We start from the raw sequence: 52,473 nt of genomic DNA on the forward strand, positions 1-52,473 counted from the left end.
GATTTCAATCGGAGGAACCAGCCCTATCTGTTCCGGGGAGAGCTCAAGCATTACCTTTCAGGGAACCCCCGGAGCGGTGGTGACCTACAACATAGTCGGGGTGCTGAACAACGAGACGGCACAGATCGGCCCTTCCGGTTATGCATACGCCTCAACAGGAACCCTTACAGAAACGACGGTCTATGAATTGGTGAGCGTTACCTATACGGGAGTGGATGCATGTTCACAGCCCCTAACGGGTTCGGTTACGGTAGAGGTGAATGAGCTGCCGCAGGTGAGCATCGAGGACGGCTATATCTGTATTGATCCGATCACCCTTGCCGTTACAAGGACCTATGTTCTTGACACAGGCCTGAACGACGGGCAATACACCTTCGAATGGTCGGATGCCAATGGCGTGATGCTGGGTGAAACAAGCAGTTTCTATGAGGCATCTGCCGTAGGGCAGTATTCGGTTACGATCACCGATATAGTGACAGAGTGTCGACAGACGGCCTTTGCCACGGTCTACCAGTCGTCTGCTCCGATAAGCTTCGACTACACGGTGAACGATTACTTCTCGCAGAACCCGACGGTGACCATCACGGCACAGCCGGCCGGCGACTACGAATACCAGCTGGATTACGGTCCCTTCCAGGACAGCAACGTGTTTGACAACATCAGCCAGGGCACCCACACCATCACGGTCAGGGATCCACAGGCGTGCGACGTGCTAAGCGGGGAGGTTACGATCATCGACTATCCGAAGTACTTCACACCTAACGGAGACGGAATCCACGATACTTGGAATATTTCCGAATTCGGTGAGGAACTTAACGCAAAAATTTATATATTTGACCGATTCGGAAAACTGGTGAAGGAAATCAGCACGAAGGGATTGGGCTGGGACGGTACCTTCAACGGACAGCTGCTGCCTGCAACTGATTATTGGTTTACCCTAGATTACGAGGAAAAAGGAATTAGAAAACAATTTAAGTCTCACTTTTCAATGAAGCGTTAAATAAAAAAATAAATGTAAGATAAGGAAACCTGTTCAAGTGAACAGGTTTTTTTATGTGTCTAAATCTGAGTATGCAGTTTTATATTTTTCTTCACATAAATCTTTTATCTTTGAAATAAAAAGTAAAATATGTCTTTCAAACAATTATTATATATCCTATTGTTTTTCTTTGCAATTTCAGCGAAAGCTTCTTTTCTATTAATTCCAATGGATGAAACTACACAACGAAACCATCTGAAAGCTTATGGAATAACATATTGGGCTTTGGATAAGCAGTATAAAATTAGTTGGCTTTTGAATTATAGAGGAGGTTCTTTTTTAGTGCCAGATGCTCCAGAAATTAGAAAAGAATGCCAAATTAGAGGCGTTAGTTTTGAGGTTCTTTCGGATAGTGAATCAAGTAGTCTACTTGATGAAATTTCCAGTCCGTCACAAAACATGGAAGCTGTCGTTTTAGAAAGAACTCCAAAGATAGCCGTTTATACGCCCAAAGGAAAGCAACCTTGGGATGATGCCGTGACATTGGTGTTGACTTATGCAGAAATCCCTTTTACGCCAGTTTATGACGAAGAAGTATTATCGGATGGATTGTTGCTTTATGATTGGCTTCATTTGCATCATGAAGATTTTACGGGTCAATATGGTAAATTTTTTGGGGCTTATAAAAATGCACCTTGGTATATTGAACAAAAGAAAGAAGCTGAAGCGTTGGCTGCGAAATTAGGTTATAGTAAGGTATCTGAAGCCAAATTAGCGGTAGCTAAAAAGATTAGGGATTTTGTAATTGGTGGCGGTTTTATGTTTGCCATGTGCTCTGCAACCGATAGTTTTGATATTGCTTTGGCTGCCGAGGGGGTAGATATTTGCGAACCAATGTTTGATGGTGATGCTAGTGAAGGAAATTATCAGTCAAAGATTGATTATAGAAAAAGTTTTGCTTTTAAAGATTATATACTTGAGCGAAATCCTAATGTTTATGAATTTTCAGATATAGATATGACACAAAAGCGAAAGATGCCAATGGAGAAAGATTATTTTACATTAATGGATTTTTCAGCTAAATGGGATGTTGTGCCAAGCATGCTCTGTCAAAACCACACTCAACTCGTAAAAGGATTTATGGGGCAAACAACATCCTACGATGGAAATCTCATTAAGTCGAACGTTTTAATTATGGGTGAAAATCATTTCAATGGTGAGGCTCGTTATATTCACGGTCAAATAGGAAAAGGAATGTTCACTTATTTTGGAGGCCACGATCCCGAAGATTATCAGCATAGGGTTGGTGATGAACCTACTGTTTTGGATTTGCATCCTAATTCCCCTGGTTACAGATTGATATTGAACAATGTTTTGTTTCCTGCTGCAAGAAAGAAGAAGCAAAAAACATAGTATAAAAAGAGAGGAGCAACTGTTAAAATTAGCTGATCCTCTCCTTTATCTCTTTAATGAAAAATGCCCTTTGGTTGTTCTTCCGTCTTCTAAATTAATAACATACCAATAATCATCAGCAGGCATTTGTGTTCCGTTGAAAGTTCCGTCCCATCCTGTTGTGTCATCTCCCATCAATTGTTTGACCAGTTTCCCATAACGATCATAGATGTAGGCTACCGTTTTGGAATTGAACAATCGATCAACACCGCTAATTTTCCAATGGTCATTATAACCATCTGCATTTGGAGTGAAAAACTTGGGAATGCCTATAACAATTACCAATTCCTGTATCATTCCGCATCCGTTTATATCTCTGATGTAAATCGTATGAATGCCACCTCGAACATTGTCAAAAAAGTTTGATTCTTGAAACGGGCCTTCAGGAAAATCCAGACTATATTCATAATTTCCGATACTTGATGCATCCAATAGGATTGTGATTGTGTTTACTTCTATGGTTACGTCTTGAACAATGATTTCTTCGATTGTAGCATCACTAGAATTGAGTACAGGCATTGTTCGTGTTATCGTGCAACCATTTGCATTTGTAACTTCCACGGTATATGTTCCAGGTAAATTGACTTGAATACTATAGGAGGTTTGAGGTAGGGGAGTACCGTCTCTGAACCAAGCATAAGTATAATCGCTTTGGGAACCCACCAAAATAGATGCATTTAGAGTAATAAATTTTAATGGAAGATTGGCACAAACGTAAACATCATCATCTCCTTCTCTGACGATATTGGGTAATCTGTTTACAATCAATCGAATTGAACTTATGCCTGAACAATCATTTCCATCTTCGACTCTTGCAAAAACCGTCGAATCGTAGGCAGTAGTATTGGTGTAATCGGAAGGATTTGGTATAGCATTTTCTTCCAATAAGGCATCCTCAAGTGTTTCGTAGAAAACGGCTGTTTCTGTGCCTGATAAGACCAGAGTAGAGGTGTTCAGGTCAAAAGAGCGAAAACCATCTTCTATATCTACGATGTCGCAAAGTGGAGCAATGGTTACCATTTGGCTCAAAACATTTACTTCAAGATTCAAAATGCTAAAACTAGAACAACCAGTACGGGTATTGGTTACCACTGCTTGGATTTGTTGAGGATTAGATGTATTTGTATAATTGGTATTAATTGGGTTGCCATTGTCAAAAAAGGAAACACTTAAATTAGAAGCTCCATTGGTTAAAGACGGAATAGCTTGGTTTAGATTGAATAAGGTTATGCCGTCAGGGTTTAAACCAGAATCACATTGAACCAATGTTGTGGTAACTTTTGTGGGAAGCGGATTTACAATAAGATCTATTGCCTTTATTCTAAAGCATCCATCAGGATTGGTAACTTTTACAAATACTTGTTCCTGATTTGGAGTAGAGTTATAGTAGGTAGGTGAAAAAGCACCAATATTATCCCTTGCATTAGTATTGGAAGAATAGTAATCAATAAGGAGTCCGGTCAGGTCCTGGCCTTCCATAATCGCTGTGGTAACATCGCTTAAAACAAAAGTACCTTGTCCGTTGCCATCATCACCATCCGAAGTGTCATCGCAAATAGCAAAACTACTTCCTGGGATATTTACAGAATTGATGACTTCAATTTCAAAATCACTTATGCTGAAACAGCCCGTTGTTGTATCTGTAATTCTTGCAAAAATGGTTTGAGGATTAGAGGTATTAGTGAAATTTGTAGAATTATTTATGAAGGTATCATTCGTTAGAGCATCATTTTGGTTGAGATGATAGGTAACAGCAACGCCCGTTTGTGTTCCAATAATCGTGTTGGTGTTTTGTTCCAAATCAAATTCTGTGAAGCCATCTTGAACCAAATCGGTATCACATTTTTCTATGTCCAAACCTGTTCCCACTGGAATTTGAAAAGTAGGAGGTTGGTTGAATGTGGCAGTTCCCGTCCAAGTTAGCGAAAAATTACTGGTTCCAATCGGCCTGTCGATAATTAGAAAATAGGTTTCTCCGTTATTTACGGTAAGCCATTCAACAAAACCATTATCAGCAGGGTTGGTTGTCCCTGGACCTTCGCTTTCTTGATTGGAAGCAATGTCCCTCATTCCGGTTAGATTATTGGCGGCTCCCATGGCGGCGGGATTTATGGTTGAGCATCTTTTGGCTTGACCAATATTGTTACAGGAAACATTTGGACCATAGACAAAGAAATCAAAATCGACATTAATGTTTGTGCTTTCGGGTGTCAAGATAAAGCCTAAAGTTCCTCCATTGGCTATCGAAAGCTGTAGCCAAATACTATTGTTTTCGTTGCTTCCGCAAGTATTAGTTCCGTTAAGCTCTTGAATTCCAACACCTGTAGCACTCAATCCTTCAAAGCCGGTATTGCCACATACAATGATAGCATCGACACAATCGTTTTGAGCTGTGCTTTTTGATGCTATAAAAAGAAAGAGGAACAGATATAGGTAGTTTAATTTAACCATTTTAAAAAATTAGAAAAACAAATTTATCGTAATATTTGTATAGTTGGTTATCTTTTTAAAGAAAAATGACCTTTTATAACTCTGTTATTTTCCAAAGTGATATTAAACCAATAATCAGAAGCAGGAAGAGGTTGCTTATTAAAGTTGCCGTCCCATCCATCGGCTTGACCGGAAAAACTGTAGAGCAATTTGCCATAGCGGTCAAAAATTGAAATTTTTGCCCTTGGATGTTCTCTTCTCAAATAATCAATTTCCCAGATGTCATTGAATCCATCATTGTTTGGCGTAAAGAATTTTGGATAATCCAATACATAAATTTCTTTTTCTTTTACACCACATCCGTTTATGTCTTTCACATAAACAATGTAAAATCCCGAAGGAACATTTATAAAAAGCGGACTATCTTGATAATTTGTGCCATCAATAGAAAATTGATAATCGCCAAGTCCTGTATAATTAATTAAAACAGAATTCTCTCCACCAGCAAAATCATTAATTTCTACCGAAGTGATTTCGGCTCTGCCAGAAGGTTCTACTATGAATTTTTTAGTGTCTTCACAGCCATTCAAGTCAGTAACAGTGACGGTATATTCTCTTGCAGAAGTGACTGTAATACGGTTGGTGGTTGAGGCATTTGCATCATTCCAAAGATAACTTTCATATGCATCTGGAACGGATAATGTGATGCTGTTGAACCCTTCACAAAGGTATTTTTCTTGGTCCTCAAAATCTGGAGCGGTAAAAGTATTCACGATAAGTGTCACAGGAATAATGCCATAACAATCAGGACCATTCAAAATTCTGGCCCAGATGATTTCTTGAACAGGAGTAGTGTTGCTAAAATTATTAGGCAAAGGATTTGCTTCAATCAAAGCATCATCTGAGGTTGCATAATAGGCAATCGTCAATCCTGCAGGAAGTCCGTTGGTAATTGTTGGTGTAACCTCAGAAGTTAGATCAAATTCATGGATTCCGTCTTGGTTGTCATCTCCATCACAAACTTCAATTGGGGCAGGAACTGGAACATTATTATTGGCGATTTCTAAAAAGACCTCGATAAAGCTAAAGCAACCATATTCATTTAGTGCTTTTGCAAAAATAGTTTTTGGAACAGATGTGTAACTGGAAGCATTGTCTATTGGATTTGGATCATTTTGATTTTCATAATAAAAGACTCCCATAATGTTCGGGTCAGTTGTAATTATTTGAGAGGTTGCGTTTAATAGGTTAAACACTGTAATGCCATCATTATTATCATCACATTGAACCAATGTGGCTTGGCTTGGGTTTAGCACTGGAGCATATTCAATATTAATTGGACCACCAGTTGATGTGCAAACCGTTCCGTCTAATGTAATCTGGACACTGTATGCTCCTGCATCTTGAACAGTATAGGTGGGATTAGTGGCTCCTGATATTGGTGTATTGTTTTTAAACCATTGGTAGGTGTTAGTGCCTGTTTCTGTAGCGTCAAGAATATAGGTTTCATTATGGCATAGCGGGTTGCCGTTTGCAAGGGTTCTATCGGACCCAAGGTCTTTCCCGATATTGAAACTTCCTCCTCCTAAAAAAATAGCAGAATCGTATAAATTATTTCCCTGATCGGCAACTACTAGCTTTATATGATACAAAACTCCAGGCGTTACATTAGCTTGGGCTTTCATAACCACTGTTTGACCATTATAGTTAGTAGGGTGTTCAAAACCATTAAAAGCATCAAAATAAGCTTCATTTGAAGCCGGACAGATTGTTCCAGGGCCTCTAACTGTATTTGTTTTTACAGGAATTCCAGTTCCAGGAACAACGGCAAGGTTTTCATATTGGTCCGTGCCATTGGCTTCTTTTAAAAGAAAAACAAAACCATCAGTGAAACTGCATTGGTTGGGTGATGGATTGGTTAAGTATTGTTCCGAAGAAAAGATATAATCAAAGCTGATCTTGTTCGCCAAAGGCAAAAAATCGAATTCCAAAACGGTCGCATTTTTAGAGCTTCCGACAATGCCTAATGCTTGTTCTAAATCTAAATCACCGGGCCAACTTGCAGGTCCTTCACTTAAAATATTGCTATTTGGACCAATAGCACTCGTGGCTCTTCCAGTGGTTAGCAATACGCCATCTTGAAAGGGAAAACCACTTGTTCCTGAAGTAAAATAGCCGTATGAATTACCTGCTCCAAAAGCCCATGAGGTCACCGTGATATTGGAAACATTTGCACATGGATTATCAATCAAAACATCTCGAACTAAATCCTCAAACGGTACATTGTCGTCAACGGTTATATATTGTGCGGAAACTGTTGCCGAAAAGAACAACAGAAACAGCATATAAAGGGGGTAATTTATAGCTTTCATAAGTATCGGCAAAGATACTACAAATCTCGTTTTTTTAGGAGTTTGTATGACATTAACATAAATATAACGATCCATAGCGACACAATTAAAATCGCGGAATAATCTACACTGTATATTTTTGAATCTGCAACACCAATTTGATTTCCAATAGATTTAACAACGGATAATCTGGTAAAAGGTTCTACAATCAGGTTGCTCATTGATTCAAGTGGCAAGAACTGCGTAAAGTTACGGTCATAGTCACTTGTTGGAAACACTTGATAATTCAATACAGCAATGCTAATTCCTTCGATAATGTTCCAAACAAAGAGAAAACCAATGGCAAAGGCCGAACGCTTCACTAAGATACCCAAGAACAAACAGAAGGAGAAAAAACCAACCAGCTTAACGAAATAGGCCAGAAGATAATCCAAATCCGAAAAGATAATCCCAAGTTCAGTATAGGAAGAAAAGCTCAACCCCAGGATCATCGACATTATAAAGATAAAAACCGTCGATACAAAAGCAAACATCACTACGGTAATAAACTTTGAAAGTACAAATTCTTTCTTGCTCATTCCATCAATCAAATTCTGCTTTAATGTTCCATAACTGTATTCGTTTGCCATCATAGATACAATCACAATGGCAAGAAAAAATTTAAGTATTGCAGCGATATAAGTATTAAAGTGCCAGATATACGGAAAATTAAAAATACCTAATTCTGCAAAATGAATCTTGAAATTTCCAATGTCAAATTTTATAGAAGCAATCAATGCAATAAAAGTCAGCAGTATAAAATAGGTAAGGGTCAAAACACGGCTAGCCCTGTTTTTCCATATTTTTTGTAATTCTATAGAGAGTAATCGTTTCATTTTGTTTTAGTTTTTTGATGGATGATTTTTGGTGATTTCAAGGAATTGCTCTTCCAGGCTGTTTTTCTTTTTCACAAGATGGGTCAAGGAAATTCCTTTTTCGAAAAGGAAACGGTTCAAGTCCGAAGCACTCAAATCTTGGTTCACATAAGTCAATAATTTGCCTTTTTCCTCCACCACTTTTTCAACCGACGGATGGTTTTCTAAAGCAGTTTTCAAAACCAGATTATCATCAGAGCACACTTCAAAGAAAGCTTCATTTGCCGTCATGCCATCAACTCTTCCCGAATATAAAATTTGTCCTTTACGCAAAACCAAAACATGCGAACACACTTTTTCAACTTCATCCAAAAGATGCGAAGCAAGCAAAATGGTGGTTCCCTGCGAAGCAATAAATTTAATGATGTCCCTGATTTGATGAATTCCTTGAGGATCAAGACCGTTTGTTGGTTCGTCCAAAATCAGTATTTCTGGATCGTTCAATAGGGCAGAAGCAATTGCCAACCGTTGTTTCATCCCCAAAGAAAAAGTTCTGAATTTGCTGTCTTTTCGTTCCATTAGGCCCACGAGTTCCAGCTTTTCCTGAACTTTAGAATAGTTGATGCCTTTGATCTTGCAAACCAATTCCAAATTTTCCTTGGCCGTCATATAAGGATAAAAGTTTGGACGCTCGATAATGGCACCCACCTTTTTCAAGGCTTCATGCGTATCCATTTTTCCGTCGAACCAGCTGAATTCGCCCGAAGTTTTGTTAACCACATTCAAAACGATACCCAGAGTGGTCGATTTTCCACTTCCGTTTGGTCCCAGAATGCCATAAACATTGCCTTTCTGAATTTCGAGCGAAACGTTATTCACGGCATGAACATAACCGTAACGTTTATGAAGATTTTTGATTGATAATATAGTTTCCAAAATAAATGTTTTTAGGTTTTTAAGGTTTGACGAACGACAACATCATTTGTTACCAAAATTGTTAATGATTTACAAATAAAATACAAAAAAGGTACTTGAAAATCTAAACGTTAAACCCTGAAAGGGTTACGCAACCTAGCCTATCGCATCGCGATAGGAATAAAACGCATCACAAAAAAAATGCGTCTCATCCCAAAAAGATAAAACGCATTCCCAATTAAAACAAAACAAAACAAAAACTATGAACATACAGAAAATTAATTTTTAAGTATAATGATCCAATCCCATTCAGCAGGATTTCCAATGCCTACACTTGGCGTGTATAGGAAAATCTTTGCAGTAGCATCGGGATTAGAGAAAAGATATTCTCGAACCTTGACCAAGCTCTGAACAGCACTCCAAACCGTCTGATAATCATAGGTTTCCTGATTAGGGTTGAAAACATTCTCAAAGCCCTCTGTCGGGAAAACAAAATCATTGGTCAGAACCACGTCAAAACTGCTTGCCGGATCAAAACTTTCGGGATAGGAAATCGTTCCCAAACCCATCCAGTGAATGGTACCATCAAAAATCTTCGCATCCAATTCCTGGTAGTAGAGCTGAATCCCACCAAAATCTGCCGGAGTCTGATATTCTGTTTCTACCGTAAAAGTGGCAGTAGTGTCAGAAAATGTAAGTTCCTTTCCTTCTTCAAAAACATTTGTCGTATAATCTACTTTTAATAAAAGCACCTTATTATCTTGAACAGGAACAGTTAAATTGAATTGATCCTCATCACCTACACACGAGCCTAATAAAAAAGGCAAAGCCAAAAGGGTAAAAAATTTTGTCTTCATAAAATTGATTTTTTGATTGATGGTTATACCTGTTAGATTAAAAAAATAATAAAAGGTTGCGTTTTATTTTAATTTTTATTAAATAAACTGTTTTTTACGTTGAAAACACTAGTATTTTTTTGCGTAATGAAAAACCGAAGTATTTGTGCTTAATTTATGAAATGTTCTATGGGAGTTTATAGTTAGGGAAATAAAGGTCTACTAATTCGGAAGGGTTTTAAGTTACTTGAAGTGGTTAGAATCATCAAGCCGAAAAATGTAGGTTTTATGTTTTGAAGAGTAGAAGAATTTAGAAGAGAGAAATAAAAAAAGTCCCACCGAAGCAGGACTAAAGATTTTCATCTACGGCATATAGCCTTATTGTGATAAGATTAAAGATTAGAAATTTTAATCAGTTACAAATGTATGCAAAAAATAAGTTGGTTTGAATGTGGAAAACCGTAATTGTGTTAATTTTTTTTATTGTAGATTTCGAGCGTATTAAATTTTAAAGGATATGGCAAAGATTTTAGGATTGGATATCTTTTAAAAACAACGAACCTCCAATAAATTGGAGGCTCTATTTAGGTACTCTTTCGAGATAATTCCCACGGTTCACTTGTTGACAAGGACCTTATTGTGATTTGATTACAGCAAATATATAAAATTAATTTTATAAAAATATACAAGATGAGTAAAAGAAAACTTGGTTTAGATATAGGAACAAATAGTTTAGGCTGGACTGTTGTTGAAAAAGAAGATGGAATTTATGATTTTTTAAAAATAGAAGATGAGAATGGAGAATTAACTCCATCAAAAGGAAGTTATATTTTTTCTAAAAGTGTTGATGCTAATGAAAACTCAAAAGCATCTGAAAGAAGAGGATTCAGGGGGGCTAGAAGGAGAATTGATAGAATTCGTTTGAGAAAAATTGGAACCTTGAAAGTTCTTAATGAATTCGGTTTGTGTCCAAAATTTGAAGTAGGCGAATTGAATCGTTGGAAGAATAAGAAAATTTATCCTTGTGAAAATATTCATTTTATTGATTGGCAACGAACAGGAAAAAAGAATGGAAATAGTCAAACTGAAAAATTGAAACAACCTTACTATTTAAGAAATTTGGCAGCCAGCAAGCCAGGTATGATGGACACAAATGAAGGGAGATTGCAACTTGGTAGAGCCTTTTATCATTTGTCACAAAGAAGAGGATATTTGTCAAATTCAGAAGATGAGCAATCGGATGATAAAATTGATTTATTTAAAACAGATGTAAATAAATTACTTGAAAATTGTTCAGGTTCAGGAGATTTTAAAGTACCTTATGAAGTTATTTTTAATTTGTATAAATCTGATGACAAAGTAAAAAAACTGAATTCCAAAATTAGTAAAGTTTTAAAAACCGAACCTCTTTTAGAAAACATAAAAATATTCATTGAAGCTGAATTTGAAAAACCTGAAAATTTGGGAAAAGTGATGTCAGATATTGGAAAACTTTCAAAAGAAATGGAAGGATTTCCAACGATGGGATGTTATTTTTATTCAATTTATAACAAACAAGATAAAGATACGGGATTAATAAATAGAATTAGAGGAAGATATACTCATAGAGAAAAACACTATGAAGCAGAGTTTAATCATATCTGTGAAATTCAAAATATTACTGGCGATTTAAAAGATAAGTTGCACAATGCTATTTTTTATCAAAGGCCATTAAAAAGCCAAAAAGGATTAGTTGCAAAATGCACATTAGAACCTAAGCGAAAAAGAATTGGATTATCACATCCATTATTTGAAGAGTTCAGAATGTGGGAATCTGTAAATAGGATTAAAATAAAAAGAGAGTTTGAAGACAAATTAGATTTTTTAAATAGTGAAGAGAAAGAACTTATCAAAAACGAGTTTTTACAGATAACAGATTTTGAATTTGGTAAAATTGCAAATAAATTAAGCAATGGACTTTCTTATAACTACATTAAACGACCAGAGGAAGTTTTCCTGAAAGGGAAAGAACTTGATAAAGATTCAGAAATTAAAGCTGTAATTAGCTTTAACTTCCCAATGGACAAAAAGTTTTCTGCTTGTCCAACTACTTCATCTTTAAGGAAAGCAATTGGTATTGAAAACTATAATGCTATGCAGCTTCTAAATACTGGATATAAAGATGAAAAGGGAAAGAAACAATCAAGTATTGAAGATATTTGGCATTGTTTACAAATGGATTCATTTGGGTCTAAAGATAAAAAAACGGTTAGAGCAGAATTTGCAAAAAAGCATTTGCAACTTGATGAAAAAGGAATTGAAAACTTTGTAAAAATAAAGTTAGTAAAAGGTTATGGTAGTTTAAGTAAATCTGCCATAAAGAAAATAATTCCATATTTGGAAAGGGGAGAAATTTATACAAATGCTGTTTTCTTAGCTAATGTTTCCGAAGTTTTAGGAAGAAAAATTTCTGGTGTTGAGCAAAATCAAGTTTCTGAAACCATTAAAAAAGCATTAGAGAATTTTAGATTTGAAAAACAAAATAAAGGCATTGTAAATAATTACATCAGCAAATTTAAAGATAACAGAGAAAATTCTTTAGGTAACAATCAATTTAGTATTGAAGCTCATAAGAGAGAATTAGAATATGAAATAGCTAATTGGATTGGAGAAATTCAATTAGGTTCTATGAAGAAAGAAGAAGTTGCAGAAATAACTGAAACTTGTTGGAATTTGTTTTTTGAAGTTGCTTGTGATAAATTACCTAAAGATGTAAATTATCTTTCGACTAAAACTATTCCTAAATTTATTGAAGAAGAATTGAGAGAAATTTTTCCAAATGATAAGATTGATGTTTCTAAATTATATCATCCATCAGCAATTGAATCTTATCCAAAAGCAGATAAAAAACTGGGTAATCCTGAAATTACTTCAATAAAAAACCCAGTTTTCGATAGAGCAATGCACCAAGTAAAAAGATTGTGTAATGAATTAATCAGAAAAGGATTGGTTGATAAAGATACCGAAGTTAATCTTGAAGTTGCTGGCGAAATAAATAGTGCAAGTTATAGAAGAGCATTATCAATATGGCAGAAGGAACAAGAGGAAATCAGAACTTGGGCAAGAGAAAAGATTATTGAATGTTATCCAGAAGAAGATAGAAAAAGTAAAATACCAAGCGATTCTGAAATTGCCAAATACATTTTATATAGTGAGCAAAACGGAAGGTGTTTATATACCTCTGAAACAATTACACCGAGAGATTTCTTGAATAAACAAACAGTTTATGATATTGAACATACAATTCCAAGAAGTAAAAACAATGATAATTCTTTAAAAAATAAAACTTTAGCGAATTATGATTTTAATAGAAATTATAAAAAAGCTGTTTTACCAGGGCTGTTAAGTGTACATTTTAATGGTAAAGAAATCAACAAAGAAATTATTTTATTGAATAGAAATGAACATTTAAAATCGTACTCTTTTGTTGGTAAAAAACCCAATATGAATATTGTATGGAATGTTTCATTAAGCGATTTAAAATTTGAATACAAAAAATTCAAAAACGCAGCAAAAGCAATTACAGATGCCGTGGCTCACGATGAGGTGATGACAAAAGCGCATTACACCAAAATGAAATTAGATTATTTACGTGAAAAATATAGAAATTTTGAAATTGAAGAAATTAATAATCAATTTACAAATGCGAATCTTGTTGATACAAGGATAATTACAAAATATGCAAGAGCTTATCTCAACTCCTATTTTAATAAAGTAAATGTAGTTAATGGAAAAATAACAGATACTCTACGAAAAATTTGGGGGCTTCAAGGTAATGAAGACATAAAAGATAGAAGCAATCATATCCATCATTGTATTGATGCAATTGTTGTGGCTTGTGCAGAAAAAGGAACAGCAAACAGGATTTCAGAGTTGTATCACAAATATGAGAATGATTATTTTAGAGGTAATTCTAATCCACGAATTAGTGCAAAAGAGCCAATGAAAAATTTTGTGGAACGAATGAAAAATTTGCATAAAGAAGTTTTGGTTTATCACAAACAAACTGACAGAATAAAACCATTGTTAATAAATGCTCAAAAAGAAAATGCCAAGAAGTTAAATTTAAGAGGAAGACTCAATAGTCAAAATCCGTATGCACATATTAAGAAAGATGGTGAGTTGATATTTGCACAAAGAGAAAAAGTTTCTAATTTGACAGTAAAGGATATTGAAGAAAATATAATTGATGAAGGAATAAAAAAACGTATTTTAGATTTTGCAAAAGAAGTAGGTTTAGAGTCTTTTGTTAAGGAAAGTAATAAAATGGGGTATATGATTTTGCCAAAATATTATGATGAAGAAAAGCGTAAAGATATTAGCGAAATGATAATTAAAAGATTGAGAATAAAATCATCAAAATCTAACCTTAAAGATTATAAAGAGATTAGAAAATCAGACAGGAATCAAGCTATAGATAAAGATGGTAAGTTGAAATTTGGACATAAATTTGATTTTTATTTTAATAAGGACTCATATACAAATTATGAAGCTAGAATCTATGGAGATTTAATACCAAATGAAAAAGGCAAGTTTATAAATAGAGAATATAAAGTTATTAATCATCATAATATTGTTAAGAATATTTTTGAAAAAGAGGAAAGAAGTTCGATTCTACAATTACATCAAGACGATATGTTTTTAGTTTTTGATATTAATCCAAAAGATGAAATTGATTGGAAAAATATTCAAGATTTACAAAATAGATTGTTTAAAATAGTAAAGTTCGATGAAAACGGAATTATTGTTTTAGTAAGACATAATTTTGCAGGTGGAAATGTTGGCTATGCTTCACCAATTAAATCAGAAAACGATTTGACTGATATTTCGCAAGTAGTTTTAAGAAGAAGTCCGTCAACTTTAAGAATAATTCCTGCTAAATTAAATGCGTTAGGTAAATTAGACCTCAGCTATAGTAAAGATTTTTTAACTTCTCGAAGCCATCAATAAATGTTCAAATTAGATAATAAATTAATAATTTTGTAAATTATGGATGAATTAAAATTAACAAAAGAGCAAATTGAAAAAATCCAAGCTAAATTGGATAGAGCATTAAAAAGTGGTTTAGCAAAAAAACAAACCAAAGAAGAAATGCTTATTGAATTTAAAAGCAGATTAGGTTTAGTCTAAGTATAAAAGAGAAGTTTATTGGCATAAAGTTGTTCAAACTCTTAAACAGCCAAACCACAACGGAAAATCTCTAGATTTTCTGCCAATGGATTTTCCGTTGTGGTTTGATTAAAGATTAGAAAACACGATATTAAAATCCATTGTTATTTCTTCGTTCGGATTGTTGTGGTTTGATTAAAGATTAGAAAACACGATATTGAAATGCTTTACAGAATGTCAGAACACGCGTTGTGGTTTGATTAAAGATTAGAAAACACGATATTGAATTTGGATTTACTGAAATATCATTCGATGTTGTGGTTTGATTAAAGATTAGAAAACACGATATTTTCAGAGTGTGATATAAAGTACATAGTAAGGTTGTGGTTTGATTAAAGATTAGAAAACACGATATTTTCAAGGAAAAATATGAACCAACAGTTAAGGTTGTGGTTTGATTAAAGATTAGAAAACACGATATTGGCTATTGCCTTTGCAACGGTAAACGTACCGTTGTGGTTTGATTAAAGATTAGAAAACACGATATTAACTTCTTTGTCATAATGTGGCCATCAGAAGTTGTGGTTTGATTAAAGATTAGAAAACACGATATTTGGATTATTCCAATTAGAAAAGATGATGAAGTTGTGGTTTGATTAAAGATTAGAAAACACGATATTTGCGAATGATGCAAATGGAAGACTTGCTTCGTTGTGGTTTGATTAAAGATTAGAAAACACGATATTTCAATTCACAATCGAGAGATTCGAGAAACTGTTGTGGTTTGATTAAAGATTAGAAAACACGATATTTGCATCAATGTTTTGCCTAATCCAAATGAAGTTGTGGTTTGATTAAAGATTAGAAAACACGATATTTCATTGGATATTGAAGGTAACTACAATTGCGTTGTGGTTTGATTAAAGATTAGAAAACACGATATTCAGAACACAAAGAAGACATAGAAACTATATGTTGTGGTTTGATTAAAGATTAGAAAACACGATATTTACATAATGGGGATTGTTTCAATAACACCGTTGTGGTTTGATTAAAGATTAGAAAACACGATATTCCTATCGAAAAAAATCTACAATATGCTTAAGTTGTGGTTTGATTAAAGATTAGAAAACACGATATTACTATAGGCTAACACAAGGACTAGAAAGTAGTTGTGGTTTGATTAAAGATTAGAAAACACGATATTTTTGGATTTAATTATGCTGGTAGAGCGGATGTTGTGGTTTGATTAAAGATTAGAAAACACGATATTTTTTAATAATTTAAAGAAATGCCAACACCTGTTGTGGTTTGATTAAAGATTAGAAAACACGATATTATTTTTCAAACATTACAACCACCTCGTTGGGTTGTGGTTTGATTAAAGATTAGAAAACACGATATTCAGAACCACCAACACCACCAGCAGATACTCGTTGTGGTTTGATTAAAGATTAGAAAACACGATATTTCTTTTTGCTGTAACGATATTTCCTGCATAGTTGTGGTTTGATTAAAGATTAGAAAACACGATATTAAACTACCGTTAAAATCATTTCGGGTCACGGTTGTGGTTTGATTAAAGATTAGAAAACACGATATTAGTATCTCCAAATTAATCAAAGAAAGTAATGTTGTGGTTTGATTAAAGATTAGAAAACACGATATTAATGCAGATGTAAGCTGAACATTGTCCTGGTTGTGGTTTGATTAAAGATTAGAAAACACGATATTATCAGGGAGATAATCGAAAAAAGAAACCCGGTTGTGGTTTGATTAAAGATTAGAAAACACGATATTAATTTTGCGTAAAGAGAAAACTGCCGGGCCGTTGTGGTTTGATTAAAGATTAGAAAACACGATATTCGTCATAGTCAACCCATCTATGATATCCTGGTTGTGGTTTGATTAAAGATTAGAAAACACGATATTATTTGGTGGCCAGGACATAAGAAGGATTGTGTTGTGGTTTGATTAAAGATTAGAAAACACGATATTAGATGCTTGTGCATAAATGTTGCAAAACGCGTTGTGGTTTGATTAAAGATTAGAAAACACGATATTTAAATGGGCTTGCTATGTTGAACGTACTTGTTGTGGTTTGATTAAAGATTAGAAAACACGATATTTGTATGTGTACCCTGGTGGACAGGCACTGTGTTGTGGTTTGATTAAAGATTAGAAAACACGATATTGTGCTTCGGCGGATGCGTAGTCAAATCCAGTTGTGGTTTGATTAAAGATTAGAAAACACGATATTTCTAGGAAATTAATATTGTCTATAACGCTCGTTGTGGTTTGATTAAAGATTAGAAAACACGATATTTCGGTTAGTTCCAGAATTATCATTTATAAGTTGTGGTTTGATTAAAGATTAGAAAACACGATATTCCATCTATGATCAATCGATCAGGTACTTGGGTTGTGGTTTGATTAAAGATTAGAAAACACGATATTTATAAACAAGTTACCAACGCTTGGAATAAAGTTGTGGTTTGATTAAAGATTAGAAAACACGATATTGGTAACTTGTTTATGTTTACCAACATTCATGTTGTGGTTTGATTAAAGATTAGAAAACACGATATTATGGGAGGTCCTAGAGTAGGTAGAGTAATCGTTGTGGTTTGATTAAAGATTAGAAAACACGATATTTAATTACGATGTTTTTAATGACTATAAGTAGTTGTGGTTTGATTAAAGATTAGAAAACACGATATTAAGACGGATACCTAACCACGCAGGATATGCGTTGTGGTTTGATTAAAGATTAGAAAACACGATATTTTTTAAAACGTGATTAAAGAGGAAGATATAGTTGTGGTTTGATTAAAGATTAGAAAACACGATATTCATCTACATAAATCTGATTGTTTATAAGTTGTTGTGGTTTGATTAAAGATTAGAAAACACGATATTGTTAACGAATATTGTCAAGAACTCCATTCCGTTGTGGTTTGATTAAAGATTAGAAAACACGATATTCGTCAGTTGTTAAAAACTTTATAAGAGGTGTTGTGGTTTGATTAAAGATTAGAAAACACGATATTTTAATCGGAACACGACCGAACGACCGTTAAGTTGTGGTTTGATTAAAGATTAGAAAACACGATATTACAGAATTTTAAAATATTATTTGGTTGTATGTTGTGGTTTGATTAAAGATTAGAAAACACGATATTTAAAACTTCTATTTTTAAAGCTAGACAATTGTTGTGGTTTGATTAAAGATTAGAAAACACGATATTATGTGGAGAAAAGAAGCTCCTTATGTGGTGTTGTGGTTTGATTAAAGATTAGAAAACACGATATTTGTAGCAGAAAATTAAAAACTTAAAAACTTGTTGTGGTTTGATTAAAGATTAGAAAACACGATATTGTAGTCAAAATTTAAAAGCTATGAGTTACGGTTGTGGTTTGATTAAAGATTAGAAAACACGATATTTGGAATCTGTAAAAACGCTCCCATATCCTGTTGTGGTTTGATTAAAGATTAGAAAACACGATATTAACACAAATCCAATTTATAAAGATTAATCGTTGTGGTTTGATTAAAGATTAGAAAACACGATATTATGACTGTTGAAGAAATAAACAAAATGCTTGTTGTGGTTTGATTAAAGATTAGAAAACACGATATTATTTGCCGAATGTGGTTAGCAATCCCTTTGGTTGTGGTTTGATTAAAGATTAGAAAACACGATATTATCTATGTTTATATATCCGTTTGATTCCTCGTTGTGGTTTGATTAAAGATTAGAAAACACGATATTGTATTCCATCACACGGAAAATCAAACTTTAGTTGTGGTTTGATTAAAGATTAGAAAACACGATATTTAAGGCTTTGCTGTCAGCTTCGCCAATGTTGTTGTGGTTTGATTAAAGATTAGAAAACACGATATTACAGATGTTTACATAGACTATTATTTTCTTGTTGTGGTTTGATTAAAGATTAGAAAACACGATATTGATGAAATTATTCATTAAACGGTTTCTGGGGTTGTGGTTTGATTAAAGATTAGAAAACACGATATTCCTGCACTGCAAGCGGTAAACACGGCTGTTGTTGTGGTTTGATTAAAGATTAGAAAACACGATATTATAACCAGCGTCTTCAAACGTCTTTACCAAGTTGTGGTTTGATTAAAGATTAGAAAACACGATATTAAGATTAGCGGATAAAGCAGCAACTGATGCGTTGTGGTTTGATTAAAGATTAGAAAACACGATATTCGAAATGCAGTCCTTCGAGGTGCAGACCTTGTTGTGGTTTGATTAAAGATTAGAAAACACGATATTTTCGGGGTATAATCAACAAGCGTGCAGGTGGTTGTGGTTTGATTAAAGATTAGAAAACACGATATTTGCCTGAGTTTCGGGTTTTTGGTTGTTTACGTTGTGGTTTGATTAAAGATTAGAAAACACGATATTGTATCCAACCATTCTTTTTGACCTTGCGGGTTGTGGTTTGATTAAAGATTAGAAAACACGATATTGGACTGGCTTTAAAAGCAAATCTAGCAGGGGTTGTGGTTTGATTAAAGATTAGAAAACACGATATTAGTTCGCTTGTTGTCTTCTGATATACAAGGTTTTAATAGTAAATATCGATGCAAAAAAATGCTTCTTTTATGATTTGATAATCCATAATTGAAGCATTTTTTTTGTTACAGTTACTGGCAATCGCAATTTGAAACCATTTCGCATGCGATTTCCGTTTATCTCTTCTTTAAAAAAGTTCTAATTGTGTAGGTTGTGGTTCCTTTGGTACTTCGGCTTTGCCCCAAAAATTTAAAATATTACCAAATTGCTTGTCGGTTATTCTCAAGACGCTTACTTTTCCTAAAGGAGGCAAAAGCCTATGGATCCTCTTTTCATGAACATCGGCACTTTCACTACTTGCACAATGACGCACGTAAACAGAATATTGCATCATACTGAAGCCATCCTTGAGAAGGTTGTTTCTAAATCCAGACGCATTTTTCTTGTCTTTCTTGGTTTCTGTCGGTAAGTCGAAAAATACAAATAGCCACATAATTCGGTATCCGTTTAGCTCCATAGTTTTGGATATTTTATCTTCTTCCTTTCTCCTGTGTAGCATTGCTGTAGGGAACTGGCTGTTTTTTGGAGAGCCACCATTAACGGACTTTTCTCCTCCTTGAAATAGACCGTCCGGGTAAGCAGTTGCAAGAGTTCGGACTTTATCTGGGTGTTGAGTTCTTGTTCGTCATACTGTTGCATGATTTCATATACTTTTTCATCTACAAGGGGACGGAAAGGTTCCATGATATCATCGGCCAAGGCAAAGGCGTTGTATTTGCTTTTGTGATGAATACCAAGAGTGTTCAATAGTCCGCTTCCCGAAAGTGCTCTTGCGGTAGCGGCTCTTAATATGGCATATCCATAATTCAGAAAATTGTTGGGATAATTGCCAAAGCGTTCTCTCTTAAACCCTTCCTCAAAGAATGATTTCCAATATTGGCTTGCAGCGACACCTTCCATATTGCTGGTGTCTCCGCTCAAAACTTTACTGGCAAGAAATTCAAATTGGTTCTTACTTCCCGTAATTTTTTCGAGCAATATGCCTTGGTTTTTTATCTTTTCGACAATGGTCAACTGCCATAATTGTTTTTTTAGTGGCAAACTTGCTTCGATTTGATTTCTGAAAATTTCCTGCTGTACATGATGGCTGTTTAAGTTAAGAAACATCCCGTTGGGCAGATGATTCTTTCCGCAAATAATTAACGAAGTATTGTTTTCTATAAGCAAGTTCATGGCTGGAATGCTAATATAAATTTCGGGATTGTCGATTACAATAAATCCTATATCCTCAATAGGAATAGTGCTTTCTCTTGTTTCGGTTTTAATGACCAATTGAAGGTTCTTGGCGGTAATCGATGCTCTATTTTCTAGTAAAAGTGATCTCTTTAGCATAATTTCTATATTTAGAATTAGCCAAATTATTAAACATCAAGCCATTAAAATTACGGAAAACCTCATTTTTACTTTTATTTTTTATTGTCTGATAGAAAAAGCAAGTGTGAAATGTGCTAAAAAACAAAAACCATCCAGTAAGGATGGCTTTATGTTGTGAGATAAGTTTAGATTTATCCCTTAACAACCTTAATCACTTTCATTCCATCTTCTCCAGTCACTTTAACTAAATAAGTGCCTTTCGCCAAATCCGACATATCAATTTTCGAATGAGATGCATTTACGTTTTTCGATACAACTTCTTGTCCTAAAATATTATATACGGCAACGTTTGTAATCTTTCCCGTGTGGGATATATTTAAAATATCGTTTACAGGATTAGGATAGGAAGTAAAACCGGAAGTATCAAACGAACCTGTTGATAGCGATGCATCATAAGCTGAAATGATAAATGAACCTTGTGTCCCGTTGGCTCCGAAAGCACGGATATACAAAACTTCACCTGGTGTTCTACCCGTTAGGGAAACCATAGAAAAGAAATCAGTACCTCCATCATTATCGCAAACTATAGGACTCAATGCTGCACAATCGCCAGAATAGAGTTGCAGAACCGAATCGGTTACCACCGCAAAACCGGGCTCGCCACTTCCTGTGGTTTCGATTGTGATGTTTCCAGATGAAGGAACCGTAACCGTAAACCAAACATCTTTTCCAAAAATGGAGAAATACATGTTTCCGCAACTTGGCAGTGGCAATTCTGGACTTGGGGTTCCTCCAGAATTTGTAGTAAGAATTCCTCCCGAACCCAAATCGGCTCCCGGAATCAAGGCTATGGCATCCGAACATTCATTATTTGCAGGAGGACAAACGGTGTAGGATTGAACGCTATAGGTTTGGACACAACTTTCATCCAAATCGTCTGAAACGGTAAAGATAATATTGGTATAATCTGGATAGGGACCAAACTGATAGGTTCCTGTTGCAGTGATGTTCTGGCTGGCAATTTCCTGATCATCATCAATCATAAAAGAGGTTGCCGTTCCCATATCAGTGACATTTGCATTTACAAAAAAGCCAAGATTAGTAACACAATCAAGCTCAACAGCAAAATTCACGGTAGCGTTTGTGCAAGTTGATGGACAACTTTCCTGCGTTACAGGTTCGCTTTCTAGAAAACAACTCGCATCTTCATTGTTGGTTACCGTGAAAATTACTGGCGTCATGTTGTCATAAGGTCCAAATTGAACCTGTCCAGTTTCGGTTAGTGTTTGAGGTTCGCTCGACTGATCATCAGAAATGGTTACCGATGAAGCCGAACCTAATGTGTAAAGTGCAGCAATCACTAAAAATTGATTACCATTTTCACAATCAGGAACAATCGTATAACCAGCTTCCGGCATTACGCAATCGGACAGGTTCCAGGCCAACGTAAAATTTCCGGTTTGCCCATTAAACCCATCCTGAACCCAATAAAAGGTTTTGTCTTCTCCGGAATTGTTCATATAAGTAAAAGTATCCAAATCGTCTTCGTCAAAACACGTCAACTCAATTTGCTCGTCACAATTACCAATAAAGGCAGTAATAACCGAGTCATAATCATTTTCGGTCTGGCCGATTGTCAGGGTATATCCTTCAGGAACCAAGATCGAATAATAAACATCTCCGGTTTCTACAAACGAGTCGCAACTTGCGATATTTTGATTGGATGCATTTAGCGTTGTTCCCATCAAAGGCGACGTTTCCAAACTTAAATCAATTGCCGACGAACAAAAATTATTGACAGGCATGCAACCCGTAAAGGTTTGTAGCGTACTTGACAAAACGCAATTGGCATCCTGGTCATTGGCAATCTTGAAAAAGACGGATATTCCATTAGAATACGGACCAAATGTAACCGTTCCGGTAGCGGTAACGTTTTGTTCTGCTCCATAATCGTCCGAAACAGTCAGCGAAGTAGCCGAACCCAAATCGGTAATGTCTATTGCAACCGAAAATTCTTCTCCAAAAACACAATCCGATACAAGCGTGTAAGTTGCAGTAGCATTTGTGCAGGTGTTTTCTGCAATATCCAAACTGTAGCTTGCCGTTTCCGGTGGAGCCCAAGTCGAAATCACAAAATAGTAGGTGTTGCCTTCCTCAACGGGCATGGCCTGGATTGAGATGGTGTTGTCAAAAATTTGCTGGTTGGTTACACCTGCAATGCAATTCTGACCTATTTCGGAACAATTCGCATAGGCAAACAAGCCAACATTGTCTGAATCTGTAGAAAGGTATAAATTGATCGAGCCGGTAAAGGTTGCCGTATAAGCATAAACCACGTCATTACCATAAAGGAAATTATTGGGTGTTCCGCAAGAAGATCCGGGATAACCGTCGTAATTATTTCCATAATAGTCAGTGTCATCAAAAGTAGAAAACGGCAGTGTTATAGATTCGGCATCCTCACATAAACTGGCTTGGCCAAAAGAGCTTGTCCATACTCCAAAAAGAAGCAAGACGAGTAGTGTAGTTTTTTTCATAAATTCTGGTTTTTTAATAGAAGTGATTCCAAATTTAGAACATGTTCCATTATAAAACCCGATTCCGACCGTGACAAAGTAGGACAATTGCCGTGACAAAAATGGAACAGAAACCTTTCCTTAGAGCGAAGTTAGGTAATCGTATAGGTTTGTTTCCTTGGGAAGGTTCATCTTAGCCAGCACCCTTTCTTTCCTTTTTCTGCACGAATCTTGGGTAATGCTCAACATAGATGCGATTTCTTTTGTGCTCAAGCTCATATAAATATAGGAGATGTATCGGATGTCGTTTATCGTCAAGGCTGGATGTTTTGATTTCAAGGCATCCAGAAAACCTTGGTTCACTTCTTCAAAATGCGTGATGAAATTGTCCCATTCGTTATCGGCCTTCAACTGGTTTTTCAAGGAATGGATGTGGGAAACAAGCGTATTATCTTTAGAAACCTGCGGAAGAACCGACAATTCCGACAAGATTTCCTCAATCATCTCGTTTTTTCCAGAGAGGTATAACGCTTTCGCGGATAGCTTCCGGTTCTTTATTTCGACTTCATTTTTCAATTTCTCTTGCTGAAGTAGCGAAACAGCTTGGTTTTCATTGAATTGTTTTTCAAGCAACAACGATTCTCTTTTTTCCTTCTCTAATTCCAACGCCAATATTTGTTCGTTCCGTTCGGCAATCAGCTTTTTCTGCTTCAGTTTTAAGGATAAATTCCGAACCGTCCACAAGGCAAACAATACAATGACGATGATGAACAACAGCACAAAATAAAAAATCTTCCGTTCGCTAACCAGTTTGGCTTCATTGAGCATCGATTGGTTTTTATACTGCTGTAATTCAAATTTTATCTTGCTGTTTTCAAAAAGTTTTTCGTTTTTGCTTGCATTCAGTTTTGCAGTGGCTTCAAACAAAGAATCCTTGTATTGCAAAGCCCTATCAAGCGTTTTTCTTTTGATATTGATTTCCGTAAGCAACTTATAAAGCTTGATTTTTGTTTCCAGTTTGGGTTTCTTCGTGGTTATTTTCTGGATATATTCCTCTGCTACATCCAATTTGTTTTCCTGAAGGTAGGATTTGGCAATAATCAGAAGCAATTCTACATCGGCATGATAAAATTCCAAATCTTTTGTAGTGTCGATGAGGTATTGGGCGGTTTTTCTGGCCTTGTTGGTATTTCCCAGTAATAGCTCACAATTTGCCAATCCGCCTTTGGCAAGAACAATATATTCTGGCCTTTCCGACACAAGTGGCAAGGCTTCCTCATAATAGTTTTTTGCCAGTTCCAAATCGTTCTTCTCTACGGAAAGTGTGCCTAGATTAATGGCTGCCACTCCCGCTGTAAGATTTTCTTTGTTTTCTTTTGATGCCGTATAAACCCGAGTAAAATAATCCTTTGCCTGATCGTATTTTTTTTCTTCAAAATAAAGAATCGCAATGTTGTTCAAAACAAGAATCTCTTCGTTTGGGGTCAGTTTCTTGATGGCTATGGTGTAGCCTTCAAGATAATAATTGAGGGCTTCGCCAAATTCCGAAAGTCTGTAATAGTTAGTCCCGATGTTATTCAATGCCAAGAATTCCTGTTTGTCCAAACCGTTGTTTTTCGCCAAGTCGAGTGCCTGAAAAAGCAGTTCAAGTGAGTGGGTATGCTGGTTTTTGTCGAGTGCTTTTTTTCCGGCTTCAATCAAACTATCGCATTTTGCCTTTGAAGCTTGTGCAAACGAAAAATTTGCCTGCAACACCAAAAGAACGATAAGCAAAATCTTTTGTAAATTTTTTGGGTACATCTTGAAGAATAAGGGATATTCCCCAAATATAGAAATTTAAATAAAAAACAAGTACTAAAAATTAAATGATAGAGCAATGTTCAAAATAATGCAGAAGAAGTGTTCCTCTTAAATAGTAGGGTCTAAAAACTTTCCAAACCACAATCCCGAATCCTTAATAATCCGTTGCTGTGTGTCAAAATCCACATGAATTAAACCGAACCTAGCGTTATAGCCTTCGGCCCATTCAAAATTATCGGTAAGGCTCCACACAAAATAGCCCTCTACATTGCATCCTTCCTTTTTTGCCTTGAGAATTTGTTGCAGATGTTCTTGAAGATATTGGGTCCGTTCCTTGTCGTTTACTTTTCCATCAATGACCGTATCGGCAAATGAGGCACCATTTTCGGTGATTAGAATTTTCGGCATTCCTTTATAACCGCTGAATTTTTTAAGGATATGATAGATGGCTTCAGGATAGACTTCCCATCCCATCGTAGTAAAAGGCTTTCCTCTTTTTTTAGCAGGAACCAACGAAGCACCTATGTACGGCGTTATCAGGGAATATTTTACTACTTCTCTGGTATAGCATTGCAGTCCAATAAAATCAAAATCAAAAGCCAGATGTTTACGATCATCCCCAATAATGTAGCGATCCAGTCTCTTTAAGACTTTCAAATCTTCCTGAGGATATCCGAGTCCAAGAATAGGCTCTATAAAAGTCCTGTTCAACAGCGTGTCTACTCGTTTTGCAGCTCTTATATCCTTTGGTTTCTGGCTGTAAGGCTCAATATGGGTACAGGAAAAAGTAGTGCCAATATTTGCATTTGCTACCGTATTTCGAACCACTTTTCCACCAGCAGCTGTTGCCAATGTGACATGATGCATGGCTTTTATATAATTCGTAATACCTCTTCTCCCTGGAGCATGAACACCCAAAAAATAGCCTGCACCAGTAAATACGGACGGTTCGTTGACGATAATCCAGTTCTTAACCCGGTCGCCAAAATGTTTTGCGCAAACCGCTGTATATTCCGAAAACCAGGACACACATTCCCTGTTTGTCCAGCCTCCCTTTACTTCCAACGCATGCGGTAAATCCCAATGATAGAGAGTCACCCAGGGTTCTATTCCGCATTCCAATAAAAAGTCAATGATTTTGTTGTAGTATCTTATACCGGCTTCATTTACAGGCAAGACACCTGTCGGCATGACTCTCGACCAACTGATGGAAAACCTAAAGTTGGGAATATTGAGTTGACGTAGCAGTTGAATGTCATCCTTATAGCAATTGTAGAAATCACAAGCATCCAGGGCGTGATGTCCATTTTTTATTTTGCCTTTCCTTGCCGAAAAGACATCCCAGATAGAAAGTCCTTTTCCGTCGGCATCATGAGCACCTTCAATTTGAAAAGCGGCGGTAGAAACACCCCACAAAAAATCTGTTCCAAATTGTTCCCTGCTCAAAATCGAGTCCTCTGCTTTATCCATTAAAGAATACGTTCTTAATGATTAATGACGGAAACTAGATTGCATAGCCTTCAAAAAAAGCCATTCCTTAATAAACGTTATGAATTTTAGACTGAAGAATTTCATAATACATTTGTTTCAATCAAAATAACAAAACATAAGCAAATAAAACGTAATCTAAAAGTTATCAAATAGTTAGGATAATCAAACGCAATCACAATTCTAAAGTCCCAAATCCCAATCCTGAGGCTTCGGTGGCCAAATAGAAATAGCAAATCTGCAATTTAAAATCTAAAATAATCTTGTCAATATCCTATTAATAACTTTACATTTTTCTACTTTCATTTTTCCTCTCGATACTGTATATTAGCACAAAATCCATAAATTTCAAATGTCAGAACAAAATCAGTATACCGAAGACAATATCCGTTCCCTCGACTGGAAAGAGCACATCAGGATGCGTCCCGGAATGTATATCGGGAAATTGGGTGACGGTTCTTCGCCAGATGATGGTATTTATATTTTATTGAAAGAGGTTTTGGACAACTGTATCGATGAGTTCGTTATGGGTGCCGGAAAAACTATTGAGGTGACAATCAAGGACAAAACCGTTGCCGTGAGGGATTATGGCCGTGGAATTCCGCTTGGAAAGGTCGTTGATGTGGTTTCAAAAATGAATACGGGTGGAAAATATGATTCGCTTGCATTTAAGAAATCGGTAGGTCTGAATGGTGTAGGAACCAAGGCTGTGAACGCTTTGTCGAACTATTTTAGAGTAGAATCTGTAAGAGACGACAAGCAAAAAGCAGCTGAATTTTCTGCGGGAAATTTGGTTCTAGAGGAAGATGTAATTGATACTACAAAGCGAAAAGGAACGAAAGTAACGTTCATTCCAGATGAAGCCATATTCAAAAACTACAAATTCAGGAACGAATATGTGGTGAAAATGCTGAAAAATTATTGCTATCTGAACACAGGCTTGACGATAATTTACAACGGCGAAAAATATTTTTCTGAAAACGGATTGAAAGATTTGTTAGACGAAAACATTGCAGAAGACGATATGGTATATCCAATCATCCATCTTCTTGGCGATGATATAGAAGTAGCTTTGACACACAGTAAATCACAATATTCTGAAGAATATCATTCTTTTGTGAACGGTCAAAATACAACACAAGGAGGAACGCATTTGGTTGCTTTCCGTGAAGCGGTAGTGAAGACGATTCGTGAGTTTTACAACAAAGGTTTCGAGCCTTCGGATATTCGAAAATCGATTGTGAGTGCGGTTTCGGTAAAAGTGATGGAACCTGTTTTTGAATCGCAAACGAAGACCAAATTGGGTTCAACCGATATGGGTCCTGATTTGCCTTCGGTGCGAACTTTTGTCAACGATTTCGTGAAAAACAAACTGGATAATTTTCTACATAAAAATCCCGAAACGGCAGATTTGCTTTTACGTAAGATTTTGCAAGCTGAAAGAGAACGAAAAGAGCTTTCTGGAATTCGGAAATTAGCTAAAGACAGAGCAAAGAAAGCTAATCTTCACAATAAAAAATTGCGTGATTGCCGCGTGCATTTGACCGATATTAAAAACCCAAGATATTTAGAAAGTACGCTTTTTATTACCGAAGGAGATTCTGCTTCAGGTTCTATTACAAAATCACGTGATGTAAACACTCAAGGCGTTTTCAGTTTGCGAGGAAAACCTTTGAATTCCTACGGAATGAGCAAGAAAATTGTTTATGAAAACGAGGAGTTCAACTTGCTTCAAGCGGCTTTAAATATCGAAGAAGACATGGGCGATTTACGTTACAACAATATCGTAATTGCAACCGATGCCGATGTTGACGGAATGCACATCCGATTGTTGTTAATCACATTTTTCTTGCAATTTTTCCCTGAATTAATCAAGGAAGGACATTTGTATATTCTTCAAACTCCGTTGTTTAGGGTGAGGAACAGAAAGGAAACGATTTATTGCTATTCGGAAGAAGAACGTATAAATGCCATCGAAAAATTAAAACCAAAACCAGAAATCACGCGATTTAAAGGTTTGGGAGAGATTTCGCCAGATGAGTTCAAGCATTTTATTGGAGAAGACATTCGTTTAGATCCAATTATGTTGGACAAAGGAACTTCCATCGAACAGCTTTTGTCTTTCTATATGGGGAAAAATACACCTGACAGACAGAAGTTCATCATCAATAATTTGAAGGTGGAATTAGATGTTGTGGAGAAGTAAAATTTCCGTTTATTGAACTTTATAAATTTATATGCAGGACAATCTTCAAAATAACTTTTTTCATCAGATAGTTACGCTTTTGCAAGAGGCAAGACTTCAGGTTGTAAGAACTGTAAATCATACAATGGTTTATACGTATTTCAACATTGGAAAAATGATTGTTGAGGAGGAACAGAATGGAAAAGAGCGAGCCGAATATGGTAAGCAATTGCTGAAAGGTCTTTCGAAAAGATTAACTGAAGAATTTGGAAAGGGATTTTCGGTAGATAATCTTCAGAATATGAAGAGATTTTATATAGCTTATTCAATTTACGAGACACTGTCTCATATTTCTAATTCTGAGCAAATATCCCAGTCACAGGCAGGAGTTTCTGAGAAAGATGAAAAATCGCAGACACTGTCGACGATTTTCGAAACAAGAAATTCATCCTTTGTTTTAACGTGGTCACATTATACCTTTTTGATGCGAATTGACAACAAAGAGGAAAGAAACTTTTACGAAATTGAATCGGCTAAAAATAACTGGAGTTTAAGAGAATTAAAGCGCCAATATGATTCCGCTTTATATACTCGATTATCTTTAAGCAGAGACAAAGAAGAAATACAAAGACTTTCTGAAAAAGGATTAATTGTTGAAAAACCAAAAGATATAATCAAAGATCCCTATATCTTGGAATTTTTAGGACTGCCAGAAAAACATTCTTATTCTGAAAGTGATTTGGAAGAAGAAATCATTAATAAACTAGAACATTTCTTGTTAGAGCTAGGAAATGGATTCACATTTGTTTCTCGACAAAAACGCATCACTTTTGATGATAAACATTTCAGAATTGATCTGGTTTTTTATAATAGAATTTTAAAATGTTTTGTCTTAATTGATTTGAAAATAGGCGAATTAAAGCATCAAGATTTAGGACAAATGCAAATGTATGTCAACTATTATGACAGAGAAATGCGTCTTGAAGATGAAAACAAAACAATTGGAATCGTGCTTTGCCAAAATAAAAGCGAAGCTGTAGTAAAATATACATTGCCAGAAAATAACGAACAGATTTTTGCCAGCAAATACAAAACGGTTTTGCCAAGCAAAGAGGTTTTAGAGCAATTAATAAAAGAAAATTAATCTTCAGATTTAAAATTTGAATTAAATAAATGGACGAAGAAGAAAATTTAGAACCAATAGACGAAGGTCAGGAATCCACCGAATCTACGGGGCATTTTTACGACAACCAAGAAGACGACAGCCAGGATACCATCACAAAGGTAACGGGAATGTACAAGGATTGGTTTTTGGATTATGCGTCTTACGTAATCCTGGAGCGAGCCGTTCCTGCAATTGAAGACGGTTTCAAGCCAGTTCAACGTAGGATTATGCACTCGATGAAGGAGTTAGATGATGGTCGTTACAACAAAGTGGCGAACATTGTCGGCCATACGATGCAGTATCATCCACACGGAGATGCTAGTATTGGCGATGCAATGGTGCAAATCGGGCAAAAGGATTTGATTATAGATATGCAAGGAAACTGGGGAAATATCCTCACGGGAGACAGCGCTGCAGCTTCTCGTTATATTGAAGCTAGAATCAGTAAGCTTGGTCATGATATTTTGTTTTCTCCAAAGATTACGGCCTGGCAGGCTTCTTATGACGGAAGACGAAACGAACCAATAAATCTTCCCGTAAAATTCCCACTTTTGCTGGCTCAAGGTGCCGAAGGTATTGCCGTTGGCCTTTCCACGAAAGTGTTGCCTCACAATTTCAATGAGCTGATTGATAGCTCTATAAAAATATTAAAAGGAAAACCGTTTACATTATATCCAGATTTTCCAACCGCTGGTATTGCCGATGTTTCCAATTATAATGACGGAATGCGTGGTGGCCGTGTTCGTGTTCGTGCAAAAATTGCGCAACTCGACAAGCAGACGTTGGTCATCACCCAAATTCCTTTTTCGACAAATACAGGAACTTTGATTGAAAGTATCTTGAAAGCGAATGAAAAAGGCAAGATAAAAGTCAAGAAGATTGAAGACAATACCGCTGCGGAAGTAGAAATTTTAATCCATCTTTTTCCTGGCGTTTCTCCGGATAAAACCATTGATGCACTTTTTGCCTTCACGGCTTGCGAAACTTCAGTGGCACCTTTGGGTTGTGTGATTGAAAACCATAAACCGTTGTTTATTGGCGTTTCGGATATGTTGAAAATTTCGACACACAGGACAGTTGATTTATTGAAGAAAGAGCTTGAAATTCAGCTGGATGAACTGGAAGAACAATGGCATTTTCTTTCATTGGAACGTATTTTTATCGAAAAGAGAATCTACCGTGACATCGAGGAAGAATCTACTTGGGAAGGTGTGATTCGTGCTATCGACGAAGGTTTGAAACCTTATACCCAGCATTTAAAACGTGCCGTAACTGAAGAAGACATTACACGTTTAACAGAAATCCGAATCAAGAGAATTTCTAAATTTGATATTGACAAAGCCCAAGAAAAAATTGAAGCTTTGGAAGGCGATATCGAACAAGTGAAATATGATTTAGAGCATATCATTGATTTTGCCATCGCTTTTTTTGCCAAATTAAAAGAGAAATACGGAAAAGGCCGAGAACGTCAAACCGAACTCAGAATTTTCGATGATATTGAAGCTACAAAAGTGGTTTTGAGAAACACTAAATTGTATGTGAATCGTGAAGAAGGTTTTATCGGAACTGGATTGAAAAAAGATGAATATGTGACGGATTGTTCTGATATTGATGATGTTATCGTGTTTCTTCGTGACGGAACAATGATGGTTTCCAAAGTCGATGAAAAGAAATTCGTTGGAAAAGACATCATTCACGTGGCGATTTTTGATAAGAATGACAAGCGAACGATTTACAATATGATTTACCGTGATGGAAAATCGGGTCCTTCATACATAAAACGTTTCAATGTTTCGGGAATTACAAGAGAAAAAGCCTATAGTCTATCGCAAGATAAACCAGGTTCACAAGTCTTGTATTTCTCTGATAATCCGAATGGAGAAGCAGAAGTCATCACGATTTTATTACGACAAGTTGGAAGCATCAAAAAACTGAAATTCGATATAGATTTTGCAACACTTGCCATCAAAGGGAGAGCTTCCAAAGGAAATCTGGTAACCAAATATCCAATCAAGAAAATCGAATTGAAGGAGAAGGGAATCTCTACTTTAAAACCAAGAAGAATCTGGTTTGATGATACAGTTCAGAAATTAAATGTTGATGGAAGAGGCGAGTTGCTTGGCGAATTCCGTCCGAACGACCGACTTCTAATCATCAATCAATCTGGGAAACTGAAAACTATTATTCCAGAATTGACGACGCATTTTGATGAAGATATGGTGGTATTGGAAAAATGGATTCCGAAGAAACCAGTTTCCGCCATTTATTTTGACGGAGAAAAAGAGAAATATTTCATCAAACGCTTCTTGATTGAAAATGAAAATAAGGAAGAGCTTTTCATCACCGAACATCCAAAATCGCAATTGGAAATTGTTTCCACAGATTATCGTCCGGTTGCGGAAGTTATTTTTGCAAAAGTAAAAGGTGTTCAGAAAGAAAACCAGACAATTGATTTGGAAAGTTTTATAGCCGTAAAAGGTATAAAAGCAATTGGAAATCAACTGACAGGCGATAAATTGAAACAAGTTAATCTTTTAGAACCATTGCCTTATGAACCTCCAGCGGAAGAAATTCCTGAAGAAATGGAAGTTTCAGGAGAGATAGATTTATCGGACGACAATATTCAACTTGATGACGACGGACAGATAACGTTAAGTTTAGACTAAAAGCCGAAACTCCTGCCGAAAGACAGGAGTTTTAGTTTAATAGGAATTCAAAGGAAGACGCTGTTGAATAAGCGACGATTTTGTAAACATCCTAATAATGACGCCATGTTTGCTGTTCCATTCCAATGTAATGGCATTTTTGTCCAAAGGATCGCTTTTTGAACTTTCCCATCCAATCAAATAACAACCTGTAGTATTTTTTTCTTTTTTTACTTTTTCTGATAAATCACTAATGGTTTCTAATGTTTCAGAACAAAGAATTCCAGTTTCCAGACTGTTTAATTCTGCCAGAAGAATATCATTTAATCTGGAATTGTATTCATAATAGCCTTCTGTTCTGAATTTCTTTACAATTTTTGATTGACTTTCTTCAAAAGAATAATCCTCGTCCGGGCTGCAACTGGCGAGAAGAAATAAAATTATAAGTGATTTCAATAAAAGTTTCATAACCTTTTAATTTTCAATTTGCTCTTGCAATAATAAAGCACTGCATAAGTTGGAAAGCAAGAATTTTTCATTAGAATCAGTGGTTTTTAGAAACACCATTCCTCTATCCATAAGGGAAACAGCCGCGACGGACTTTTTATTGGCATCAAAAATTTCATACCCAACAGATCCGAACATTATGGAACGGTGTCCATTTTTGGATGCAACTTTGGTAATAGGTTTCAGTGTATAGTATTTATTTTCATCTAACGCAAAAACACCAGTATAATTGTCTGCATGCAATTGAGATGCCTGATTGTCTAAAATAAGTTGCCATGGCTTGGTCTCATTGTTTATAAAAACCTGAAGATAAAATAGGCTCTCCGTGTTATTTTCAATGTTTATGATGTCTTCAAAAACATTGATGATGCTATTGGGATTATTTCCAATTAATAGATTGGCCGAGTTAAAAGCAGAAGCGGCATAAACATCCGAAATCCTATTCTCGTTGTCTTTCAATTGAAAATAAAAGGTTTGATTGCGGTTGATGAATTCCTTTGAAATAATATTTTCATAAAAAACATCTCCAGGAACACCTTTTGATATTCCTGTTCTGGAATTTCCTCCTTTTGTCCACGACCTTTTAACTTTTGAAGTTTGAAAATTTCCAAATTCTAATTTCTGATTGATGAGGATTCCTTGTCGTCCCTTTACGGATAATTCTTCGAAATTTGTGGTGTTGCCTTCGCTTAGAGCAGGTTTAAAAGGAGTACATCCCTGAAGGGTAACTAGCGTGATTACTGCTATTAACGTTTTTTTCATTCTGATGGATTTGATTGATGATGAATATTAGAACGCTGTTTAGCTCATTTTGTTACAGTTTATTCAAAAAAAAATATCGGAGATCTTCCATCTTCTTCCATTTCCCATCTTCTAACTTCAATTCCCTATATTTGCAATCTGAAAAGCATACACAAAAGTGAGTCATATAAACAAACTAAAAATTCTCAATGACCCGATTTATGGGTTCATCACTATTCCCGATACGCTAATTTACGACCTCGTTCAGCATCCTTATTTCCAACGATTAAGGCGTATTTCACAAATGGGATTGTCCTATTTGGTTTATCCAGGTGCCCATCATACACGTTTTCATCACGCTTTAGGTTGCATGCACATCATGCAGAAAGCCGTTGAGGTAATCCGTTTCAAGGGAACAGAAATTTCTAAAGAAGAGGAAAGAGCTTTGTATGTTGCCATACTTTTGCACGACATCGGACATGGACCCTTTTCGCACGCCATGGAACACAGTATTGTCGAGGACGTGAACCATGAGTCGATTTCATTGTTGTTTATGGACAAGCTGAATGCCGAATTCAAAGGCGAATTGAGTCTAGCCATACAAATTTTCAAAGGTGATTATCACAGAAAATTCATGTTGCAACTCATCTCCAGTCAGTTGGATATGGACCGAATGGATTACCTAAAACGCGACAGTTTTTATACAGGTGTAGCCGAAGGAAACATAAATTCCGATCGATTGATTCAGATGATGACTGTTGTAGATGATACCTTGGTGATTGAAGAGAAAGGCATCTATTCCGTAGAAAAATTCCTGATGGCAAGACGATTGATGTATTGGCAGGCCTACTTGCATAAAACAAGTCTGGTAGCAGAGTTGATTTTGACGAAAGTCCTAAAAAGAGCCAAAGAATTAACACAGAGAGGAGTGGTCTTGAACTGCAGTCAGCCGTTGTTATTTTTTATGCAAAATAAAATCACATTGGAATCTTTTGATAATACAACGCTTGATTTGTTTGCCCAATTGGATGATTTTGACATCATCAGTGCCTTGAAAAACTGGCAATCGCATGAGGATTATGTCTTGAGTTCATTGAGCAGGATGATCATCAACCGCGATTTATTGAAGATTAAAATCAGCGAAGAACGATTCTCCCAAGAGGATGCTGATACTTATATTAATACGTTTGCAAAACTGCATAACATTTCGTTGCACGATGCGGGTTATTTTGTCTATAAAGGAAAAATAAAAAACCAAGCCTATAATAAAGAAGCCGAACCGATAAGGATTTTCAGGAAAGACAAGTCGATTGAAGATGTTGTAACTGCTTCCGATCAGCTAAATCTAAAAGCTTTGACAAAGCCCGTTACCAAGTTTTATATTTGTTTTCCAAAAGTACTTGCTGAAAATTAACAATTAAAAATCTATTTTTTATATTTTTGTCGGGATGAAATTTACAGCAGAACAAATAGCAGGTATTTTAGAAGGCGAAGTGATAGGAAATCCTAATGCTGAAGTTTCTAGGTTATCAAAGATAGAAGAAGGAACTGATGGTTCGCTAACCTTCTTGAGCAATCCCAAATATCAGAATTTCATTTATTCTACACAGGCATCTGTAACGATTGTCAATCAGTCCTTTATAGCCGAGGGGCCAATTGCTACAACACTTATAAAGGTAGAGGATGCTTACGGTGCTTTTTCGAAGATTTTAGCTTTTTATGATCAGGTAAAACACAACAAAAACGGAATCGAACAGCCCTCTTTCATTTCGGAAAATGTTAAATATGGCTCTGATTTTTATCTAGGAAGCTTTAGTTACATTGGAAATAACGTAATTATTGGGAATAATGTAAAAATATACCCCAATTCTTTTATAGGCGATAATGTTGCTATCGGAGATAATGTGATTATTTTTGCAGGAGCAAGGATTTATTCTGAAACCGTAATCGGTAATTTTTGTGCCATTCATTCAGGATCTATCATTGGAGCTGATGGTTTTGGTTTTGCTCCAAATCCTGATGGAACCTACACAAAGATTCCACAGATAGGCAACGTAATTTTAGAAGATTATGTAGATGTAGGTGCTGCAACAACGATTGATAGAGCTACAATGGGTTCAACCATAATCAGAAAAGGAGTAAAGCTTGACAATCAAATCCAAATTGCCCATAATGTAGAAATTGGAGAAAATACTGTAATTGCTGCTCAAACTGGTGTTGCAGGTTCAACCAAAATAGGAAACAATTGCATAATAGGAGGTCAGGTTGGAATTGCAGGACATATTACCATCGGAAATAATGTTAGGATTCAAGCACAAACAGGTGTCGGAAAAAATATTAAGGATGGAGAAGTTATTCAAGGAAGTCCTGCTTTCGGATATAATGACTACAGTAAATCCTATGTTCATTTTAGGAACTTACCGAGAATAGTCACTGAAATAGAAGACTTAAAGAAGAAGATTAATAAATAAGTATAATAAATATAAAGACCAATGGTTAAACAAACAACCATCAAGAACGAAATTTCGCTTACAGGAGTTGGCCTCCATACAGGAAAAGAAGTGAAAATGACTTTTAAGCCAGCCCCAGTAAACAATGGATTTACATTCGTTAGAGTTGATTTAGAAGGACAACCCATCATTGAAGCAGATGCCAACTATGTTGTAAACACACAAAGAGGTACAAATCTGGAAAAATTAGGAGTAAAAATCCAAACTTCAGAGCACGTCTTGGCGGCATTTGTAGGTTGTGATGTTGATAATGTCATCATAGAATTAAATGCTTCTGAACCTCCAATCATGGATGGTTCATCAAAATATTTTGTGGAAGCAATCGAGAAGGCAGGAATTGTAGAGCAAGAAGCTGAACGAAAATACTATGTAGTAAAGGAAGTAATTTCTTTTGTTGATGAAGCTACAGGAAGTGAGATTTTAGTGATGCCAAGCGATGATTATCAAGTGACGGCTATGGTCGATTTTGGTACTAAAGTTTTAGGAACTCAAAATGCCACGATGAAAAATATAGGTGCTTTCAAAAAAGAAATCGCCGATGCAAGAACATTTAGTTTCCTTCATGAATTGGAATCATTGCTTGAAAATGGTTTGATTAGAGGAGGCGATTTGAATAATGCCATCGTTTATGTTGACAAGGAAATCTCTGAATCAACAATGGAAAACCTTAAAGTGGCTTTTGGAAAAGAAAAGATTTCGGTGAAACCAAATGGAATCCTAGACAACCTGACACTTCATTATCCAAACGAAGCAGCTCGTCATAAATTGCTTGACGTGGTTGGAGATTTGGCGTTGATAGGAACCAGAATCAAAGGAAAGGTTATTGCTAACAAACCGGGTCATTTTGTGAATACGCAATTCGCAAAGAAGATGGCCAAAATCATTAAAATAGAACAAAGAAATCACGTTCCAGTATATGATTTGCATCAGGAACCATTGATGGATGTGAATAAAATCATGACAATGTTGCCACACAGGCCACCTTTTTTATTGATTGATAAAATCTTTGAACTTTCAGATACACATGTTGTTGGTTTGAAAAACGTTACGATGAACGAACCCTTCTTCGTCGGACATTTTCCAGATGCACCCGTAATGCCAGGCGTTTTAATCGTTGAGGCAATGGCACAATGTGGTGGAATCTTGGTTTTAAGTACAGTTCCAGACCCTGATAATTACCTGACGTTCTTTATGAAAATTGACAATGTGAAGTTCAAACATAAAGTATTGCCGGGTGATACCCTAATATTCAAATGCGATTTGATTACTCCAATAAGAAGAGGAATCTGTCACATGCAGGCAAATGCTTATGCAAACGGAAAACTTGTTGCAGAAGCTGAATTAATGGCACAAATTGCCAAAAAACAATAAAAGAAAAGTAGATGAATCAACCACTTGCTTACGTTCATCCGGGAGCTAAAATAGCTAAAAACGTTGTAATTGAGCCTTTTACAACAATCCATAACAACGTAGTTATTGGAGACGGAACTTGGATAGGTTCGAATGTTACCATTATGGAGGGTGCAAGAATCGGAAAAAATTGTAATATTTTTCCAGGAGCTGTAATTTCCGCAATACCACAGGATTTAAAATTTGGAGGAGAGGATTCTCTTGTAATCATAGGTGACAACACAACTATCAGGGAATGTGTAACCATCAATAGGGGTACAATTGCTTCAGGGCAAACTGTTATTGGAAACAATTGTCTAATCATGGCAACAGCACATATTGCTCATGATTGCCACGTTGGTAATAATGCAATTATTGTAAACGGAGTGCTTTTAGGCGGACACGTAACAATAGGAAATTATGCCATCATCGGCGGATTATCAGCTGTGCATCAGTTCATCAGTGTTGGCGATCACGCCATGATTTCGGGTGGTTCTTTGTTGAGAAAAGACGTTCCTCCATTTACAAAAGCGGCAAAAGAGCCTTTATCTTATGTAGGAATTAATTCTGTAGGTTTAAGAAGAAGAGGCTTTACAACTGAAAAAATCAGAGAAATTCAAGAAATTTACAGGATTTTATACCAAAAAAATTACAATACCACTCAAGCTTTGGGAATCATCGAAGCAGAAATGGAAGCAACACCAGAAAGAGACGAAATCATCCAATTCATCAGAAATTCATCTAGAGGTGTGATGAAAGGTTATACTGGGAGTTTTTAAGTTTTAAGATTTGGAGTATTAAGTATTAAGACTGGAGTATTTGAGTGATTAAATGGATAATTCATTACTTAATAAGAGACAATAATAGTAGAAAGTATAAATAAGTAATAGCAATAAAAATAAAAAAATAAAATGGCATCTACATCAGATATTAGAAACGGATTATGCATCAAGTACAATCATGATATTTATAAAATTATAGAGTTCTTGCACGTTAAGCCGGGAAAAGGTCCAGCTTTCGTTAGAACTAAATTGAAAAGTTTAACCAACGGAAAAGTATTGGACAATACCTTTTCTGCAGGACATAAGATTGATGAGGTTCGGGTTGAAACCCACGAATATCAATTCTTATATGCTGAAGGTGATTTGTATAACTTTATGCACACTGAATCCTACGAGCAAATCCAGTTGAACAAGGCAATCCTTGATGCTCCTGATTTGTTGAAAGAAGGAACAACAGTAAAAGTAATCATCAATGCTGAGACTGAAGCACCATTGTCTGTTGATATGCCAGCTTCAGTTATTTTGGAAGTGACGTATTCAGAGCCAGGAGTAAAAGGGAACACCTCTACAAATGCTACAAAACCTGCAACTGTTGAAACAGGAGCAACAGTAAACGTTCCGTTGTTCATCAACGAAGGTGATAAAATTAAAATTGATACTGCTACAAGTTCCTATATGGAGCGAGTGAAAGAATAATTAACAGTTTACAGTCGCAGTTGGCAGATTCCAATAGGAACTGAAAACTGCGACTGACTACTGTGACTGAACACTAATACTATGAAGTTTCCAAAAATACATTCCTTAAAAGAAATTGCCGAAATCATCAACTGCGAATATGTTGGCGATGCTGATTTTCAGGTTCACGGTATGAATGAAATTCATGTTGTAGAGAAGGGGGATATTGTTTTTGTGGACCATCCAAAATATTACGACAAGGCTTTACAATCGGCGGCAACTATTGTTTTGATCAATAAGAATGTAGATTGTCCGGAAGGAAAAGCCCTTTTGATTTCTGATGATCCTTTCAGGGATTTCAATAAATTGACCAATCATTTCCGTCCTTTTCAATTTTCGAATGTATCTATTTCGGCTTCGGCAAAAATAGGAGAGGGAACCATCATACAGCCGAATTCATTTATTGGAAACAATGTAACCATCGGAAAAAATTGCCTGATTCACTCCAATGTTTCCATTTATGACAATACCGTAATTGGCGACAATGTGATGATTCACGCAGGAACAATCCTTGGAGCCGATGCTTTTTATTATAAAAAACGAGCGGAAGGTTTTGATCAATTGATTTCTGGCGGAAGAGTGGTGATTGAAGATAATGTTGGAATTGGGGCTCTTTGCACGATTGACAAAGGTGTTACAGGCGATACTACAATTGGAGAGGGAACAAAAATAGACAATCAGGTTCATGTTGGACACGATACCGTAATAGGAAAAAAATGTTTGATTGCTTCACAAACCGGAATAGCAGGTTGTGTTATTATTGAGGACGAGGTGACACTATGGGGACAAGTTGGAACTACAAGTGGCATCAGAATTGGTTCTAAAGCTGTGATAATGGGACAAACAGGAGTTACAAAATCTGTTGAAGGCGGAAAAACCTACTTCGGAACTCCCATAGAAGAATCCCGCGAAAAGCTCAAGCAATTGGCCAATATCAAAAAGATACCGGAAATACTCGAAAAATTAAAATAATTATGTCTGCTAAAAAACTAGTTCAGGATTTTTATAAATCAGATGCCTTGATTGACGCTACAGTAATGAGCAAATTTCTGCATCCTGAGATAATTTTAGAATGGAACAGTACAAAAGGTTTTTTAAAATTGGGTTATGATGAAATTTTAGCCATCACAACAGAAATGAGTAAGGCTTACGTACGTTCAAAAGCAAGGATCAACCCCATTATTGCGGAAGGAAACATGGTTTCACTTCGTTATTCACATTACGTGAAAACCATCGAAAATCCAAGAGAAGAAATGCTTTTGGCCCATTTTTTTGTCATCTGGGAAATCAAGGACGAAAAACTTTTCCGTGGTTATCAGATGAGCCAAATTTCATAATAGTATGAAAAGGCTTGGTATTACAGTTTCCTATCCTAAAGAAGTAATACTGATTAAAATTGTTTGTATAGCTTGGCTGATTGCAAAGGTACTTTCCTTCAAGGTCTGGATTTCAGATCGGTATTTTCCTGTAGTTCCTGTAGTTGATTCCCTAACGTTACCCAACGAATTTCACCTCTTCTTGTTTTTCATTTCTTTACTAGGAATTACAAGTGCTTTCTTTTATCCCAACAAAAAAGGAATATTAATAAGTGTCATTGTTATCGAAGTAGCATCCTGTGTTTTGGATTATATGCGATGGCAACCTTGGGAATATCAATACTTACTTACGTTTGTGTTCTTTTTGTTTTCAAAAGATAGGAAGCAGTTTCTTTTTCTGCTTACTTTTTTAATTGCAGTAACTTATATTTTCAGCGGTATCCATAAATTTAGCGGAAGCTTCCTTTACAGCTTTTGGGACAGAACCATCTTGCATAATCTTTTACATCTTCCTTACCGCATAATTAAGATTCCTATTTTACATTATTCTGGACTGATCTTGGCTGCAATTGAGATTTTTATTGGAGTTGGAATTTTATTTTCCCGTCATAGAAGATCTATTTCCTTTCTGGCCATTCTGATGCATTTGTTTATAGTAATTCTTTACGGGCCTTTCGGACTAAATCACAACATCATCATATTCCCGTGGAACTTGGCGATGATTGCTTTAGTTATGGTCTTGTTTTATAAAAATTCACTGTCAAATTTCACGGTATCCTTCTTTAAAAGCAAGCTGAATAGCATCGTTTTCCTTTTGATTGGCGTTATGCCAATATTTTCCCTTTTCGGGAAATGGGATGATTATCTGTCCTTCAATTTATACTCGGGAAATATAAAAACACTTGCAATATGTGTAGAAGAAGTTCCAGAATATCCCGAATTAGAAAAATACAAATCGGGTGTAAAAAGCAACAGATACTGTAAAGATGCCTATTTGATAAATACTACAACTTGGGCTTTAGAAGAATTGAAAGTGCCGGTATATCCTCAAGAAAGAGTGTTTAAGATGTTGCAGGATCAATTCAATATAAAATACCCGAACGTTAAAAATACATTTGTTTATTATTGGTATCCCTACCAAAATGAAAACCTCAAGGAAGTTCGATAAAATTCTGTTGCTATTTTTACAGTTTTTGCTTTAAACTTTGCCTCTAAAAACCTATTTTTGCATCACTATTTCAAAAAATAATTAAAAATATATATTATGAGCGTTTTAGTTAATAAAGATTCTAAAATAATTGTTCAGGGTTTTACAGGAAGTGAAGGTACTTTTCACGCTTCGCAAATGATTGAATACGGAACAAACGTTGTAGGTGGTGTCACGCCAGGAAAAGGTGGAACTACACATTTGGATCGTCCTGTTTTCAATACTGTGAAAGATGCCGTAGAACAAGTTGGAGCTGATACAACCATCATTTTTGTTCCGCCAGCTTTTGCTGCTGATGCAATTATGGAAGCTGCCGATGCTGGAATCAAAGTAATCATCACCATTACAGAAGGTATTCCGGTTGCAGACATGATCAAAGCTTACGCTTATATTCAAAATAAAGAGTGCCGTTTAATCGGGCCAAACTGTCCAGGTGTAATCACGCCAGGTGAAGCTAAGGTTGGTATCATGCCAGGTTTCGTATTCAAAAAAGGAACAGTTGGTATCGTTTCTAAATCAGGAACTTTAACCTACGAAGCGGCGGACCAAGTTGTAAAACAAGGTTTGGGAATCACGACAGCTATCGGAATTGGTGGAGATCCAATCATCGGAACTACAACTAAAGAAGCAGTTGAATTGTTGATGAACGATCCGGAAACGGAAATCATCATCATGATTGGTGAAATTGGTGGTCAACTTGAAGCTGATGCCGCTAAATGGGTAAAAGCCGATGGTAACCGTAAACCAGTTGTTGGTTTCATTGCTGGAGAAACTGCTCCAAAAGGAAGAACAATGGGTCACGCAGGTGCAATTGTTGGTGGTGCTGATGATACAGCCGAAGCTAAAAAACGCATCATGAGAGAATGTGGAATCCACGTTGTTGACTCTCCTGCTGAAATCGGTAAAAAAGTAAAAGAAGTATTAGGATAAATTCCGAATTACAAATAATAAATTCCAAAGCTCCGCTTCATGTGGAGCTTTTTGTTTCCATAATCTCACTTAGTGCCTTGGTGCCTTTGTGGCAAAATAAAATAAGATGTATAAAGAATTAAAGAAATTCAAAACCCAAAATACCTTTACTTTCACTCAAGAAGATAGTCTAGAAACCGTTTGCAATGCTCCAGAAGCGGGAAGTGGTGTTTTCATGGTATATGCTGTAGAAGGCGAAGAAAAGGAATTGATTATGGTAGGTTCAACAGGAACCATCCAAAACGATGGAACCTTGAAAATCAAAAACGGCGGATTATACGACAAGATTGTAAACGGACACCAATTTGCCAAAACAGGTAGAAAATATTCTTGGCCAGCCCAAATGAAACTAGAAAATATTGAGCGTTTGGAAGTTTCTTGGTATGAAACCTTCAACGAAAAGAACAAAGTGATTCCTACTTTCGTAGAAGGACAGATGTTGCAAAACTTCCTAGATGAAAACGGAAAGTTACCAAGATGGAACGTAGCGTTCTAAGAGAACAACAAAAATAATTACCAAAAGCCTTACAATTTGTAGGGCTTTTTTTATTTCAACCAATTGATTTTTATATATTTGAGAACTAATAATTTATGTTATGAAAAAACTTTACTTTTTGGTGGTGGTGTTTGTAGTGGGGAGTATGAAGGCTCAGAATCCTAATGATATTATCAATATTCCTGATGCTAATTTTAAAAGTTTATTGCTTTCCTCAAGTCCATTTAATGATTTCGCTGCTGACGAAAATTGGGCTTATATTTCGATTGATGAAAATGGTGATGGTGAGATACAAGAAAGCGAAGCATTACAAGTTATTTATTTAGATATATCAGTTTACATAGAAGAATATGAAATTGAAAATCTAGGGGGACTAGAAAGTTTTCAAAATCTTAGAGGTTTAGAATTAATAGGAATGAATATGCCAAATCTGGAGATTAGTTTACCAAATTTAGAAACTCTAGGATGCAATCATTGTATGATGGATACTATAACTTTAAATCTGCAAAATTTAAAAATATTGTTTTTATATGGTGGTAATTTAAATAGCATTGATCTAAGTTCACTACCGTTATTAGAAGATTTGTATTTATCTGGCCATCCATTAAACTCAATTGATATATCTACTCTTACATCGTTAGAAGCATTATCGTGTGAGGGTTCAAATATAACAGAGATAGATTTGTCAAATAATCCATTATTAACAAGTATTGGCTTGGGTAACAATAAACTTACTTCGATAGATGTATCAGTTTGTCCTTTATTGAAAAACCTTGATATTTACACAAATGAATTAACCACACTAGATGTTTCACTTAATGGTGATTTAGAGATATTGAATTGTGGAGAAAATCAATTAACGATGCTCGATGTTTCTAATAATTATAATTTAAATACGTTAGGGATAGGGGCAGGTTTAAACCCAATTGAAAAATTATTTATCAATAATGGTAACTACTATAGCTATCTATTTGATTATTTACCTTATCCTTCATTTGAGGGCTTTCCTAATCTTCAATATTTGTGTGTCAATGAAGAAAATATCGCTCTGTATCAAGAGCAGCCATATCTTTCAACAAATGTTGAGTTAAATTCCTATTGTTCATTTAATCCAAGTGGAGAATTTTATGTGATCGAGGGGGGTGTCAGTATTGATGGTAACAATAATGGATGTGATATTTCTGATTCGTTGTATTCGCATGTAAAATTTCATCTTACCGATGGAGTTACCTCAGGGACATACATATCTAAAGACACGGAGCTTTACACAATTTTAATTTCAGATGGAACGCATACTTTGAGTCCAATAATGGAAAACGCGACTTATTTCAATATTTCACCGCCAACAGCAAGTGTAACTTTCCCAGAAACTACAAGTCCTTTCACCCAAAACTTCTGCATCACGCCAAATGGCCTGCATCCAGATCTAGAAGTAGCTATACTCCCAACAACTCCAGCTCGCCCAGGCTTTGATGTGAATTATAAACTTATTATTAAAAATAAAGGAAGCATCCAACAATCAGGTTCAATTTCGTTTGTCTATAATGATGTAATTTTAGATTATATAATTGCAGCACCATTATTTACAACTCAAGCAGAAGGTTTATTATCTTGGGCTTTCGCCAACCTTGAGCCTTTTGAAACAAGGGAAATCAATATTACCCTCAATGTAAACTCCCCAATGGAAAACCCAGCAGTTAATGGAGGTGATGTTTTAAATTATACCGCAACCATCACAAGCGACCAAGTAGATGAATTGCCATTGGACAACACTTTTTCGCTTCCGCAAATAGTGGTCAACTCCTTCGACCCAAATGACAAGACCTGCCTGGAAGGAACGGCCATCACGCCAGACATGATCGGGAAATACGTTCACTACATGATCCGTTTTGAAAACACCGGAACTTTCGCCGCCGAGAACATCGTGGTAAAGGACATGATTGATACCGCCAAGTTTGATGTTTCGAGTTTGGTGGCGTTAAACGGAAGCCATCCGTATGTAACCCGAATCACAGGCAACAAGGTTGAATTCATCTTCGAAGGCATCAATCTTCCTTTTGATGACGCGAACAATGATGGATATGTAGTGTTTAAAATCAAAACCCTGCCGACATTGGTCTTAGGCGATAGTTTCAGCAACACCGCCAGCATCTATTTTGATTTCAACCACCCAATTGTTACCGAACCTGCCGTTACTACGTTTGCAGTTTTAGGAACAGAGGATTTTGTGTTCAACAACTATTTCACTTTATATCCAAACCCAACCAACGGTATCTTGAACATTACTTCTAAACGAGATATAGAATTGCAATCTATCAGTATCTATAATGTGCTAGGACAGATGGTGGTTTCGGTGCCAAATGCAAAAGGTGTGAATAATGTTGATGTTTCGAGCCTTTCAACGGGAAATTATTTCATCAAAGTTGTTTCGGATAGAGGAACATCGAATGCGAAGTTCATCAAGCAATAAGTTACTCCTGCAAGGTTTTCGAAACCTTGTAGGTATCAATATAATTCCAATTCAAAAGCCTTGTAAATCGCAGGGCTTTTTTTGTATAAAAAATCACCGTGAATTTGTTGCAACACTTCTTAATAATGGAAATAAAGACTAGCTTTGTTTCGCAAAAAAAACAAATCATAAATAATGGATAACTTAATTAATCATCCTGGACTTCTTGCAATTTTCACCGTTGTAATTATTGTCATGCTGTTGCTCGATTTAGGGGTGTTCAACAAAAACAGCCATGCCGTTACCAACAAGGAAGCCATTAGCTGGTCGGTAGTTTGGATTGGCCTATCGATGCTTTTCAGCGGATTTATCTATTATTATATGGGAGTGGAGAAATTCTCCCAGTTCCAGTCGGCCTATTGGATCGAGAAGGCCCTTTCGGTTGATAATTTATTTGTGTTTATCCTAGTCTTTGGTTTCTTCAACGTGCCAAAGGAAAACCATCATAAAGTACTTTTTTGGGGAATCATCGGTGCCTTGATCATGAGGGCAATCTTTATTTTTGCAGGTGTTGAACTCATCCGAATGACCTATTTGCCAGAAGTGGACATTCTAGGCTACAGCTTGAGAATTAATGTTGTGATGACATTATTTGGTATCTTCTTGATTTATGCCGGAATAAAATCGTGGTTTGCCAAACCAGATGAAGACGAAAACAAGGATTTTAATAAAAGTCCAGGTGCCAAGTTAGTACACAAGTTTTTCAACGTAAGCAAGAACTACGACGGCGATAAATTCTTCACCATCGAAAACGGAAAGAAACTTGCCACGCCTTTATTGGTAGTAGTTGCCGTAATAGAATTCACCGATTTGCTTTTTGCTGTCGATTCCATTCCTGCCATTTTTGCAATCGCTCCAGACGATCCGTTTATCTTATATACCTCGAATATCTTCGCCATACTCGGACTTCGTGCATTGTATTTCCTGTTAGCGAATTTCATCCATTTTTTCAGCAAGTTGAAATTTGGCTTGGCCATTATCCTGACTTTTATTGGCGTAAAGATGGTTATTTCGCCACTCTATCACATCGATTCTCTGCATTCATTGATGATTGTAGGAGGTGTTTTGGTACTGTCGGTTCTAGCTTCTGTAATGTTTCCGGAGAAAGCAGAAACCCACTAACAACAGCAATTTTTAAAAAGAATCAAGTCTTAAATAAACGTTATTAGCAACTATTTTTGGCTTAAATTCTTATATTTGTCAATCAAACAAGAGCAAACTAAATTAAAACAGAATGAAGTTATTACAAGGAAAAACAGTTATCATCACAGGTGCAAGCCGTGGAATTGGAAAAGGAATAGCAGAGGTTTTTGCCAATCATGGAGCAAATGTTGCCTTCACTTATAGTGCATCTGCCGAATCGGCTTTGGCTTTAGAAAATGAATTAAACAATTTAGGAATAAAAGCAAAAGGATACCAATCTAATGCCGCAGATTTCAATGAAGCACAAACTTTTGTAGATGCTGTTTTGGCCGATTTTGGTACAGTTGACGTGCTAATCAACAATGCCGGAATAACGAAAGATAATCTTCTGATGAGAATGTCCGAAGAAGATTTCGACAAAGTAATCGATGTCAACTTGAAGTCGGTTTTCAATATGACAAAAGCAATCCAAAAAACGTTCTTGAAACAACGTTCTGGATCAATCATCAATATGAGTTCTGTAGTTGGCGTGAAAGGAAATGCCGGTCAAACCAACTATGCAGCTTCAAAGGCAGGGGTTATCGGTTTCACCAAATCAGTAGCCTTAGAATTAGGTTCAAGAAACATTCGTTGCAACGCCATTGCTCCAGGATTCATCGAAACTGAAATGACCGGAAAACTAAACGAAGACGTAGTAAAAGGCTGGAGAGAAGCCATTCCATTGAAACGTGGCGGAAGTACGGAAGATGTTGCAAACGCTTGCTTGTTTTTCGCTTCGGATATGAGTGCCTACGTGACAGGTCAAGTTTTGAACGTTGACGGAGGAATGTTAACTTAAAAAAGTTTTCAGTTTTCAGTCACAGTAGGCAGATTCCAATAGGAACTGAAAACTGCGACTGAAAACTGCCAACTATTTTTCAGAAGCTATTCCCGCTTTCCGTTACAATCTTTTGTTTAAAAAGCTTTTTTTCTAAGGCACAAAAGGAGCTTCCGTTGGTCGCTCTTTTCCGCCAAGAAAAAATAGCTTTATAAACAAAAGGATTTCCACTACAATCGGGGCTATGACTCAGTTTGTCTATAACCAATATTGTCAATAATCTTAATGGTTTAAAATTTCAAATCTTTCAATCATTAAATTTTTAAATTTAAAAAATGACATCAACTACAATTCTATTAATCTTATTATCGGTACTAATAGCAGGAGGTTTGTCATTTTACCAGTATTTTTACAAAGCCAAAAGCAAGTCGAAAGTAACTTTGCTTTTGGCTTTTTTGCGTTTTTTCTCGATTTTCGGAATCTTGCTATTGTTGATTAATCCAAAGATTACCAAGAATACCTACGAAACCGAAAAAACTCCGTTACCAATAGTAATGGACAATTCAAGTTCGGTTGCAAATCTAAAAGCATCTGAAACCGCTTTGGAACTTTACAAGAAGCTAACTTCAAATACAGATTTGCAAGAGAAATTCGATATCCAATCCTATCAATTTGACAATGAACTTGAGCTTTCCGAAAAATTTGATTTCAAAGGAAACCAATCCAATTTTGAAGCAGTTGCCAAGAACCTGAAAAGCATCAACAAGAATAAAAGCTATCCAACGGTTTTAATTTCTGACGGAAATCAAACCCAAGGAAATGATTATGTTTATAGTTTTGATGCAAACAATAAAGTCTATCCTTTGATTCTAGGCGACACCACGACTTTCTTGGATTTGAAAATCAACCAACTGAATGTCAATAAATATGCTTTCCATAAAAATAAATTTCCAGTCGAAGTATTTTTAAATTATTCGGGAACCAAAAGCATCACGGCCGATTTCAGTATTTCGCAAGGAAATTCAGTGTTAAACAAGCAAAGCGTTACTTTTTCGCCTTCAAAAAAATCTGCCGTAATCAATGTTTTGCTTCCTGCAAATAATGTCGGACTTCAGGTTTTTAAAGCGTTGATTACATCAAAAGAAACTGAAAAAAATACCTACAACAACACCAAGAATTTCGCCGTAGAAGTCATCGACCAGAAGTCGGAAATTGCGATTGTTTCATCCATCAATCATCCCGATGTTGGGGCTTTGAAACGTTCAATTGAAACTAATTTACAGCGTAATGTAACCTTGGTCAAGCCAAAAGAAATCCAATCATTGCAAGATTATAATGTCTTGATTTTATATCAGCCAACTACCGAATTCAAGTCGGTTTTTGAGTTGAATAAAAATGTTGGATTGAACACGTTTATCATCACAGGAAACAACACCGATTTCAATTTCCTGAACCAGCAACAAAAAAGCCTGACGTTTAAGATGAGTTCTCAAACAGAGGATTATTTGTCAGAATTTGATTCGCAATTTAATCTTTTTGCAATTGATAATATCGGTTTTGAAAACCTTCCGCCTTTGCAAAATGCTTACGGAAATGTTGCTGTAAACGAGAATGTCAACGTTTTACTTTCGTCAAGAATCCGAAATATTCAAACTAATATGCCATTGTTGGCTTTCGCCGAAAATCAAGGCAAGCGAACTGCTTTTTTATTGGGAGAGAACATTTGGAAATGGCGTTTGCAAAGCAGAATTGATAACGAATCATTCGAAAAATTTGATATTTTTATTGATAAAACCATTCAGTTTTTGGCTTCCAATAATTCAAAGAAATCGTTAATCGTTAACCACGAAAGCTTTTATAATTCGGGAGATGCAATTGAAATGACCGCCCAATATTTCAACAAGAATTATGAGTTTGACGAAAAGGCCCGTTTGACGATTTCGGTATCCAACAAGAAAACAAAGCAAACCAAGAATTATGATTTATTAAAAGGAAACAATTCCTATAAAGTCAACCTCGACGGACTTTCAGCAGGACAATATAATTTCACGGTTAAGGAATTGACTTCAAAAAACAGCTACAGCGGTTATTTCGAGATTCTGGATTTCGATATCGAACAGCAGTTTGTGAATCCTGATGTTGCCAAATTAAACCAATTGGCGACCCAAACCAACGGCCAAACTTTTATGCCAAATCAATTGGATTCGTTGATTAAAAATCTTCTCGAAAACGAAAATTACAAAGCCATCCAAAAGGAAATTACCAAAAAAATTCCGTTGATCGATAGTATCTTGCTGTTGATTTTGATTGCTGTTAATTTAGTTGCAGAATGGTTTATCAGGAAATATAACGGAATGCTTTAGAAGCGATTATTTGGATAGTTTTTTATATGTAAGAATATTATTCCTATTATGAGTCATAGTATAAGCTTATTCGCAATACTATATATGATCAGCAAAAGGCGAAAAGGTTACCAGTGATAATTTTACAGGAGTTGGACTCAAATATTTGGTAGAAACCGATCTGTCCACAACGTAAATATTGGTTCAGTAACCTTTGAACCTCTGAACCTTCACTAAAAAAATATCAAAGACTTCCCTTTTCTCCACGGATAATACAGGTTCGTTATTAAATGGCTTATAAAGAAGGGTAAGGAGTATTTTAAGCTATAAGAAAACTATAAAATAAACAAGTAAGGACAACTTTAAAGTTGCCCTTATTTTCAGTATATTAGTTATGTTTTGATTATGCTTTATATAAAAATTATGTTAAATATCTTTAGGTTATTAATCACAAATTTCTAATAGAGTTTCTCGAGCTTCTATTTTACATGCATTCGGATACATAAACAAATATAAAGTTTCATAATTTGTTTTTATAAAAGCGAGTCCGTTTGCGTCTAAACAAGGTGTTGGATTTCCTGTAGGAATACCATAACTAGTCTCGGCTGTTGATCCATCTCCCAAAGTTTCACAAATAGTAATCCAAATAGTAATCTCATAACTAGCTGTTGATGAGACAGAAGATTCTTGAGACTCTACTGTCAAGGAGTTTGCAGTAATTACTGCGTTAAATTTTTCTAATATAAGCTCCTTTTGACCATTATCAGCAAAAGACACCATAGAACCAAGAGCGAATACGCCCATTACAATTAATTTTTTCATAAAAAATGGTTTTAAGATTAGTGGTTTGTGAAAGTACAATCTTTTTATTTAAATTAAAACATTTTTTTTACTTTTTTAAAGTATATTTTCTTAAATGAACTTAAGAGTAACGAATGGTCTTATTTTATATTCAAAAAAAAAAATGAAAACAAATAACATTATAGTAGCAATAAGCTTTTTATTCATCAGCAGTTTAAAGGCACAAGTATTGTACAGTGAAAATTTCGAAAACTATTTCGTTGGTGATGTTGGCTCGGATTCCAGTGGGCAAACCTCCGGACAGGGCGGGTGGTTTACTAGTTTGTTTTAGATGACACATAACGCTGATGGTGCTACGTCATTCGATAGTTTGTTTCAGATACAAAACGACCCTGTCAACGGAAAAGTTATTACCATAACAGGACACCCTATATCTTCATACAGGAATTACAGTTCTCAGCAAAGCTATTGATGTGGCATTGGCTAACCGTATAGCCGGAAATGATGTTTTCAAATTTGAGCTAGATTTTTACACAGGACAACAATCCACCATTTGTTAATAATTTATGAAATACCAACGTTGGGAGTAGTTTCGGAACGTGATTTTTTAACAGCCTTTCCCTATCCCGATAACATAAATAATTATCCTCCTGAATCAATAAAGATTATAAACAATATGCTTGATATGGGAGAAGGGTTGCCTACCTATTATAGGTTTGATAATTTTAAAGTAACTGCCCTCAACAGTAGTTCAAATACTGAGGAAGTACTATCAAATAGTTTCCATTTATATCCTAACCCGGCAGTAAATAGGGTTACAATCACTAACCCCCATAACACCTATTATAAAACAAATAGGAATATACGATTTAACAGGTAAATTAATCTACACTCAAAACTATTTTGAAGACAAAACAGAAGAAATACAGTTAAATGTTGAAAAATTATCAACAGGTATGTATTTACTACAGCTACAAACAGATGAAAACGTACTCGTTAAAAAACTAATCAAAAAGTAAAGAAGAGAATTTAAAAGTCAATTTTGCTTTCACAGAACATAAAGAAGCAGAGGAATCGCTATGTTGCTATTAAACCAATTGGCCACCCAAACCAATGGCCAGACTTTTATGCCAGACCAATTGGATTCGTTGATTAAAAATCTTCTCGAAAACGAAGATTACAAAGCCATCCAAAAGGAAATTACCAAAAATATTCCTTTAATTGATAGTGTTTTACTGTTAATTCTGATTGCGGTTTCTTTAGCTTCTGAATGGTTTATTAGGAAATACAACGGTATGTTGTAGTCATTGAATAGGACTTTTTAAATTCTCTTTTACAATTCCTAAATCTCAAATCCTAAATAATTCAAGTTGCTAGTTGAGCTACTATAAAAAAACAAAGCAGAGGTTTAGTAAATTTGTTTTGCGAACCCATAAACCTCACCAATGCTTTGTAAAGACAAAATTATATCAATTTATTGTTTAATAGATGATATTTTGCAAGGAATTAATCACATAGAAGATGTAA

37 protein-coding genes and 1 CRISPR repeat array are annotated in these 52,473 nt (G+C 35.8%); of the genes, 24 read left to right on the forward strand and 13 right to left on the reverse strand.

Features of this window, described 5'->3' with window-relative positions; genetic code table 11:
• Positions 1 to 1,000, forward strand: a 1,000-nt coding sequence (locus J2X31_RS17190; RefSeq protein ID WP_310028605.1) for a T9SS type B sorting domain-containing protein, incomplete at its 5' end; no start/stop codon positions are given.
• Between the two features lie 129 nt (positions 1,001 to 1,129).
• A complete protein-coding gene (locus tag J2X31_RS17195) occupies positions 1,130 to 2,392 on the forward strand; it encodes an asparagine synthetase B (protein WP_310028606.1) in 1,263 nt (420 codons plus the stop codon).
• Positions 2,393 to 2,437: 45 nt separating this feature from the next.
• Here the strand turns inward: J2X31_RS17195 and J2X31_RS17200 are convergent, their stop codons facing one another.
• The 5 genes from J2X31_RS17200 to J2X31_RS17220 all read right to left on the reverse strand — a co-directional run bounded on the left by J2X31_RS17200 (position 2,438) and on the right by J2X31_RS17220 (position 9,838).
• Entirely contained in the window at positions 2,438 to 4,882 is a 2,445-nt protein-coding gene (locus tag J2X31_RS17200; protein ID WP_310028607.1) for a T9SS type B sorting domain-containing protein, read from the reverse strand.
• A gap of 47 nt (positions 4,883 to 4,929) precedes the next feature.
• Complete coding sequence (locus J2X31_RS17205) at positions 4,930 to 7,233, reverse strand: choice-of-anchor L domain-containing protein (protein ID WP_310028609.1); 2,304 nt, start codon at positions 7,231 to 7,233, stop codon at positions 4,930 to 4,932.
• A gap of 17 nt (positions 7,234 to 7,250) precedes the next feature.
• On the reverse strand, positions 7,251 to 8,087 hold the full coding sequence (locus J2X31_RS17210; protein ID WP_310028611.1) for an ABC transporter permease: 837 nt from the start codon (positions 8,085 to 8,087) through the stop codon (positions 7,251 to 7,253).
• A 6-nt stretch (positions 8,088 to 8,093) separates the two neighbouring features.
• The gene (locus J2X31_RS17215; protein ID WP_310028613.1) at positions 8,094 to 9,002 is read right to left on the reverse strand and encodes an ABC transporter ATP-binding protein; all 909 of its coding nucleotides are present in this window, start codon (positions 9,000 to 9,002) and stop codon (positions 8,094 to 8,096) included.
• Positions 9,003 to 9,259: 257 nt separating this feature from the next.
• Positions 9,260 to 9,838, reverse strand: a complete 579-nt coding sequence (locus J2X31_RS17220) for a hypothetical protein (RefSeq protein ID WP_310028614.1) — start codon at positions 9,836 to 9,838, stop codon at positions 9,260 to 9,262.
• Between the two features lie 669 nt (positions 9,839 to 10,507).
• On the opposite strand from J2X31_RS17220, the gene cas9 reads away from it, so the two are divergent.
• Together cas9 and J2X31_RS17230 are read left to right on the forward strand one after the other, a co-directional pair.
• A complete protein-coding gene (gene cas9, locus J2X31_RS17225; RefSeq protein WP_310028616.1) occupies positions 10,508 to 14,806 on the forward strand; it encodes a type II CRISPR RNA-guided endonuclease Cas9 in 4,299 nt (1,432 codons plus the stop codon).
• 39 nt (positions 14,807 to 14,845) lie between these two features.
• The gene (locus tag J2X31_RS17230) at positions 14,846 to 14,986 is read left to right on the forward strand and encodes a hypothetical protein (protein ID WP_310028619.1); all 141 of its coding nucleotides are present in this window, start codon (positions 14,846 to 14,848) and stop codon (positions 14,984 to 14,986) included.
• A gap of 96 nt (positions 14,987 to 15,082) precedes the next feature.
• Positions 15,083 to 19,529: direct repeats of the CRISPR family, unit length 36 nt; unit sequence GTTGTGGTTTGATTAAAGATTAGAAAACACGATATT.
• A 167-nt stretch (positions 19,530 to 19,696) separates the two neighbouring features.
• On the opposite strand, the gene cas2 is transcribed toward J2X31_RS17230, so the two are convergent.
• The 5 genes from cas2 to J2X31_RS17255 all read right to left on the reverse strand — a co-directional run bounded on the left by cas2 (position 19,697) and on the right by J2X31_RS17255 (position 26,669).
• Positions 19,697 to 20,026, reverse strand: coding sequence for a CRISPR-associated endonuclease Cas2 (gene cas2 / locus J2X31_RS17235; RefSeq protein WP_310028621.1), 330 nt, complete (start codon positions 20,024 to 20,026; stop codon positions 19,697 to 19,699).
• Positions 20,017 to 20,901: a type II CRISPR-associated endonuclease Cas1 gene (gene cas1 / locus J2X31_RS17240; protein ID WP_310028623.1), complete on the reverse strand. Its 885-nt coding sequence runs from the start codon at positions 20,899 to 20,901 to the stop codon at positions 20,017 to 20,019. Before cas1 ends, cas2 begins: the two co-directional genes overlap by 10 nt.
• Before the next feature lie 173 nt (positions 20,902 to 21,074).
• The gene (locus J2X31_RS17245) at positions 21,075 to 23,420 is read right to left on the reverse strand and encodes a T9SS type A sorting domain-containing protein (RefSeq protein ID WP_310028625.1); all 2,346 of its coding nucleotides are present in this window, start codon (positions 23,418 to 23,420) and stop codon (positions 21,075 to 21,077) included.
• A gap of 120 nt (positions 23,421 to 23,540) precedes the next feature.
• Positions 23,541 to 25,199 carry a tetratricopeptide repeat protein gene (locus tag J2X31_RS17250; protein ID WP_310028626.1) on the reverse strand — a complete coding sequence of 553 codons (1,659 nt, stop codon included), beginning with the start codon at positions 25,197 to 25,199 and terminating at the stop codon, positions 23,541 to 23,543.
• Between the two features lie 108 nt (positions 25,200 to 25,307).
• On the reverse strand, positions 25,308 to 26,669 hold the full coding sequence (locus J2X31_RS17255) for a GH1 family beta-glucosidase (RefSeq protein ID WP_310028629.1): 1,362 nt from the start codon (positions 26,667 to 26,669) through the stop codon (positions 25,308 to 25,310).
• Between the two features lie 370 nt (positions 26,670 to 27,039).
• Between J2X31_RS17255 and J2X31_RS17260 the strand changes: the two genes are divergently transcribed.
• From J2X31_RS17260 to J2X31_RS17270, 3 genes are read left to right on the forward strand one after another with little or no spacing between them, the layout of a single operon-like run.
• Positions 27,040 to 28,893, forward strand: coding sequence for a DNA topoisomerase IV subunit B (locus J2X31_RS17260; protein ID WP_310028630.1), 1,854 nt, complete (start codon positions 27,040 to 27,042; stop codon positions 28,891 to 28,893).
• Positions 28,894 to 28,924: 31 nt separating this feature from the next.
• Positions 28,925 to 30,016 (forward strand): PDDEXK nuclease domain-containing protein, encoded by a 1,092-nt coding sequence (locus J2X31_RS17265; RefSeq protein WP_310028633.1) that lies wholly within the window; start codon positions 28,925 to 28,927, stop codon positions 30,014 to 30,016.
• Between the two features lie 29 nt (positions 30,017 to 30,045).
• Positions 30,046 to 32,703 carry a DNA gyrase/topoisomerase IV subunit A gene (locus tag J2X31_RS17270; protein ID WP_310028636.1) on the forward strand — a complete coding sequence of 886 codons (2,658 nt, stop codon included), beginning with the start codon at positions 30,046 to 30,048 and terminating at the stop codon, positions 32,701 to 32,703.
• 36 nt (positions 32,704 to 32,739) lie between these two features.
• Here J2X31_RS17270 and J2X31_RS17275 read toward each other — a convergent pair whose 3' ends face one another.
• Positions 32,740 to 33,150 (reverse strand): hypothetical protein, encoded by a 411-nt coding sequence (locus J2X31_RS17275; RefSeq protein WP_310028637.1) that lies wholly within the window; start codon positions 33,148 to 33,150, stop codon positions 32,740 to 32,742.
• Positions 33,151 to 33,156: 6 nt separating this feature from the next.
• Positions 33,157 to 33,951: a hypothetical protein gene (locus J2X31_RS17280; protein ID WP_310028640.1), complete on the reverse strand. Its 795-nt coding sequence runs from the start codon at positions 33,949 to 33,951 to the stop codon at positions 33,157 to 33,159.
• Positions 33,952 to 34,108: 157 nt separating this feature from the next.
• Here J2X31_RS17280 and J2X31_RS17285 point away from each other — a divergent pair, with 157 nt between their 5' ends.
• The 14 genes from J2X31_RS17285 (at position 34,109) to J2X31_RS17350 (ending at position 50,166) form a co-directional block, all read left to right on the forward strand.
• Positions 34,109 to 35,344: an HD domain-containing protein gene (locus J2X31_RS17285; RefSeq protein WP_310028643.1), complete on the forward strand. Its 1,236-nt coding sequence runs from the start codon at positions 34,109 to 34,111 to the stop codon at positions 35,342 to 35,344.
• A gap of 34 nt (positions 35,345 to 35,378) precedes the next feature.
• Entirely contained in the window at positions 35,379 to 36,401 is a 1,023-nt protein-coding gene (lpxD, locus tag J2X31_RS17290) for a UDP-3-O-(3-hydroxymyristoyl)glucosamine N-acyltransferase (protein WP_310028646.1), read from the forward strand.
• Positions 36,402 to 36,422: 21 nt separating this feature from the next.
• Positions 36,423 to 37,811, forward strand: a complete 1,389-nt coding sequence (locus J2X31_RS17295; protein WP_310028648.1) for a bifunctional UDP-3-O-[3-hydroxymyristoyl] N-acetylglucosamine deacetylase/3-hydroxyacyl-ACP dehydratase — start codon at positions 36,423 to 36,425, stop codon at positions 37,809 to 37,811.
• A gap of 11 nt (positions 37,812 to 37,822) precedes the next feature.
• Positions 37,823 to 38,608 carry an acyl-ACP--UDP-N-acetylglucosamine O-acyltransferase gene (gene lpxA, locus J2X31_RS17300; protein ID WP_310028651.1) on the forward strand — a complete coding sequence of 262 codons (786 nt, stop codon included), beginning with the start codon at positions 37,823 to 37,825 and terminating at the stop codon, positions 38,606 to 38,608.
• A 132-nt stretch (positions 38,609 to 38,740) separates the two neighbouring features.
• Positions 38,741 to 39,307, forward strand: a complete 567-nt coding sequence (efp, locus tag J2X31_RS17305) for an elongation factor P (RefSeq protein WP_310028652.1) — start codon at positions 38,741 to 38,743, stop codon at positions 39,305 to 39,307.
• A gap of 81 nt (positions 39,308 to 39,388) precedes the next feature.
• Positions 39,389 to 40,318 carry a UDP-3-O-(3-hydroxymyristoyl)glucosamine N-acyltransferase gene (locus J2X31_RS17310; RefSeq protein ID WP_310028653.1) on the forward strand — a complete coding sequence of 310 codons (930 nt, stop codon included), beginning with the start codon at positions 39,389 to 39,391 and terminating at the stop codon, positions 40,316 to 40,318.
• A 2-nt stretch (positions 40,319 to 40,320) separates the two neighbouring features.
• Positions 40,321 to 40,683, forward strand: a complete 363-nt coding sequence (locus J2X31_RS17315; protein ID WP_310028656.1) for a nuclear transport factor 2 family protein — start codon at positions 40,321 to 40,323, stop codon at positions 40,681 to 40,683.
• 4 nt (positions 40,684 to 40,687) lie between these two features.
• Entirely contained in the window at positions 40,688 to 41,830 is a 1,143-nt protein-coding gene (locus J2X31_RS17320) for a hypothetical protein (RefSeq protein ID WP_310028659.1), read from the forward strand.
• A 96-nt stretch (positions 41,831 to 41,926) separates the two neighbouring features.
• Positions 41,927 to 42,799 carry a succinate--CoA ligase subunit alpha gene (gene sucD, locus J2X31_RS17325; RefSeq protein WP_310028662.1) on the forward strand — a complete coding sequence of 291 codons (873 nt, stop codon included), beginning with the start codon at positions 41,927 to 41,929 and terminating at the stop codon, positions 42,797 to 42,799.
• Between the two features lie 106 nt (positions 42,800 to 42,905).
• The gene (locus J2X31_RS17330; RefSeq protein ID WP_310028664.1) at positions 42,906 to 43,334 is read left to right on the forward strand and encodes a hypothetical protein; all 429 of its coding nucleotides are present in this window, start codon (positions 42,906 to 42,908) and stop codon (positions 43,332 to 43,334) included.
• Between the two features lie 100 nt (positions 43,335 to 43,434).
• Positions 43,435 to 45,804 carry a T9SS type A sorting domain-containing protein gene (locus tag J2X31_RS17335; protein WP_310028666.1) on the forward strand — a complete coding sequence of 790 codons (2,370 nt, stop codon included), beginning with the start codon at positions 43,435 to 43,437 and terminating at the stop codon, positions 45,802 to 45,804.
• A gap of 174 nt (positions 45,805 to 45,978) precedes the next feature.
• Complete coding sequence (locus J2X31_RS17340; RefSeq protein ID WP_310028667.1) at positions 45,979 to 46,965, forward strand: TerC/Alx family metal homeostasis membrane protein; 987 nt, start codon at positions 45,979 to 45,981, stop codon at positions 46,963 to 46,965.
• A 112-nt stretch (positions 46,966 to 47,077) separates the two neighbouring features.
• Positions 47,078 to 47,824 (forward strand): 3-oxoacyl-[acyl-carrier-protein] reductase, encoded by a 747-nt coding sequence (gene fabG, locus J2X31_RS17345; protein ID WP_310028671.1) that lies wholly within the window; start codon positions 47,078 to 47,080, stop codon positions 47,822 to 47,824.
• A 314-nt stretch (positions 47,825 to 48,138) separates the two neighbouring features.
• A complete protein-coding gene (locus J2X31_RS17350; protein ID WP_310028673.1) occupies positions 48,139 to 50,166 on the forward strand; it encodes a hypothetical protein in 2,028 nt (675 codons plus the stop codon).
• A gap of 423 nt (positions 50,167 to 50,589) precedes the next feature.
• On the opposite strand, the gene J2X31_RS17355 is transcribed toward J2X31_RS17350, so the two are convergent.
• A complete protein-coding gene (locus tag J2X31_RS17355) occupies positions 50,590 to 50,967 on the reverse strand; it encodes a hypothetical protein (protein WP_310028675.1) in 378 nt (125 codons plus the stop codon).
• A gap of 310 nt (positions 50,968 to 51,277) precedes the next feature.
• Here J2X31_RS17355 and J2X31_RS17360 point away from each other — a divergent pair, with 310 nt between their 5' ends.
• The 3 genes from J2X31_RS17360 to J2X31_RS17365 all read left to right on the forward strand — a co-directional run bounded on the left by J2X31_RS17360 (position 51,278) and on the right by J2X31_RS17365 (position 52,250).
• Positions 51,278 to 51,418 carry a hypothetical protein gene (locus tag J2X31_RS17360; RefSeq protein ID WP_310028678.1) on the forward strand — a complete coding sequence of 47 codons (141 nt, stop codon included), beginning with the start codon at positions 51,278 to 51,280 and terminating at the stop codon, positions 51,416 to 51,418.
• 361 nt (positions 51,419 to 51,779) lie between these two features.
• Positions 51,780 to 51,965, forward strand: coding sequence for a T9SS type A sorting domain-containing protein (locus J2X31_RS18265; protein ID WP_374725233.1), 186 nt, complete (start codon positions 51,780 to 51,782; stop codon positions 51,963 to 51,965).
• Between the two features lie 60 nt (positions 51,966 to 52,025).
• The gene (locus tag J2X31_RS17365; RefSeq protein WP_310028680.1) at positions 52,026 to 52,250 is read left to right on the forward strand and encodes a hypothetical protein; all 225 of its coding nucleotides are present in this window, start codon (positions 52,026 to 52,028) and stop codon (positions 52,248 to 52,250) included.
• Positions 52,251 to 52,473: the final 223 nt, after the last annotated feature.

Source organism: Flavobacterium arsenatis (genome assembly GCF_031456785.1).
GTDB classification, from domain to species: Bacteria; Bacteroidota; Bacteroidia; order Flavobacteriales; family Flavobacteriaceae; genus Flavobacterium; species Flavobacterium arsenatis.

Bases quoted from the DNA above. Each gene is read 5' to 3' on its own strand.
- J2X31_RS17195 (WP_310028606.1), top strand. From the start codon at position 1,130: ATGTCTTTCAAACAATTATTATATATCCTATTGTTTTTCTTTGCAATT.
- J2X31_RS17200 (WP_310028607.1), bottom strand. From the start codon at position 4,882: ATGGTTAAATTAAACTACCTATATCTGTTCCTCTTTCTTTTTATAGCA.
- J2X31_RS17205 (WP_310028609.1), bottom strand. From the start codon at position 7,233: ATGAAAGCTATAAATTACCCCCTTTATATGCTGTTTCTGTTGTTCTTT.
- J2X31_RS17210 (WP_310028611.1), bottom strand. From the start codon at position 8,087: ATGAAACGATTACTCTCTATAGAATTACAAAAAATATGGAAAAACAGG.
- J2X31_RS17220 (WP_310028614.1), bottom strand. From the start codon at position 9,838: ATGAAGACAAAATTTTTTACCCTTTTGGCTTTGCCTTTTTTATTAGGC.
- cas9 (WP_310028616.1), top strand. From the start codon at position 10,508: ATGAGTAAAAGAAAACTTGGTTTAGATATAGGAACAAATAGTTTAGGC.
- J2X31_RS17230 (WP_310028619.1), top strand. From the start codon at position 14,846: ATGGATGAATTAAAATTAACAAAAGAGCAAATTGAAAAAATCCAAGCT.
- cas2 (WP_310028621.1), bottom strand. From the start codon at position 20,026: ATGGAGCTAAACGGATACCGAATTATGTGGCTATTTGTATTTTTCGAC.
- cas1 (WP_310028623.1), bottom strand. From the start codon at position 20,901: ATGCTAAAGAGATCACTTTTACTAGAAAATAGAGCATCGATTACCGCC.
- J2X31_RS17245 (WP_310028625.1), bottom strand. From the start codon at position 23,420: ATGAAAAAAACTACACTACTCGTCTTGCTTCTTTTTGGAGTATGGACA.
- J2X31_RS17250 (WP_310028626.1), bottom strand. From the start codon at position 25,199: ATGTACCCAAAAAATTTACAAAAGATTTTGCTTATCGTTCTTTTGGTG.
- J2X31_RS17255 (WP_310028629.1), bottom strand. From the start codon at position 26,669: ATGGATAAAGCAGAGGACTCGATTTTGAGCAGGGAACAATTTGGAACA.
- J2X31_RS17260 (WP_310028630.1), top strand. From the start codon at position 27,040: ATGTCAGAACAAAATCAGTATACCGAAGACAATATCCGTTCCCTCGAC.
- J2X31_RS17265 (WP_310028633.1), top strand. From the start codon at position 28,925: ATGCAGGACAATCTTCAAAATAACTTTTTTCATCAGATAGTTACGCTT.
- J2X31_RS17270 (WP_310028636.1), top strand. From the start codon at position 30,046: ATGGACGAAGAAGAAAATTTAGAACCAATAGACGAAGGTCAGGAATCC.
- J2X31_RS17275 (WP_310028637.1), bottom strand. From the start codon at position 33,150: ATGAAACTTTTATTGAAATCACTTATAATTTTATTTCTTCTCGCCAGT.
- J2X31_RS17280 (WP_310028640.1), bottom strand. From the start codon at position 33,951: ATGAAAAAAACGTTAATAGCAGTAATCACGCTAGTTACCCTTCAGGGA.
- lpxD (WP_310028646.1), top strand. From the start codon at position 35,379: ATGAAATTTACAGCAGAACAAATAGCAGGTATTTTAGAAGGCGAAGTG.
- J2X31_RS17295 (WP_310028648.1), top strand. From the start codon at position 36,423: ATGGTTAAACAAACAACCATCAAGAACGAAATTTCGCTTACAGGAGTT.
- lpxA (WP_310028651.1), top strand. From the start codon at position 37,823: ATGAATCAACCACTTGCTTACGTTCATCCGGGAGCTAAAATAGCTAAA.
- efp (WP_310028652.1), top strand. From the start codon at position 38,741: ATGGCATCTACATCAGATATTAGAAACGGATTATGCATCAAGTACAAT.
- J2X31_RS17310 (WP_310028653.1), top strand. From the start codon at position 39,389: ATGAAGTTTCCAAAAATACATTCCTTAAAAGAAATTGCCGAAATCATC.
- J2X31_RS17315 (WP_310028656.1), top strand. From the start codon at position 40,321: ATGTCTGCTAAAAAACTAGTTCAGGATTTTTATAAATCAGATGCCTTG.
- J2X31_RS17320 (WP_310028659.1), top strand. From the start codon at position 40,688: ATGAAAAGGCTTGGTATTACAGTTTCCTATCCTAAAGAAGTAATACTG.
- sucD (WP_310028662.1), top strand. From the start codon at position 41,927: ATGAGCGTTTTAGTTAATAAAGATTCTAAAATAATTGTTCAGGGTTTT.
- J2X31_RS17330 (WP_310028664.1), top strand. From the start codon at position 42,906: ATGTATAAAGAATTAAAGAAATTCAAAACCCAAAATACCTTTACTTTC.
- J2X31_RS17335 (WP_310028666.1), top strand. From the start codon at position 43,435: ATGAAAAAACTTTACTTTTTGGTGGTGGTGTTTGTAGTGGGGAGTATG.
- J2X31_RS17340 (WP_310028667.1), top strand. From the start codon at position 45,979: ATGGATAACTTAATTAATCATCCTGGACTTCTTGCAATTTTCACCGTT.
- fabG (WP_310028671.1), top strand. From the start codon at position 47,078: ATGAAGTTATTACAAGGAAAAACAGTTATCATCACAGGTGCAAGCCGT.
- J2X31_RS17350 (WP_310028673.1), top strand. From the start codon at position 48,139: ATGACATCAACTACAATTCTATTAATCTTATTATCGGTACTAATAGCA.
- J2X31_RS17355 (WP_310028675.1), bottom strand. From the start codon at position 50,967: ATGAAAAAATTAATTGTAATGGGCGTATTCGCTCTTGGTTCTATGGTG.
- J2X31_RS17360 (WP_310028678.1), top strand. From the start codon at position 51,278: ATGACACATAACGCTGATGGTGCTACGTCATTCGATAGTTTGTTTCAG.
- J2X31_RS17365 (WP_310028680.1), top strand. From the start codon at position 52,026: ATGTTGCTATTAAACCAATTGGCCACCCAAACCAATGGCCAGACTTTT.